A 56,705-nucleotide genomic window follows, 5' to 3' on the forward strand; every position below is an offset into this window, starting at 1 on the left:
GTGGATGCTCTGCTGGTGGCTTCCTGCCTGACGCCCGATGACGACTTTTATCTGCTGCTTAACCGGGATCTGCCGGTGATCGGTGTAGACCGGGCCCTGCCCGACCCCCTTGTTTATGTCAGCAGCGAGAACAGTGCCTCGGCGTTCCGGCTGACCCGGACCCTTGCCGGCCCCGAGCTGGAACAGGCCTGGCTTGTGACCGCCGCCCCGGAGCTGGGGGTCAGCCGGGAGCGGGAACAGGGGTTTACCCGCGCACTGGCAGCAAGCGGAGTGCCCTGCCGGGTGTTATATGGCGAACGCTTCGAGCGCCAGACCGCCTTTGACCTGCTCAGCGCGCTGGACCAGATCGACTGGCAGCGTCCCCAGGCCATCGTCACCACCGCTTTCGTGTTGCTGGAAGGCGTGCTGGATTATTTTTACCGACTCGACGCCCGGTTACCGGAACGGCTGAAGCTTGGCACCTTTGGCGATCATCGCCTGCTCGACTTTCTTTCCAGTCCGGTCAATACCATCGCCCAGGATCATCAGAGGGTCTCGCAGCAGTTGCTGAGCCTGACCCTGGGTGCAGTCAGGGGGCACTATCGCAGCGGCCATTATCCTATTCCACGCATACTGCATGACCGCCGTGGTCAGGGCTGAATTTCCTGCCCGTCCCAGGCGAAAATCCGGCCGGAGTGCTCGGGACTCAGGCCGTCGAGCACCATCAGCAGATGCAGAGCCGCCAGTTCCGGACTCTGCAGCTGGCCGTCGGCCAGACCGGAACGGAAAGGCGCCGACAATTCCGTGGCCACCGTGCCCGGATGCAGCCCCACCACGCAGGCTAAAGGAAAGCGTCGCTGCCACTCGATGCTCAGGGTCTTGATCGCCATGTTGAGCGCCGCCTTGCTGATGCGATAGCTGTACCAGCCGCCGGCTCTGTTGTCGCCGATGCTGCCCACCCGTGCCGACAGGGCGGCAAACTGCAGCGGCTGCCGGCGGGATAAACGGGAAGAAAGAAGCTGGGCCATGGCCAGGGTGGGCCAGGTGTTGATGCGAATACTGTTGGCGAGCGCCGCTTGTGTGACTTCTTCTATGCGTTTTTCCGGCTGCTGTTCGTCCTGATGGAGCATGCCGAGGGTGTTGATCACCCGATCCGGCAGCACCCGTTCCCGGGTGGCTTCGGCCAGGGCCGCGAGATTTGTATTATCCACCGCCAGCCAGTCAACCCCCTTTATATCGGGGTCGGAGCGACTGAACAGCACCACCTTATCGCCCCGCCCGAGGCATTCCCGGGCCAGGGCACGGCCGATGCCGCCACCGCCCATTATCCAGTAGTACATCCGGTCTCTCCTTGTCGCGATTTTGGTGATCGGGAAGGATGACCGAGTTTAGTTGATTTTTATGGCCGCCATTATTTCCGAGGCCCAGCTTTCCAGCTCGGCGGTGTGGCCGATGAAATGTTCACCTTCGGTCAATGGTGCCCGCACCGTGACTCGCTCGCCTCGATAAGAGAAGCTCAGTTGCCAGGCATGCAGGTAGCCCCTGTCTGCCACGCTGCCGCCGTAGCGGCTGTCACCCAGAATGGCACAACCCTGGCTTTTCAGCGCCACCCGCAACTGGTGGGTCTTGCCGGTCTGGGGCTGCAGTAAAAAGGCGCGCAGGCCCTCAACCAGCAAGGTGCTGTGAAAACGGGTAATGGCCGGATTATGCAGACTACGGCACAACTTCCAGCTGCCGCCACGGGCCTTTTCCATATCGCCCTTGATCAGGCCCTGCTTTTTGGTCGGCTTGTGATCCGACAGCGCCAGATACCATTTGCGGGTGCTGCGTTCGGCAAACTGACGGCTGAGTTCACGATTGGCATCCGGGTTTCGGGCCAGCAGCAAGACGCCGGTGGTGATCTTGTCCAGTCGATGTACCGGATAAAGCGGCTCGCCCAGGGTCTCGCTGAGCTGGCGCACCAACCCCGGCTGATCCCCTTCCTGATGCATGCCGATGCCGGCCGCCTTGTTGATAACAAGGTAATCTCGATGTTCCAGCAGAATATCCATAACCGGCCTTTGAGCGCTGAACGGGAAAATGCAAAAAGCCCGCTGCGAATAAACGCAGCGGGCTTTTCTGTGGTATGGCGGAGGAGCAGGGATTTGAACCCTGGATGGGCTATAAACCCATGCCGGTTTTCAAGACCGGTGCATTCAACCACTCTGCCACCCCTCCGACGCCGTGCATACTACCCAAGGCCGACCGCGCTTGTAAACCGATAAATACCGCTGTCGGTGCGAATGAACATTTAATGGCCACAATGGCGCCGATTAACGAAGCAACCGCTTGAATTCGGGCACAGAAGACTCGACAACCGGGTCAGGTTATGTCCAAATGGACGGTATTATTTTTATGCTGTTTTTATCTACTATGCTGATTTATCAGCATACATAGCTAAACAATAACTAAGCAACAGCCAAACAATAACTAAGTAATAACTAAGTAATAACTAAGCAACAACCAAACAGAAGCTTTGGACACACATAAGGAGTCTGAACAATGCGATACAACAATACTCTGACCCGTACCCAGTCGGGTGCGTTGGCCACCAACAAGGTACTGCGCAACACCTATATGCTGCTGGGCCTGACGCTGGTCGTGGCCTCGTTGTCGGCCGGCGTCAGCGCCATGCTGGCCCTGCCCCGCCCGGGTCTTATCATTACCCTGGTCGGTTTCTACGGTCTGATGTACCTGACCGAGCGTAACCGCAACAGCGGCCTGGGTCTGCTGTTCATCTTCGCCTTTACCGCCTTCACCGGTTACACCATAGGGCCCATCATCAACTATTACCTGAGCACCAGCTCCGGTACCGAAACCGTGATGCTGGCACTGGGTGGTACCGCCCTGACCTTCCTGTCGCTGTCGGCCTATGTACTGACCACCCGCAAGGACATGTCCTTCCTCGGTGGCATGATGATGGCGGGTTTTGTGGTGCTGCTGGTCGGCATCGTCGCCAATATCTTCCTGGCCCTGCCGGCCCTTAGCCTGGCGCTGAGTGCCCTCTTTATTCTGTTCTCGTCCGGTGCCATCCTGATGCAGACCAGCGCCATCATTCACGGCGGCGAGCAGAACTATATTTCCGCCACCGTGACCCTGTATGTGTCCATCTTCAACATCTTCCTCAGCCTGCTGCAACTGCTGGGCCTGAGCCGAGACTGATTCTTGCCCGTACCTCGGTAAAAAAGCCCCTGCGGGGGCTTTTTTGTGGGCGCCGCCGCTGTTGTTCGGCGACAAGTCGAGTATTATCGAAGACCTGTTCGGTACCGTGAAGTCACCCTATGTCACCCGCAATAATCTGGCTCAGGCGAGTCTTTACTGACAGCCATTTTTTCTTCGCTCTGAAAGTGCTGCTGACCATGACCAGTCTGGTGCTGCCCGGCTGGTGGCTGGATCAGACATCCGCCGCCATGACCCTTGCCCTGGGCGCCATGGCCGGCGCCCTGAGCGAGGTGGATCAGGCCCCAAAGGGGCGACTACGCCACCTGCTGCTGAGCCTGCTGTGCTTTTTCAGCGCCATCACCCTGGTGAACCTGTTCATCGACAGTCCCCTGTTGTTCGGTCCCCTGCTGGTGCTCAGCACCCTGGTGCTGATCCTGATAGGTGCCTGGGGACCGGCCGCCGGTAGCCTGGGATTCGGCACCCTGCTGATATCGCTCTATGCCATGCAGGGCCATGCCGACAGCCCTTCCTTCTGGTACCAGCCGCTGCTGCTGACCCTGGGAGCGGCCTGGTATGGCCTCCTGTCCTGGCTGGTGCTGCTGGTCTGGCCCTACAAACAGGTACACGAACAACTGGCCCAGTGCTACTTCGCGCTGTCTCGTTATCTACTGGAAAAGTCCCGTTTCTTCGACAGTCCCACAGAGCAGCATCAGCACCGGCGGCATCAATTGGCTCAGATCAACATTCAACTGGTCAGCGCCCTGGAAAACACCAAGCAAATGCTGAGCCTCCGTATTCAGGGCCAGGGAAAACAGGAGCAAGAGCAGGAGCCGAGCCGACTGCTGGCTCTCTATCTGCTGGTGCAGGAAATGCACGAACGCGCCACCTCCAGCCATCATCCCTATCAGCAGCTGAATCAGGATCTGAAGCAGGTCGATGTGCTGGTCGGCTACCAGACCCTGCTGGAGGAGCTGGGCGAAGCCTGCTATCGGCTCGGCTACGCCATTCTCACCCATAATGCCTATCAGCACAGCAAACGCATCACCTGGGAACTGAGCGCCCTGCAGGATCAACTGGATTACAGTCACCTCAAACGCCACTACCCACGCTCCCTGCTCAGCCCGATGAAGTTTCTGAGCCGCAACATGGCGGACCTGCATCAATCACTGCTACGGGCCGAGGCCCTGACCCGGCGTGAGCCACTGCCCGAGGCGGTATCCATCGAGCTGGCGCGTCCGCAGCCGATGCCATTCTGGCCCAAACTCAGGGCACTGCTGCATCCCAATGCCCTTTTGTTCCGCCACGGGGTGCGTCTGAGCCTGTGCTTTACCCTGGGCTATGCCCTGATTACCGGCCTTGAGCTTGAACGTGGTTACTGGATACTGCTGACCATTCTTTTTGTCTGTAAACCCAGCTTCAGCGCCACCCGCAAGCGACTGATGCAACGTACCCTGGGAACCTTCGGCGGCATAGTGGCGGCGATTCCCCTGCTTTACGTCTTTCCCTCGGTCGGTGCCCAGCTGGTGATACTGCTGCTGTGCATCTTTATCTTCTTTACTCAGGTCAAGGTCTATTACAGCTGGGCGGTGGGCTTCGTCACCCTCTTCGTCATGCTGGCCTTCAACCTGCAAGGTGCCGTGACCGAGCCGGTGTTTCTGCCCCGATTGTTGGACACCCTGGTCGGCTGTGCCCTGGCCTTTGTCGCGGTCTGGTTTATCTGGCCCGACTGGCAGCGCCGCCACCTGCCCCGGCTGATGGCCGATGCCATGGAAGCCAACGCTCATTATCTGGCCGCCATTGCCCGTCAGTTCGAACATGGCCGGGATGACGAGCTGGGCTACCGGCTGCCACGCAAGCAGGCTCACCTGGCGGATAATCAGCTGGCGCTGGCCTGGCAGAATATCCGGGTAGAACCCGTCCCCCGATTTTGGCTGAACCTGTGTTTCGACATTGCCTATCGCAACCATGCACTGCTGTCGTATCTATCGACCCTCGGCGCCCATCGCATGCACAGCGCACCCTTGCAGGACGACCAGATCCAGCAACTGGTGGATCGGCTGCTGGCCTCGGCCCGGGCACTGCGCAGCGAAGAGGCGTTGCCGGACTATCCGCCGCTGCCGACCAGTACCATCGACGCCGATAGCGACGATGAATGGCTGATCCTCAGCCGTCAGTTATTGAATCACGTCACCCTGCTGGTGAATGCACTTTACCAGCAGGCCCAGGGCTTTCGGCAGCCGGCGCCGGCGGAAGGTGCACCGAGCCCGGGACTTGGGTAACATCACGCCTCCATGAGCGCAAAGAAGATGAAAGAAGGTGACAGAAGGTGAATGATTATGTTCGAGTTTGAGGGGCGCACCATAGAAACCGATGCCCAGGGCTATCTTAAACAGCATCGGGACTGGCAGCCGGAGATGGTGGCTATTCTGGCCGAGCAGGAAAGCATTACGCTGACTCCCGAACACTGGGAAGTGATCCAGTTCGTGCGCGAGTTTTATCTCAAATACAACACCTCGCCGGCCATGCGCGCCCTGGTCAAGGCCATGGCCAAAGAGCTGGGTGAAGAAAAAGGCAACAGCCGTTACCTGTACCGGCTGTTCCCCAAGGGTCCGGCCAAACAGGCCACCAAGCTCGCCGGCCTGCCAAAACCGGTGAAGTGCATCTAGACCGTAGATGTGAGGTGTGAGATGTGAGGTGTGAGGTGTGAGGTGTGAGGTGTGAGAGCATAAAAAAGCCCGAATTGATTCGGGCTTTTTTATCGCTTAACGCTTATGGCTTACCGCTGCCCTTGGGGCTTATTCCTGTTCCGACTTGGGATACTTGGCGGCGGTTTCCTTGATCAGCGGCTGCAGTTCGCCCTGCTGGAACATTTCCATGATGATGTCGCAACCACCCACCAGCTCACCGTCGACCCACAGCTGGGGGAAGGTCGGCCAGTTGGCGTATTTCGGCAGCTCGGCACGAATTTCCGGGTTTTGCAGAATATCCACGTAGGCGAAGGGTTCGCCACAGTTCATCAGCGCCTGAGAGGCCTGGGCAGAAAAACCACAGCTGGGGAATTTGGGCGACCCTTTCATGTAAAGCAGAATCGGATTTTCACTGATTTGGGTTTTGATTTTTTCAATTGTATCCATAGGGCACCTCAGCAGACAGCTGTATGTTAAAAAACGTGATGTGTTAAAGGCCACATTCTACTTTATCCCTCTGTGGTCACAAGAGCGGGCCGCCATAAATCGGTATTGGCAATGCATTAACCTGAAGCAAGACCCACACCGATGGCGTTTCGACTGAAAGCCACCGCTTTTCAGTGCCTTTCAGCTCCGGGGTACCCCTACAAAAGCTGTTGTTGTTTAGCCGTCCGGCAAACTGCTACAATCCTTTCAGCAATTTAGCGGTTTGCGGCTAAAAATGTCGGCCGTCCCGCCATGGAAAGAAAGCAAGTCAGCAATGTCGAGACCAGCCTCAAGGCTGGCACCATCAAAATGGAGAATATAATAATGGCATTTGAACTTCCCGCTCTGCCTTACGCCAAAAACGCACTGGAACCTCATATCTCTCAGGAAACCCTGGAATACCACCACGGCAAACACCACAACTCCTACGTGGTCAACCTGAACAACCTGGTTCCCGGCACCGAGTTCGAAGGCAAGTCTCTGGAAGAGATCATCACCTCTTCTACCGGTGGCATCTTCAACAACGCCGCCCAGATCTGGAACCACACCTTCTACTGGAACTGTCTGGCTCCCAACGGTGGCGGCGAGCCGACCGGCGCCCTGGCCGATGCCATCAAGGCGACCTTCGGTTCTTTCGACGCCTTCAAAGAAGAGTTCACCAAATCCTGTGTGACCAACTTCGGCTCCGGCTGGACCTGGCTGGTGAAGAAGGCCGACGGCTCCGTTGCCATCGCCAACACCTCCAACGCCGGTTGCCCGCTGACCGACGCCGCTACCCCGCTGCTGACCTGCGATGTATGGGAACATGCCTACTACATCGACTACCGCAACGTGCGTCCCGACTATGTAAAAGCCTTCTGGGCTCTGGTCAACTGGGACTTCGTGGCAGAAAACTTCGCCAAATAAGTTCCGGTTAGTGAAAAACACCCCGGCTCGCCGGGGTGTTTTTGTTTCTGCCTATTTTTATTTATCGCCTTGAAGTGAACTTGTAGCACAACCGAATGACCATGGCGCCTATCTGATGGCACGCTCAATCCGGGTTTAAGTGCAAGCTCATCCATAGCCCTGCCGGTCAATCGCTGAAGTCCGTGGCCCCGGGGGAAGCATCGATTTGACCCAATCACCACACGGCGCTTGCTTGACTTCAACCTTGTTGCAAACAACCATTGGCCCATTCCACGTCCAAGGTGTGTGCACTGTAAACGCCCTTGGCCTGCAAAAACCGGCATATCCTGTTGAGGCAATGCAAGATGACACTATCAGCTCAGGAGCGCGCCCCAGAGTGAAAGGTTTACTATCCCTGACCGCCCGCTTAAGCATTTTGTTTGGACTCACCATGCTCGGCATCTGGATACTGGTCAGCGTACTGCTGTTACATGCCCTGAGTCACCATTTCGATAAGCAGGACGACACTGAGATCACCGGCAAGCTGCAACTGGCCACAAACTTCCTGTCGGCACATATCGAGTCGGGAGCACAGGACTGGTCATCCCTGAATCGTCAGCTTAATGATGCCCTTCTGGGTCACCACAGCCTCTATATTCTTATCCTGGATCCACAAGGCCAGGTGTTGGCCGATATTCACCCGCCTGGTTCGGCACAGCCCGGCATGGCAGCGGGGAATGGCAGATGGGGGATAACCCCGGGAAGCATTGAAAACTGGCGTGATAGGGGCACCGTTTTTCGCAGTATAACGGAGCAGTGGGTGCCGGAAGGTAGAGGGAAGCAGGCCGAGCTCCCCCCCTATTTTCTTGTGCGTGCCACCATAGATACCAGTTATCACCAACATTTTATCGATGAAATAAAAAATGGGCTGTATTGGTTTACCCTGGGTATCGGCGTAATTTCACTCTTTCTCGGGTGGGTTGCCTCCCGGACAGGATTGAAGCCGCTGCGTGAATTGACATCGGTCTCTAAAAAGGTGACCGCCAGTCAACTCAACCAGCGCTTGTCACTGGATCATGCTCCCTCCGAGCTCTACGCCCCCATCAAGGCATTCAATACCATGCTTGACCGCCTGGAGGCGTCATTTCAGCGGCTGTCAGAATGCTCTTCCGATATTGCCCACGAGCTGCGTACACCGGTGAACAGCCTGATGATGCAAACTCAGGTGGCGCTGGCACAACCACGAGATGCCGAGGACTATAAGGAAGTGCTTTATGCCAATCTGGAAACAGCCGAGCGACTGGCGAGAATGATTGGTGAAATGCTGTTTCTGGCCAAATCGGAGCAGGGCCAGCTGGCCATGCAGCGTGAGCCACTTGAACTGGCCGATGAACTGGACGAATTGCTTGAGTTTTTCGAGCCGCTCGCCAGTGAAAAGCAGGTACGGTTACAACGGCAAGGCAGCGCCAACCTGCTGGGTGACAGATCCATGCTGCAAAGGGCATTCAGCAACCTGCTGAGCAATGCCATTCGCTATACACCGGCGCAAGGCGACGTGCGCATTACTATATGTAACGACAGCAAGGGCACCACCGTTAAGGTCGCCAATCCAGGTCCGGCCATTCCACCCGAACAGTGGCCTCGCCTGTTCGATCGTTTTTACCGAGCCGACAGTGCCCGTCAGTCGGTCACCGAGGGCACCGGGCTTGGCCTGGCTATCGCCAAGGCGATTATCACCGCGCACTATGGGACTTTATCCGTATACTCCAATGAACGGGAAACCTGCTTTACGGCCCATTTTGCCCGCACAGACCCGTTAACTACTATCGAATAACGGCTTACTCTATGCCCTGTTGCCGCTGCTGTGCACGGATGTAGGCAATGATGTCGCCAACTTCTTCGCGGGTGACGCCGGGCACCGGTGGCATGTCGCCAAAGCGCCAATGATGGGCGCGTACCCCGTTGGCGGCCGCGCGGTAAAAGGCCTCGTCACCATGATGGGATGGCTCATACACCTTGTGAATAAAGGGTGGTCCCTGGCGAGTGCCTTTCAAGTCTGCCCCATGACAGCTGGCGCAGTTATCCTTATAAGCCAGCTTGCCCTGCTGTATTTGCTCGGTTCTGACGGACAAGTCACCCGGCAGAAAATGACTGCCCACCATGGCGATCGCTGCCAATATCACCATTCCTGTACCCCATAACCACCAGCGGTTAGCCTTTGATGTTTTGTGCACGGCGTTACTTACCTTCTTGCTCGGCTGACTAAAAAATGGCATGGGAGCCTACCCATACCATTATCCTTTACATCACCTGTACCCGGCCCTTCATGCCCGCTTCCATATGGCCGGGGATCAGGCAGGCAAAGTCGACGGTGCCGGCCTGATCAAACTGCCAGACCAGGCCGCCTTTCTGACCCGGTTGCAGGCTGATCATATTGGGCTCGGCGTGTTTCATATCCGGCATCTGGCGCATCATCTCGGCGTGCTCCTGCAACGATGAAAGGTTGCCAATCACCAGCTCATGGGTCAGCTTACCCGGGTTTTTAATAAAGAAACGCACGGTTTCACCCGCTTTCACCTCGATTTGTGCCGGTGAAAAACGCATATCATCGCTCATCACCACTTCGATGGTGCGGCTGACCTCGGCAGAACTCCCGGGCCGGCCTATGCCGTGCATATCCTGCTGCATGGCTGCCATATCATGGCCTTGGTGGCCACCGTGTTCACCGGCGGCCAAGGCCAGGCCTGGCAACAACGACAGCATTAAAACCGGTAGTGTCTTTTTCATCTGTCTCTCCTTGATGTGCGTTTTATCACGCAATAATGATGGGTTAAAACCAGAACCGCACCCCGGCGACCCAACGGGTTTCCTGGGTTGCTTCGCCTTCTTCCCGCACCAGGTCTGCGGTGTTGCCCAGGGCCGCCGCCCATTCCCAGCCTGCATAGGGAGCGAACTGTCGGCTGAACTCATAACGCAGGCGGGCACCGGCCACCAGTTCGGACAAGCCACGGCCCTGACCGCGCTCGGCATCATCCTTGCCATAGGCGGTCAGCTCGGCCCTGGGTTGCAGTACCCATCGCTGGGTCAGCAAAAGCTCATATTCCCCTTCCACCGCCAGCGCCGTTTGTCCGTCGTCGCCCAGATAGGCGGTGGCATCGATCTCGAACCAGTACGGCGCCAGGCCCGCTACCCCCAAGGCCAGCCAGCCCTGATCCGGCCCGTGGCCGGTGTCGTAACGAACACCCAGTTCGCTGTTCCAGAAGGTGGTCAGGGCATGGCTCCATAACAGTTCGGTGCTGGCTTCCTCCAGTCGACCACTGTCTATATCGCCTTCGGCCTTGAGCACCGCCCTGTCGTAGTCACGACCAAACCAGGCGCGAGCATCATAGGTCAGTGCATGGCCTTCATCCTTGTCGACCCGCTCCAGCCGATCGACCAGCACACCGTAAAAAGTATGTTCGTCGGCCAGTCGCAGTTGCCGCAGGCCGGGCAAAACATAGGGCCCTTCTTCCAGGGTAAAGCCACCGGAATAGGCATGGGGATCCCGGGCATCGGCGGGCGCCGAGCCACCCTGCATCTGCATGCTGTCATGATCCATGCCTCCCATCTGGCTGTGGTCCATATCCTGCGCCTGGCCATGGTCCATGCCCTGCATCTGACTGTGGTCCATGCCCTGCATCTGACTGTGGTCCATGCCCTGAGCCAGCGCCACCCCGGCCGGCAACGCCGTCAAGGCCAGCAGCATGCTGCTCCATCCGGACTTCATTGACGTTTTCCTTTTGTTGATACGGCTCATGACACCACCACCTCGCGGAACATGCCCGCATCCATATGGAACATAAGATGACAGTGCCAGGCCCAGCGCCCCGGGGCATCGGCAGTCACCAGGAAGCTGATCCGCTGGGCCGGTTGTACCTGTATGGTATGGCGCCGTACCAGAAACTCCCCCTCCGGACTCTCCAGCTCGCTCCACATGCCGTGCAGATGCATGGGGTGGGTCATCATGGTGTCATTGTGCAGAATAATACGCACCCGTTCGCCGTAGTTCAGGTGAACCGGGGTGGAACTGCCGAACTCGACCCCGTCGAAGGACCAGGTATAACGCTCCATGTTGCCGGTCAGGTGCAGCTCTATTTCCCGCTCCGGTGGCCGTGGGTCCATGGGGCCGCCCGGGGTGCGCAAGTCGGCCAGGGTCAGTACCCGACGGCCGTTGTTGCGCAGCCCCACACCGGGATCGTCCAGATTGGTACGTGGCGTATCCACCCGCATATCCACGCTGGGACCGTATTCGCTACGGGCATGGCGCACTTCACGACTCGCCTTGGCCAGACCGCCGGCCATGGCACCATGATCCATTCCAGTCATGGCGCCCATCTCCATGCCGCTATGGTCCATTCCAGTCATGGCGCCCATATCCATACCGCCATGGACCATGCCGCCCATATCCATACCGCCATGGTCCATGTCACCCATGTCACCCATGTCACCCATGTCACCCATCATATCGGCCATCGTCAGATTCTGGGGTGGGTCCAGCTCGGGTATGATGGCAAGCAGCCCCTCGCGCGTGGCCAGGGTGCCACTGGCATAGCCGGTCCTGTCCATCGCCTGGGCGAACAGGGTATAGGCCTCGGCGGTGGGCTCGACGATAACATCATAGGTTTCGCCGGGGCCGAAGCGAAATTCATCCACCGTTACCGGCTCGACATTCAGGCCGTCGGCCTGTACCACCGTCATCTTGAGCCCGGGAATACGCACATCATAAAAGCTGTTACCGGCACCATTGATAAAGCGCAACCGCACCCGCTCCCCCTGCTTGAACAGGGCCGTCCAGTTGCCGGCAGGCGTGGTGCCGTTCATCAGGTAGGTCAGGGTCTGGGATGACAAGTCCGCCAGATCGCTCGGGCTCATTCTCATCTCGTTCCACATCTGCCGCTTGCTCAGTGCCGCCTTCAGACCGTCGCTGGAGACATCGCGGAAGAAGTCGAATACGGTGGGTTGATTGAAGTTGTAGAAATCGCCCTGATTCTTGAGTTTACCGAACACCCGCATCGGGTTTTCGTCGGTCCAGTCGGACAGCAGCACCAGGTGCTCACGGTCGGCCTGAATGGTCTCGCCTTCGGCCGGGTCGATGATCAGGCCACCGTACATGCCGGTCAGCTCCTGCATGCCCGAATGAGAGTGATACCAGTAGGTGCCGCTCTGCTCCAGCGTGAACCGATAGGTAAAGGTCTCGCCGGGGGCAATACCGGGGAAGCTGATGCCCGGCACCCCGTCCATCTGGTAGGGCAGTATGATACCGTGCCAGTGAATGGAGGTCGGCTCCTTGAGCCGGTTGGTAACGCGGATGGTGACCTCGTCTCCTTCACGCATGCGCAGGGTGGGCCCCGGGATAGAGCCGTTGATGGTGGTGGCCATGCGCGCCTTGCCGGTGAAGTTGACCGGGGTTTCATCGATCACCAGATCGAATTCGGTACCGGTCAGCACGGGAACGTCGCCGGTCAGGGTGCCCGGGCTGGCGGCCTGGGCCGGTCTTAGCATGGGCGCCATGCCCAACACCACTCCACCGGCGGCCAGACCTTGAACAAATCGACGGCGGGGTAAATTCGGCCTGTTAGAAGAAAGCTTCATAACAATCTGCCCTTTTTATTAAAAATGGGTTATCCGGAGTCTTCAGCATACCGGTTGGCGGCTGTCCCACAGATGACCCCGCCATTACAAATTTGTCATGTAAAGTGTGGCAGCCTGCGTTCCTTGGCTGCTGCTGGTCTCCCCTATTTTTTCTGATAGGCTGTCAGCTATCCGAGCAAGCACAACAAGAACTCACATGAAACTTCTGATTATCGAAGATGAAATCAAGACCGGCGATTACCTGCAACGTGGCCTGAACGAAGCCGGTTTTGTGGTTGATCTGGCACGCAACGGGACGGACGGGCAATATCAGGCAATGAACGAGCCCTACGATCTCGTCATTCTGGATGTGATGCTGCCGGACATTGATGGTTGGCAGCTCCTTCAGTCATTAAGGAACGAAGATAAGCAGATGCCCGTGCTGTTTTTAACCGCTCGCGACAGCGTGGAAGACAGGGTCAAAGGCCTGGAACTGGGCGCGGATGACTATCTGGTCAAGCCGTTCGCCTTTTCGGAATTACTGGCCCGGGTACGTACCCTGTTGCGCAGGGGAGCCACATCGACCTTGAAAGACTGCCTGCATGTCGCCGACCTGACCCTGGAGTTGACCAGGCGCCGGGCAATCCGGGCGGGTGAACGCATCACCCTGACCAATAAAGAATTTGCCTTGCTTGAGCTGCTGGTGCGCAGGCAGGGAGAAGTGCTGCCCCGCTCCCTGATCGCATCCCTGGTGTGGGACATGAACTTCGACAGTGATACCAATGTCATCGATGTGGCCATCCGCCGTTTACGGGCTAAAATTGATGACGATTTTGAGCCCAAGTTGATCCAAACCGTGCGCGGCATGGGATATACCCTGGACCTGCCGAATCACGGCTAGCCGCTGCATATCGGCAACACCTTGCTGTTCTGGCGGAGGAAACAGTGCTTACCTTTCCTCCGCCACATCATGATCCATCATCTGCTCCATCATCATGTGCATCATGTTCATACGCTGCTCCATCATGCCCATACGCTCTTCCATGCCCATGGGTGACATCCCTTTGCGACCCGACCCCATACCTCCCTGACCTTTCATCATCTGCATTCCCTCCCGCATGCTCTGCCTATGGGTCTGCATCAATGCCCTGCGCTTTTCGGGATCGCTTTCCTGATTTATTTCTGCCATTAAAGCCTGCATTTTTTCCATATGCTGATGCATGGTCTGCATCTGTTCCTGGTTCATCATGCCCATCATAGCGCCGTGTCGATGTGCCCCTGACTGCGACTGATGACTGTCGGCAAGCACTGGACCTGCCATGACAGCGGTGACCATCAACATCCTGACCAATTTTTTCATGATATTTTCCCTATCTCCCATCCGGATAGAACCCAAAGCTATCTCCGGTAGCTGCAATGTTCAGTCTAGTTGGACAGAACAGCGGCAACGCTTCATTACAGATTTGTCATTTTTATGTTGCCTCGCCCCCGGGTATGCTCCCTCGCCCACCATGGCCCATCCCTTTACCCATAAGTCCCTGAGTGAGTATCATCAGCATCACTGAACAACAGACATAGCGGCGGGTGGCATGGCAAGTTGGGTTGAGCAGGAGTTTGCCACGGCAGATCTGGGTGATGAGTGATTAAATCAGCGACTGGTCAAGGTCGTTGACACCCTGGCCACACAACCAGGCAAAAGCATCACCGCCGCCTGCCGTGGCTGGAGCGAGCGGCAACGCACAACACCGGGAAAGGGAGATGGCGAACCCGGGTTACAAACGCTGTGGCTGGGCCTGGAACGTTGTCATGATATGGTCTGTGCCATACAAGAAACAAAGGAATTATTGGGCTGACTTATGGGTAAAGGGATGGCTTTAGTCTCGACGAAATCGGCGACCTGCTCCGGCTGGAAGAACGCACCCACTGTCAGGAAGCCAGCGATCTTGCCGAGTACAAGCTTTGGGACATGCGTAAAAAGATCGACAGGCTGGAGAAAATCGAGAAAGTGCTGGCCGAAATGGTCGACCAATGCCACGCACAGCAGGGCGATATCACCTGTCCGCTCATTGCGACATTGCATGATGGAATCAGAGGGACAGGAGACCACAAAGGTTAGCTCTTCGGGAGTTGGTATAAATTGCCAGCGAGTGATCCACGCTTACCTATATGCCCCCGGCCCTTACCTTCCTAGATGTCCACACCATAAAGGCTGTCGCCAATGGGCTTGACCACGTCCTGACTGACACCGTCGACATCCCACACCTGTTGGATACCAGAAAAGACGGCCCTGTTTCGTCCTAAATGCTTGGCCTCGTAGAGTGCGTGGTCGGCGCGAGACAGCGCCGACTCAAATCCCTCCTCTGGATTTAGACAGCAGGTTACGCCAAGGCTGACTGTTATTTCGAGTCTATGTTTGCCGATGATAATGGGTGCATCGGCCAGGCAGCGGCGGATACGTTCGGCAAGCATCATGGCTTCCTCGCGAGTGCAACCGGGGGTCAGGACCAGAAACTCTTCCCCGCCATAGCGCCCGAAAACATCATATTCACGCAAGCGCGCGGTGACACGCCGAGACATCTCGCGCAACACCTCATCTCCGACTTGATGGCCGTAGGTGTCGTTAACAGCTTTAAAAAAATCGAGGTCGACCATGATCACCCCCAGACTGTTAACGGGCTCCTGCGGTACGTGTCGTTGCATCCGCGACAATTCCTCTTCAGCCCGATGGAGCACGGCACCTCGGTTAATTAAACCGGTCAATGTATCGGTAATAGCCTGCTGCTCTAAGCGGTTGAGCAGAGCTTTAAGCTGCTTGCTGCCCTTATTCACCACCCAAAAAGAGAGCAGAAATACACCCATAAGAATGCTCGCCAGGAGCAGCAGCGCAGAGCTGACTCGATAGGAAATCTCATTTCTGTAGCGGGTGACATCGAGATATACCTCAAAACTACCCGCGATCTCCCCCGAGATATTGTAAACGGGCAGGTAGGTTTCCACGACATCGACATCGAACCGCTGCTCCTCATGCAGGTCAATGACCAGCTCCTTGGTCACTTGGTGGGAGTCGGTCTCCCCGCGCAGGGCCTTCTCCAGGCCAGGACTGTCTTCAACCCGTATACCGATGATGTTGGCATCGGTGCTATAGATGATCACCCCGTCGAGATCAAACACCTTGATCTTGACGATCCCGAAGAGGTGCAGCATGTCTTTGATTGTTTGATCAAAGGTATTAAATCCATGGTTGTCCATAGCGATATTTTGCTCGCCATCACTGAACAGGAGATTATAGTGCTGGGCAACAATCAGCTTCGCAATCTGATTACTATCGTATTCGGCCTCTGTCAATACGCTGTTGGTTGCAGCACGCTGTATGCCAACCCAGGTCAGGCTTAATATCAAAAAGATGGAGACAACACCGCAAATCAGCAGCAGCCGCTGCAAACTAGTAGGATCACGCTCTAGATGACTCAGTTTATGCATATCCCCTCCTTGGGTTGTATATTTTTTGCCTACTGACACCGGCAGGGCTGACGCATCAAAGTTCAAAAAATAAACACCTTAATAACGGCTGTATCAAATGGGATGCCAAATGGGATGCCAAATGGGGTATCAAAGGGCCCAGAACGAATCCATTTTAGTGGATGCTAATTATACAGTCTAGATTTTTTGAGCAGATATGATGCTGTGAACAGGCTTTGATCGTTCATAAAACGAGCATGCGTCAGCCCTGCTGACACCGGCGGTTCAATACCGCATTCAAAAGACACGTCGCTCAATAATAGTGGGTCGAGCCATGTCATTGCTTGAGCAGGCTCCGGTGAGCATGACCATTGCCGCCGACACCCTCTCGGAGCATGATTTGTGCCCTTCGGTGACCGAGCTGCGAGGGCAGTAACTGTTGGCTGACGCCAATTATCTGGACCAGAACTGGCAGAGGCGCCCCCAACAACAGAGTCCCGTTTATTGCCGCCATCTCCGTCAATGAAGCAGGTAATTAGGCCCTGGCTGAGGCCCTGGATGGTTTACTGTTCTGACGTGTCTGTTTGCGCTACAATTGCCGCCCTCCCCGTTAATTTGGTTAAAAAACAAGCAATGATAGACAGCAAAGTGCCGCGCATCGGGTTCGTCAGCCTGGGTTGCCCTAAAAATCTGGTCGACTCCGAACGAATTCTGACCCAGCTGCGTATCGAAGGTTATGAGGTGGTGCCTTCCTACGATGATGCCGATCTGGTGATCGTCAATACTTGCGGTTTTATCGACAGCGCCGTGCAGGAATCCCTGGAAGCGGTGGGCGAGGCCCTGAGCGAAAACGGCAAGGTCATCGTCACCGGCTGTCTGGGCGCCAAGGAAGATCAGATCCGCGAAGTGCACCCCAAGGTGCTGGAAATTACCGGCCCCCATTCCTACGAGCAGGTACTGGAGCACGTGCACCGCTATGTGCCGCGTCCGGAATACAACCCCTTCGTCAATCTGGTACCGGCACAGGGCGTCAAGCTCACGCCCAAGCATTTCGCCTACCTGAAGATATCCGAAGGCTGTAATCACAAGTGCACCTTCTGCATCATTCCCTCGATGCGCGGCGATCTGGACAGCCGCCCCATCGGCGATGTGCTGAGCGAAGCCCGTCGCCTGGTCGACGCCGGTGTGAAGGAGCTGCTGGTGATCTCCCAGGATACCTCCGCCTACGGGGTTGATGTGAAGCACAAGACCGGTTTCGCCGACGGCATGCCGGTCAAGACTCATATTCAGGCCCTGTGCGAAGAGCTGGGCAAGATGGGCGTCTGGGTGCGGCTGCATTATGTGTATCCCTACCCGAGTGTGGATAATCTGATCCCGCTGATGCGCGACGGCAAGCTGCTGCCCTACCTGGATATTCCGCTGCAGCACGCCAGCCCGCGCATCCTCAAGCTGATGAAGCGCCCCGGCGCCGTGGATCGCACCCTGGAGCGGATCCGCAGCTGGCGTGAAATCTGCCCGGAGATCACCATTCGCTCCACCTTCATCGTCGGCTTTCCCGGCGAGACCGAGGAAGACTTCCAGATGCTGCTCGACTTCATCGAGCAGGCCGAGCTGGATCGGGTCGGTTGCTTTACCTACAGCCCGGTAGAAGGCGCCCGCGCCAACGAGCTGGCGGATCCGGTACCGGAAGACGTCAAGCAGGAACGGTTCGAGCGCTTCATGTCGCTGCAACAGTCTATTTCTACCCGCAAGCTGGCGCAGAAAGTGGGCAAGGTGGTACAGGTGTTGATCGACGAGGTGGACGAAGAAGGCGCCATCGGTCGTTCCAGCGCCGATGCGCCGGAAATCGACGGTGTCGTCTATCTGAACGGCGAAACCGGCCTGACTCCCGGCCAGATGGTACAGGTCACCATCACCCACTCCGACGAATACGATCTCTGGGGTGAACTGGCCTGATCGCCATCACCTCCTGCAACAGCCCCGGCAACGGGGCTTTTTTATATCCGTCTCTTTTGTATCCATAAACTGATAGCTATTTCACTGTATTTGTTGCTAAACAACATTTCTGTTGCTGCTATTTTCATCCGGCCATGGTTTTTCTCGAACTCAGTCATACTTTGGTCCAGTGAGACTCTTCAGCCAATCGATTGTCCTGTATACTGGTTGTTGATTTTCACGCCGTCCAGGGTCAGTCCTGGCCCGTCTCATCGAGCCCGGTAGTCCAGATGAATACATTAGAAAAAATTACAAAAAGTATCGAAAGTTTCAGCAAGTCTGAAAGAAAAGTGGCAGAAGTGATCCTTGCCTCACCTCAGACCGCCATCCATTCCAGCATTGCCACCCTGGCCAAGCTGGCAGATGTGAGCGAGCCGACCGTCAATCGCTTTTGCCGCCGGCTCGACACCAAGGGATTCCCCGACTTCAAGCTGCATCTGGCCCAGAGCCTGGCCAACGGTACGCCCTATGTCAGCCGGCAGGTGGAAGAAGACGACAGCCCCGAGTCCTATACCGCCAAGATTTTTGAATCCAGCATGGCGTGTCTGGACTCGGCCCGTAACACCCTGGATCCACAAGCGGTCAATCGCTGCGTCGACTTGCTGACCCAGGCCAAGAAGTTGTCCTTCTTCGGTCTGGGCGCCTCGTCGGCCGTGGCCCACGATGCCATGAACAAATTCTTCCGCTTCAATGTGCCGGTACTGTGTTTCGACGATGTGGTGATGATGCGCATGAGCTGCATCAACAGCTCGGAAGGCGATGTAGTGGTGCTGATCTCTCACACCGGCCGCACCAAGGCGCTGGTGGAAATTGCCCAGCTGGCCCGCCAGAACGATGCCATCGTGATCGGCCTGACTGCCAAAGACTCTCCTCTTGCGCGGGAATGCACCATGGTATTGTCGATGGATGTGTCGGAGGACACCGACGTTTACCTGCCGATGGCCTCACGTTTGGCTCAAATGGTGCTTATTGACGTACTGGCCACCGGCTTTATTTTGCGTCGTGGCAGCAAATTCCGGGAGAACCTGAGAAAAGTTAAAGAAGGGATCAAAAATTCACGCTTTGATAACCCACATCTTTGATGTTGATCAAATGACCATAAAAAGCGGTCATTTATGTGACGCCGCCTACACTTATTCATTTTCTTCGGTTATTATCGATAACAATTTCACAAACCCGGTTCACAAACCCGGTTCATAAACCAAGGATGCAGCATCAGACCGTGAGCAAGCCACTCCACACCCATAGAGCGTCTGTCATCACGACATCTTCTCCGGCTGTCACCCTCTCGTCTGCAGACGTCCATTGTGCTTCTATTTATTGCGGCCTGCCAGGTTCTAAATACCGCGCAACCTCCCCCTTTTTATGTGATCTACCCTTCAATTGGAGTCTCTTATGTTAAGACGTACCAAGATAGTTACTACCCTGGGTCCGGCTACCGATCGCGACAATAATCTCGAAGAAATCATCAAGGCCGGTGCCAACGTGGTGCGTATGAACTTCTCCCACGGCACCGCCGAAGATCACTTGCAGCGTGCCAACCAGGTACGTGACATCGCCAAGAAACTGGGTAAGCACGTCGCTATTCTGGGCGATCTGCAGGGCCCCAAGATCCGCGTGTCGACCTTTAAAGACGGCAAAATCCAGCTCAGCATCGGTGACAAGTTCGTGCTGGATGCGGATCTGGCCAAGGGGGCCGGCGACCGGCACCAGGTGGGTATCGACTATAAAGACCTGCCGAAAGACGTGAAAACCGGCGACATTCTGCTGCTCGACGATGGTCGGGTGCAACTGCGGGTGGAAGGCGTAGAGGGCAACAAGGTACTGACCGAAGTGACCGTGGCCGGCCCCCTGTCCAACAACAAGGGCATCAACAAGAAAGGCGGCGGACTTTCCGCTCCGGCCCTGACCGAAAAAGATAAAGAAGACATCATTACCGCCGCCAAAATCGGTGTCGACTATCTGGCCGTGTCTTTCCCTCGTACCGGTGAAGACATGCGCATTGCCCGCGACCTGGCCCGTGCCGCCGGCAGCAATGCCAAAATGGTGGCCAAAGTCGAACGGGCCGAGGCCGTGGCCACCGATGCCGCCATGGAAGACGTGATCCTGGCCTCCGACGTGGTCATGGTTGCCCGGGGCGACCTGGGGGTTGAAATCGGTGACTCCGAGCTGGTGGGCGTTCAGAAGAAGCTGATCCGTACCTCTCGCCGCCTGAACCGTGTGGTCATTACCGCCACCCAGATGATGGAATCGATGATCACGGCGCCGCTGCCGACCCGTGCCGAAGTCATGGACGTGGCCAACGCCGTGCTGGATGGCACCGATGCGGTGATGCTGTCTGCCGAAACCGCCGCCGGCGATTTCCCGGTCGAAACCGTGAAAGCCATGGCCGAAGTCTGTCTGGGCGCCGAAAAGCACCCCAGCGTCAACGTGTCCAACCACCGCATGAACTTTACCTTCACCTCGGTGGAAGAAACCGTCGCCATGTCTACCATGTATGCGGCCAACCACCTGCAGGGCGTGAAGGCCATCGTCGCGCTGACTCGCTCCGGCACCACGCCGCTGCTGCTGTCTCGCGTGAGCTCCGGTCTGCCGATTTTCTCCCTGTCGGGTGAAGAAAAGACCCTGGCCTGGAGCAATATGTACCGCGGTGTGACGCCGGTTTACTTCAAGAGCGATTCAACCAAGAGCAGCACCGAAATCAGTCGTGAAGCGCTGGCAACCCTGAAGAAAGCCGGTTACGTGAACAGCGGTGACCTGGTACTGCTCACCCATGGCGATACCATGGAAGTGGTCGGCAGCACCAACACCTGCAAGATCCTGATCGTCGAATAAGCCTTCCGCTTTACTGACGTTAAAAGCCGTCCTTCGGGACGGCTTTCTTGTTTTATGGCTTTCATTGTTCCGCCGGCGCAAACCCACCGGCGAATCGAAATTGACAGGCATGGCGCCATACAGTCCCCTCCCCTTTAACACCGCACCAGCAGAATACCTGCGGAGTGCAACGCAAGGGGAGGGTTAGGGAGAGGTTGCTGCTGCATATTCGCATGTTCCCCTGGCTCAATGCCTCGATCTGCAGCGACACCCCCTCCCAGCCTCCCCCTGGCGAAAACCCGCCGTTTGCCTGTAGCCCCACAGCCAAGGGGGAGGAGCGGTTCGGCGGCACCGACAAAAAACTCAGGCCACCTCGGATTTTTTACTGCTGCTTGCCTCCCGGCTCAGTTCGCCGGGCTTGAAGCTGTCGACCGCAATGGCGTTGCGACGCAGTTCATCGGCGTGTTTCAGCTGCTGCATCTCGGTCTCGTCGATAATGCCCTCTGCGCTTGCCTGTAGCAGCAGCTCGTCAAAGGCCAGCTCGCGTGGCAGGGTGCCGGCTTTTTGCGCCGCACGCAGTTTTTTCTCGATACCCTGCACCGATACCATGGCCAGAAAGGCGGCTTCCACCTCGCCCAGCCCGGGTCTGCCCTCGGCAGGCACATAACAGAGCGCCGTTAACCGGTCGCGCACCCCGCCCGGTGTCATCAGCACCTTGCCGATGGCCTGGGCATGCTTGTCCAGCGGTTTTTTGTAGCGGTTACCCAGCGGGAAGATCAGCGCCTTCAGGATCAGCGCCACCGGACGATGGGGGAAGTTCTGAAAGAAACCGTCCAGTGCCTCGCCAATCAGATTCAGGTTACGCGTCAGCGCATAATGCACGAACGGCAGTTCATCTGCGGGTCGGCCATTGTCCTCGAAATACTTGAGGGTGGCGCTGCCCAGATAGAGATGACTCAACACATCCCCCAGCCGCGCCGAAATCATCTCCTTGCGCTTGAGATCACCGCCCAGCAGCAGCATAGACACATCGGCACAGAGTGCCAGCGCCTTGCTCATCCGCGCCAGCTGTCGGTAGTAGCAAGCGGTTTCACCGGACACCGGGCTGCCATTGAAACGGGCGCCGGTCAGCCCCTGCCAGAGTGCACCGAACAGGTTACCGGTGGCAAAGCCGATGTGCTTGAACAGCAAACGGTCAAACGCCTCCAGCCCCGCCTCTTCATCCGGGTTGGCCGCCGCATCCAGTTCCTGCAATACATAGGGGTGACAACGGCTGGCCCCCTGGCCGAAGATCATCAGGTTACGGGTCAGAATATTGGCCCCCTCCACCGTGATCGCCACCGGTATGCCCATGTAGTTGTGGGCCAGATAGTTGCCGGGGCCCATTTGAATGGCCTTGCCCGCGTGTACATCCATGGCGTCATCCAGCACGGTGCGTGCCATTTCGGTCATATGATACTTGGAGATGGCGGTCACGATGGCCGGACTTTCGTTCAGATCCAGCGCCCGGGTGGTCAGCCGACGGGTGGCTTCCAGCTGATAGGTCAGGCCACCGATGCGGGCCAGCGCTTCCTGCACCCCTTCAAATTTGCCGATGGACAAGCCGAATTGCTTGCGCACATAGGCATAGGCACTGGTGGTGCGCACCGACAGATGGCCGCTGGCGGTACCCAGCGCCGGCAGCGAGATGCCCCGCCCTGCCGACAGGCATTCCACCAGCATGCGCCAGCCCCGGCCCGCATATTCGGACCCGCCGATAATCCAGTCGAGGGGAATAAACACATCCTTGCCGCGAGTCGTCCCGTTCAGAAAGGCCAACCCCATGGGGAAGTGACGAGCACCGATTTCCACTCCCGGGTGGCTGGTGGGGATCAGCGCGCAGGTGATGCCCGGCGCCTTGTCATCGCCCAGGAGGCCGTCGGGATCGAGCAGCTTGAATGCCAGCCCCAGCACGGTCGCCCGTGGCGCCAGGGTGATATAGCGTTTGTCCCAGTTCAGACGAAGACCCAGCACCTGCTCGCCCTGGTATTCCCCCTCGCACACCACGCCACTGTCGGGAATGGCGCCCGCATCGGAACCCGCCTCGGGCCCGGTGAGGGCGAAGCAGGGTATCTCTTTCCCACTGGCCAGTCCGGGCAACCAGCGGTCTTTCTGCTCATCGGTGCCGTAGTGCATCAGCAACTCGCCGGGGCCGAGCGAGTTCGGTACCATCACGGTCACGGCGGCGCTGACGCTGCGCGAGGCAATGCGAGCCACTATGGTGGAGTTGGCATAGGCGGAAAAGTCCCGGCCACCGTAGGAGCTGGGGATGATCAGCGAGAAAAAGCCTTGCTGCCTGATGTAGTCCCACACCGGCTCGGGCAGTTCCCGTTCATCGTTGACTATCTGATAGTCATCCAGCATGGCCAGCAGGGTTTCCACCTGATTATCGAGAAAATGCTGCTCTGCATCGGTCAGGGTCGAGGGTCCATACGCCATCAGCGTTGACCAGTCCGGTTTGCCGCCGAACAGTTCGCCGTCCCACCAGACAGAGCCGGCCTCCATCGCCTCGCGTTCGGTCTCCGACAATGGCGGCAGTATCTTCTTGAAGGTGGCGAAGGCCGGCCCGCTGATCCATTTCTTGCGTAAACTCATGTTCCCTCTCCTCATTAACCGATACGGTCGCTCAACAGGGGGTGGCACCCACGCCACTGGCCAGATAAGGGATCATCTTGCGTACCAGCCCTTCCACATCGATGTCTTCATCGAAATCGGTTTTGGCGATGTCCCGCAGTGCGTCACTGGACGCCATGGTGAACACCACGGTACCCAGGGTGAAGTGCAGTCGCCAGAACACATCGGCCGACGATAATTCCGGCGCCGCCTTGTGAATGGCCCGGGTAAAATGCTCCAGTACCTCGCCATAATGATTGACGATAAACCAGCGCAAAAAGCCCTGGTTATCGATGTAGCCCCGACCCAGCAGCTGCAGGAAGAGTTCGGGCCCCCGGCGCTTGAGCACCGTCAGCTCCATCAATGGCGCCACAAAACAGCCGAATACCTGATGCAGCTTGATGCCGGGCTCGGTCAGCAATTGCCGCAGCGCCGCATCGACCCTGGGCATAAAAATCGTCAGGTAGCGATCCATCACCGCCTTGATCAGGTCTTTCTTGGAGCCGAAGTGATAGTTGACCGACGCCAGATTCACGTCGGCTGCACTGGTGATCAGCCGCAGCGAGGTATCGTTGAACCCCTGCTCGGCAAACAGCACCTCGGCGGCCTCGAGTATCTTCTGCTTGGTATCTACTTTGCCTACTTTTTTGTCTACCTTGCCTACCTTGCCTACCTTTCCTGCAGCTTTGTTCACTGTGTACCTCAAAAATAAAACAATCGTTTAAAATCTATGTTTCATGAGCGATGACTGTCAAGTTAAACCCTTGTGATAAATTTTTCCCTTTTTGACACAGATAACGGGAACCTTCGGGCCCTTCTTCGCTCCAATGTAATGCCACTGCAATTAAGCACTAAGTCTTTGCCCAGCCTTGCTGGGCATTTTTTTGCTCGCCGTTCTTTGCGACGCCTCTTTTGTGTAGCATGGCTCCCCGGCAACCAAGCATGACCATCGATCATAAAAAGGAAAGCATCATGACCCTGGCCAATGCCCCGGCAGAAGTACAACTGGCGGTAGATTTGATTGAAATACTGGAGCTGAATAACGTGGATCCTGCCCTGGCTCTGGCGGCGCTCGCCATCGTCAGAACAGACTGTGAACGCAAGCTGACCAGGCCCGATGGACAGGGCGAATAAGCCGATAGCGCAGGCGCTGTCTATGTGCGCGCCCCCCATACTGCCGATGATGCTGGCGCACCGGCGCGCCAGAGGATATCCTCTGGCGCATTGATGCCCGTCGAGTTAAACATGTTCAAGACCCTGCCCGATAATCCGATTTCCCGCTGGCTGCTGATCTTTCTGCTGCTGGTGGCCGTTTACTTTTTCAATGACTTTCTGGTGCCGGTACTGGGCGCCCTGATCATCGGCTTTGCCAGCTGGCCACTCTATCACCGGCTGCTGCGCCTGTGCCGGGGCAAGGAATTGCTCGCCGCCAGCCTCGCCGTACTGCTGGTCATGTTGACCCTGGTGGTACCGCTATCGTTTGCCTTTGCCTACGCCTTCGGGGAAATAAAGGACTGGGTCGAGCTGCTTATCGACGTCAACCGTCAGGGGGCGGCCATGCCGGAGTGGATAAAGGCGTTACCCGCCCTGGGCAACTGGCTGACCCCCTACTGGGATAAGTACCTGGCCGAGCCCCAGGCGCTGAGCGAGCTGGTGCGTCTGCTCAGTGGCGAACAACTCGGCAATCTCTATCGCTGGATTCTGACCCTCGGCAGTAGGGCCTTTCATCTGTTTCTGATCCTGATTTTCATGCTGATCACCCTGTTCTTCATCTACAAGGACGGTCAGATACTGGCCCGTCAACTCGATCGGGTGGGCGAGTCGGTGCTGGCCGGACACTGGGCCCGCTTTTCGCGCATGGTGCCGGCCACCGTCACCTCTACCGTCACCGGCATGGGGCTGATTGCCCTCGGCGAAGGCGTGATACTGGGTATCGCCTACGCCATGGCCGGTGTTCCCTCACCGGTGGCGCTGGGCATGCTGACCGGCTTCATGGCCCTGATACCCGGCGGCGCCCCGCTCGCCGTTACCCTGGTATCACTCTATCTGGCCGGCTCCGGCGACACGGTGGCGGCGGTCGGTCTCTTCCTGTGGGGAGCGATTGAACTGTTTATCGTGGACAAGACCATACGTCCCCGCTTGGTGGGTGGCCCCATCAAGCTGCCGTTTCTACCCACTTTTTTCGGCCTGGTCGGCGGGGTCACCACCATGGGTATTGTCGGCCTCTTTATCGGGCCGGTACTGATGGCGCTGCTGGTGGCCATCTGGCGGGAATGGCTACACAGCCTGCCCCCGGAGACCCGGGCATAAAAAAGCGGGAAGTCGGCATCGACTTCCCGCTTTTTATTGACCGCTTACCGGTTACGGCTTGCTTTACAGCTCTTCTTCCAGATAGGTATACCCTTCCAGACCGGCCGACAGTTCTTTCAGCATCATGGCCCGGGTGGCCTCGTCCAGATCCGGTTGATTCACCAGCACCTCGTAACGGGCGTTGATCACCGAGGGATCTATGTCCACATAACGCAGCATGTCGGCGACCGTACTGCCGGCTTTCACGTTATTGACCACCACCTTGCCCTGCTCGTCCACCGACACTTCCGCGCTGTGGGTATCGCCGAACAGGTTGTGCATGTCGCCCAGAATCTCCTGATAGGCACCCACCAGGAAAAAGCCCAGATACTGGGGCTGACCGGGCACAAACTCCGGCATCGGCAGCGTGGTTTCCACCCCCTGACCATCCACGTACTGGTCGATGGCACCGTCCGAGTCACAAGTGATATCCAGGATCACCGCGCGACGAGTCGGCGCCCGATCCAGGCCGTCCAGCGGCAATACCGGGAAGATCTGATCGATACCCCAGGCATCGGGCAGCGACTGAAACAGGGAGAAGTTGACGAAGCACTTGTCCGCCAGCTTCTCGTTCAGCTCGTCGATAATGGGTCTGTGCGCCCGATTGACCGTATCCAGCCGTGACTTGATGCCCAGACAGATATTGAGGTGCATTTCCTCGGCCCAGGCTCTGTCTTCCAGGGTCATCAGACCCATGTTGTACTGCTGATGTACATCGGCCAGCTCGGCCACGGTGTCGTGGTAGATTTCGAGCAGGGGCGGATCTTCCTGACACAAGTCTTCCCAGGTTTCCCAGATGTTCTGCAGCAGGAAGGCGGCATCGTCTGCCGGCGCTTTCGCCGCCTGGGGTTTGGCCGATTCGGTGCTGATCACATCGGCCACCAGCATGGCATGGTGCGCCGTGATGGCCCGGCCGGATTCACTGATAATCAGCGGATAAGGCAGCTCGAACTCGCGGCACACATCGCCGATGCCCCAGACCACATTGTTGGCATATTCGCGCAGGTTATAGTTGGCCGAGCAATAGCTCTGGGAACGGGTGCCTTCGTAATCCACACCCAGACCACCGCCCACATCGACGATATCGACCGGTACGCCCATGCGGCGCAGCTCGCCATAGAAACGGCCGCATTCACGCACGCCTTTCTGGATATCGCGAATGTTGGCAATCTGGGAACCCAGATGGAAGTGCAGCAACTGCAGCCAGTCCAGGCAGTCCGCATCACGCAACTGCTTGACCAGGCTCAGCACATGGGCCGCACTCAGGCCAAACTTGGACTTTTCGCCCCCGCTGGACTGCCATTTTCCGGCGCCCTGAGAGGCCAGCCGGGCCCGTACACCGAGGCGAGGCGCCACATTGAGCCGCTTGGCTTCGTCCATCACCATGGTCAGCTCGGACAGCTTCTCGATAACGATATAGACCTGATGGCCCATCTTGGTGCCCAGCAGCGCCAGACGAATATATTCCTTGTCTTTGTAGCCGTTACAGACGATCACCGACTCGGTTTCGTGACTATGCGCCAGTACCGCCAGCAGCTCCGGCTTGGAACCGGCTTCCAGGCCCAGACGAGGCTTGTCTTTGTAGGCCTTGGTGACCGCATCCAGCACACCGCGCTGCTGGTTGACCTTGATCGGGTAAACGGTCAGGTAATCGCCCTGGTAACCATAATCTTCGATGGCGCCGCTAAAGGCGTTGAACAGGGCATCGATGCGGCTTTTGATAATATCGGGGAAACGCAGCAGCACCGGCGCGGCGTAGCCTTCGGCCTTGAGCTGCTCGACCACCTCGGATACCACCACTTTGGCCTCGGGTCGGGTTTTATCGGGGGTAACCACCACCCGTCCCTGATCGTCCAGATGAAAGAAGCCCGCGCCCCAGTAAGGCAGGTTATACACCTTGAGCGCGTCGTTTGCGGACCATTCAGCCATATTCTTTGTCCCCTTTGAATGTAAGGGCCATAGAAGATCCGGACCTGGATAAGGCCCGGTACGATAATGTTGTGACGCTCCGAGGATATAGAGCGTTCGCTGCTTCGGCAAACCTCGCCATGACATGGGTACTAGTGACATAGCTACTAGTGACATGGCTACCCATGGCCATCAGCGTGGTTTGTCCTGAAAAACGGGAGCCGAGTCTACACACAGAGTCGGGCGCTGACCAGTAGATGAGCGCGCTGATGACCACTTTTATTACGCCTTTATTGCGCCGCCAGTGCCTGCAGCGCCGGCCCCAGCGTCTGCAGAAAATACAGACCGCAGCGCCGCCCCAGTTCATAGTCCTGATCCAGCTGCGCCCGACTCGAGCCCAACACCCGGCTTTGCAACGATTGGTGCGGAAAAATCTCGAACACCCGGGTATGCTCCGGCGGCGAATAGATAAAATCGTGGGAGTCGTTAAAGCAGCGCTCGTGGGCCTCCACTATCTGCATCAAATCGCCCAGCCGCTCACGACCTATCCAGGCTTCCAGCTTGCGCGCCCAGTGCGGGCTGAAGCGGCTGTGCTGGGGAACGGTACGGATCACCACTATGGTGCGCGCCCCGCGGCGGTACGCCTCGCGCACCGGAATGGCATCGGCGACACTGCCGTCCACATAACGTTCCCCCTGCCATTCCACCCCGGCCCGGTAAAACAGCGGGATGGCGCTGGACGCCTTCAACCCCAGCATCCAGTCACTCTCGGCCGGGTGAAAATAATGAGGTTGGTAATCACCGGTGCGGGTACTGCAAAACAGCAGCTCGCGCCCGTTCAGCCGCTTGCGACCGGTGTCGATATCCAGCGGCAGCCCATGGGTCAGTACCTCGAAGAACCAGTCCAGATCCACCAGATCGCCACCACGGGCAAAGTGCAACGGACGAAAGAATTCGGCACGGGTGGTATATTCCCCGATGATCTTGCAGGCATAGCCCCGGGCATCGCACACAAAGGCGGACAGATTCTGGGCCCCGGCCGAGGTACCGATCAGGATATCGAAGGGGTCGAAGCGGGCCTCCATAAAGACATCCAGCACCCCGGCGGTAAAAATTCCCCGCTGGCCGCCCCCTTCACATACCAGGGCCAGCTTGCCGCAGAGGCCCTCTACATTGGCATACAAGGGGGCAAGTCGCCCCAGGCTGATCGGGACATGCTTGGTCATCGCAACTCCTGTCATAAAACCGTCATCGGGGCGCCATGGCACCGTCACCGGTGCGGCTTAATCTGGGTTCATAGCAAGGGAGGAACCCGTTATGTTATCTGTAGACACCCTGGTCACCGAGCATTTTCCCAGATGGCAACATCTTCCGGGCTGCAAAACGGTATTGCGCTATCTATTGCATGAACAGGCCTTCATCGACTTCGCCGAGCAATATCCCCACCTGCGCGGCCTCGACTTTGTAGAGCAGGTACTTGATTACTTCAGCTTCAAACTCACCCTGCACGAACAGGAGCTGGAGCATATACCGGCGACCGGCTCCCTGGTGATCGTCGCCAATCATCCCATCGGCTCGCTCGACGGCCTGGCGCTGCTCAAACTGGTGTCACGCGTCAGGCCCGATACCAAAATCATAGCCAATCAACTGCTGGCCCGGATAGAGCCGCTGTCTTCCCTGTTGCTTCCGGTAGACAATCTGGGCGGAAAAACCGCGCGCCTCCAGCTGCAGGCCGTGCAGCGCCACCTGTTCGATGGCGGCGTGGTGATTGTCTTTCCCGCCGGAGAGGTATCACGACTCGGGCCCAAGGGGATCCGCGATGGTCGCTGGAACTCGGGCTTCCTGCGCCTGGCCACCAAGGCCCGGGCCGCCATAGTGCCGGTGCATATCGCCGGTCGAAATTCCACCCTCTTCTATCTCAGTTCGCTGGCCTCCCGGCCACTCGGTGGCCTGCTGCTGGTACGGGAAATGTTTCGCCAGAAAAACAAGCATATCGCCCTGCGCATCGGACAACCGGTGTCCCTGGAGAATTGCCGCAACTCGGGGTTGAATGACAAGGCGTTATGCCTGCTGTTTCGTCGTCACCTGTACCGGATTGGCAAGGGCAAACCCGGTCTGTTCGACACCCAGGTGGCCATCGCGCCCCCGGAGCCACGGCTGCAGCTGAAAAAAGCGGTAGAACAATGCGAGCGGCTGGGGCAGACCAACGATGGCAAAGCCATCTACCTCACCCGTGCCAGCCGTCACGGTCATAGCGTGATACTGCGGGAAATCGGCCGGTTGCGGGAGCTGTCGTTCCGGGCCGTGGGCGAAGGCACCGGCAAGCGACGGGATCTGGACCCGTTCGACGATGATTATTATCAGCTGCTGCTGTGGGACCCGAACGAACTGGAAGTGATCGGCGCCTACCGCTTCATTCCCACCGCCGAGCAAATAGCACAAAAGGGACCGGCCGGACTCTACAGTCATCACCTGTTCGATTACGACGACAGCATGACCCCATACCTCGATCAGGGCATAGAGCTGGGGCGCAGCTTCATTCAGCCCGCCTACTGGGGCCGACGTAGCCTGGATTACCTGTGGTTCGGCATCGGCGCCTTTCTCGCCCGTCATCCGCAGTACCGCTATCTGTTCGGCCCGGTGTCGCTGAGTGCCGCGCTACCGGTTGCCGCCCGGGATCTGCTGGTGGCCTTCTACCGCCTGTACTTTCCGGCCCAGGCCGATCTGGCTCGCTCCCGGCGACCGCTGCCCCCGACCACCTCGACCCTGAGAGAGCAGTTCGACGGGCAGGATTATCAGCAGGATCTGCAACGACTCAAGCAATTGCTGGACAATATGGGCACCGCCATTCCCACCCTTTACAAACAGTACTCGGAGCTGTGTGAACCCGGTGGGGTCCAGTTTATCGACTTCGGTACCGACCCGGACTTTGCCGACTGTGTCGATGGCCTGGTGATGGTGGATCTGCAGCGGCTCAAACCCGCTCGTTATCAGCGCTACATAGCACCGCACCGTGAACCATCAGACACCTGATCCGGCGAACAGACAGGCTCAACGGTCGCTGTGGCCCAGATCGCGCTCCGGCGCGATATGATCCCGTAACCGTTGCTTGATCTCCCTGGCCTCGGGAAAGCCTTCGTCGGCCACCCGGCACCAGACAAGGGTGCCGTCGACGATGATCTGAAACTGGCCTTTCTCGCCCGGGATCAGCGCCACCTCGCCCACCTCGTCATTGAAGGTCGACAAGATTTCCTGTGCCAGCCAGGCCGAACGCAACAGCCAGCGGCACAGGGAGCAGTAGCGAATTTCCACTCTCGGTTTCATGGTGTTTCCTTGTCTCATCACTAAAAATCCCGGTACGAAAAAGGGAAAAAGGGGTCGGAGTCAATATATCGACTCCGACCCCTTTTTTACGACCCCTTTTTTATAACATGGCTATCAATATAACGAGCCCTGAGGCCACACCAGCCAGAGGCCGAGTGCCCCGACCAGCAGCGCCGAGACCACCGCCGCCACCGACGACCACCAGGCTCCCTTGTGGCGCAGTCCCTGCTCCACCAGTGGCGGTATCAGCGCCAGGGCCACCAGCCACCCGTCCATGGGGATGAATTGCCAGCACAGAGTCAGCAGCAACACGTAGGCGCCGGTGACATAACGATCAGACGCAAAACGGGTCAGGCCGCTCAACCACAGCATGCCGGCCAGCACCGCGAGGGATCCTGCAAGCTGGGCCAGCAGCAGGCTGCCGCCGATGGCCACGGTAATGGCAAAGGCAGCCCCTCCGGCGGCAAAGCCCAGCCCGGCACGGCCGGTGCCGCCACGCCATTCACGCCAGCCCTGCCACAGCCAGAACACCAGCAGGCCCAGCAGCGCCTCGGGATAACGTCCCAGCAAGGGCCACAGCGCCAGCAGAAACACACCGCTCATCAGCAGCAGTGTCAGCACCCGACGCCACAGGCCCGGTAACAGGCCGGCCAGCGCCACCGCCCAGAAGGCAAACGGCAACCACTGGGTCCCCTTGGTCGGTAACAGATACCAGCCGGATGCCCAACCGATAGTCACCCACACCGCCAGACCCGCCAACCACCAGAATGCCGACGGGCGCCACCAGCCGATGGCGCCCGCAAACATGGCCGGCAGCAGCGTCTGCATCAGCAGATCCACGCCCATACCATTCTCCCGATGTTACTGACGAATGCCTTCAACAAACAGCTTGATGGCAATGTCGTCACCCACGCCGGGCAGGCCGTAACTCATGCCGAAGTCACTGCGCTTGATAGTGGTCTCGGCATTGAAACCGTTACGATAACCGCCCCAGGGATCTTCGCCTTCACCGATAAAGCTGACATCGAAGGTCACCGGCTGGCTCACGCCGTGCACGGTCAGGTTGCCGCTCAGCTTGCCGCCGTTTTTATCGCCTTCATAGCCGGTGCTGGCAAAATCCAGGGTCGGATACTGGCGGACATCGAAGAAGTCGGGGCTACGCAAATGCTTGTCCCGCTCTTGATGGTTGGTATCGACGCTGTCCGCCTCTATGGTGAAGCTGGCCTTGGCAGCGGCCGGATTATCCGCATCGAACTGATAGTCGCCTGCCAGCTCGTTGAAACGTCCCAGCAGGGTGCTGAACCCCATATGGCTTACTTCAAACACGACCGCGGTATGGGCCGGATCCACCTTGTAATCGGCGGCCACAACCGGGCCGGCCAATACCAGAGAAGAAACCAGCAGGGCTATTTTTTTCGTATTCATAAGAGTCTCCGTTTCTGCCAACATCAGGCGCGGATGGCGCCACATGATTAATCCGGATGAGATAGTAGGATGCCTTAAAAACGAGAACAATTATAATTTAACTGAAACATTATCTACTTTTAGTTAATAATGATGGCCATTGACACATAAATTGACGCATAAAAAGATAGCTGACACAGAGGAGCGAAATCCGTGGACCAATTATCCGCCATTCGAACATTCTGCAAGGTGGTCGAGCTGCAAAGCTTTACCAAAACCGCACAACAGCTGGAGTTATCGGTCGCCATGGTGTCGAAACAGGTGGGCCTGCTGGAGCAGCACCTCAATGCCCGTCTGCTGATGCGCACCACCCGGCGGGTCAGCGTTACCGAAGCCGGGCAGCTCTATTATCAACGCTGTCATGCCATTCTGACCGAACTGGAACAGGCCGACGCCATGATTTCGGATCACAGTCGCCGGCCCAGTGGCCCTGTTCGAATTTCTGTGCCCATGGACTTCGGCGCCCTCAAGGTGGCGCCACTGCTGGCGGAGTTTTACCGCCGCTATCCGGACATTCACCTCATTCTGGAATACAGCGATCGTCTGGTGGCACTGGTGGAGGAAAACTTCGATCTTGCGCTGCGCATCGGCGCCCTGCCCGACTCGTCACTGATTGCCCGGCCTCTGGCGCAGATGTCGATGATGACCTGCGCCGCCCCCGATTACCTGGCCCGGCACGGCACCCCCTCGCATCCTTCCGATCTCGTCGACCATAATTGCCTGCTCTATACCCTGAGCGAACCGCAATGGAACTATCAGCAGCGGGGGTATCATTATCAGGTTCGGCCCAAAGGCGCCATGCGCGCCAATACCGGCCGGGCTCTGGCCCTGGCGGCCAGTCAGGGGATGGGCGTCATCATGCAGCCCCGTTTTATCGTGGAGGATTATCTGGAAAAGGGTGCCTTGGTGCCGCTGCTGGACGACTTCGAACTGCCGAAGCTCAGCCTGAACCTGCTCTACCCGCATCGGCATTTTCTGCCCAGCCGGGTAAAGTGCTTTGTGGACTATATGGAAAGCTGCTTCAAGCAGACAAAATAAAGGGCACGCCCGGTGCCCTTTATTATTCGCGGAACCCGCTTAACGAACCACGCCGCCGAGAAATTCCTGACGGGTTTCGGGCCGGCTCTTGAAAATGCCCCCGAGCGATGTGGTGGTGGTGCTACTGGTGGCATCCATCACGCCCCGAGCCTTCACACAATAGTGGGTGGCGGTAATGCTCACCGCCACGTCATCCGATTCCAGCAATGTCTGCAGCGCCACCAGCACCTGCTGGTTCAGTCGCTCCTGCACCTGAGGCCGACGGGCAAAAAACTGCACTATGCGGTTGATCTTGGACAGCCCAATCACCTTGCCGCGGGGAATATAGGCCACGGTGGCCGTACCGTCGATGGTCACGAAATGATGCTCGCAGGTGCTGGTCAGGGTGATGTCCCGCACCTGCACCATTTCATCCACCTTCATCTTGTTGTCAATCAGGGTGATTTTGGGAAAGTAACTGTAATCCAGCCCCGAGAAAATTTCGCGCACGTACATCTTGGCGATACGCTGTGGGGTTTCGGCCAGGCTGTCATCTTCCAGATCCAGACCCAGTACATCCATCATCTCGGTCATCAAGCCGGTAATACGGGACTGTTTTTCATCAAGAGTCAGATTATTGCCCTTCATCGGGGTTTCCAGCCCTCTCGCCTCAAGGGCGGAACGAACTCGAATGGCGGCATCGCTCAAAGCGGTCATGACAGGCTCCGTTGAATAAATATAAAGCAGTAAAAAAAACTGCTGGAATGGTAGTGCATTTAGAGTCCGGTGTGAATGGTGGATTCATTTCCTAACCTTCAGAGAAAGATGACAAAAAACATTTTAAACTGGAATAATGAGCTCGACCGTCCTTATAACAGGTAACCGAACATGGCCATTCACGATTGCGACAGCCAACCCGGGCTGCGTCCCTACCTCGACGCCAAACACGAGATGCTCACTCGTCTCGAGGCAAGAACCGACAGCGATACCGTCCCTCTGGAACAGGCGCTGAACCGGATTCTGGCCGACGATATTCACTCCCCCATAGACGTCCCCTCCTTCGCCAACTCGGCGATGGACGGTTACGCCCTGCGCGCCAGTGATGTAACGAACGATGCGGCGCTCACCCTGATCGGCACCAGCCTGGCCGGCCATCCGTTCAACGGGCGAGTCGGCCCCGGCGAATGCGTGCGCATCATGACAGGGGCCGCCATGCCGCTCGGTGCCGACACCGTAGTGATGCAGGAAAACTGCCGCTCGGAGCACAACATCATCTATCCTCAAGGCCCAGTAACTGAGGGCCGGCATGTGCGCTTTCCCGCCGAAGATCTGGCCCAGGGCGAGCGGGTCTTTGCCGCCGGCACCCGCATCAACGCCAGGGTATTGTCGGTACTGTCGTCACTCGGGCTGGAGCAGATATATGTACGTCGCCCACTGACGGTGGCGCTGCTCTCTACCGGTGACGAGCTGAAAAGCCCCGGCGAGCTGCTCACTCCCGGCGATATTTATGACTCCAATCGCATCGGCATCGGCGCCATGCTCGAACGGCTCGGCATCCGGGTCATCGATTACGGCATTATCCAGGACGACCCGGCGCTGATCCGCCAGGCCTTGCTCAGGGCCGCCACCGAGGCCGATGCCCTGATCACCTCCGGTGGCGTCTCGGTGGGCGATGCGGACTACACCAAGCAGGTGCTGGAAGAAGTGGGTCGTATCGGCTTCTGGAAGCTGGCGATCAAGCCCGGCAAACCCTTCGCCTTTGGCCACATCAACGACTGCCCCTTCTTCGGCCTGCCCGGCAACCCGGTGTCGGCCGCCGTCACCTTTCATCTGCTGGTGCGTCCGGCCCTGGCAACACTGGCCGGAGAAACGTTAAACCCCGCCCCCTTGCTGCAGGCCAGGGCGCTGATGCCGTTCAAAAAAAGTCCCGGCCGCATGGACTTTCAGCGCGGTGTGGTCAGTACCCAGGCCGACGGCAGCCTGGGGGTCGTGGCCGCCGGCGCCCAGAGCTCGGCGGTGTTCAGCGCCATGGCCGAGGCCAACTGCCTGCTGCACCTGGAGCAGGACAGAGGCAACGTCAGTGAAGGAGAAATGGTCACCCTGGAGCTGATCGACGGGCTCTACTGGTAATGCAGCAACTCAGCGACGAAGAATGGCTGCGCTATAACCGTCAGATAGTGCTGCGCCAGTTCGATATCGAGGGCCAGGAAGCCCTGAAAAATGCCGCCGTGCTGATCATCGGCGCCGGTGGCCTGGGTTGTGCCGCCGCCCAGTATCTGGCTGTGGCCGGTGTGGGCCAGATCACCCTGGTGGATCACGACCGGGTGGAAGTGTCCAACCTGCAGCGCCAGGTGCTGCATCAGGACGGCGATATCGGCCGGCTCAAGGTGGACTCCGCCGCCGACAGCCTGCGCGCCGCCAATCCCTATCTCAAGATGATCACCTACGCCTGCGATGCCGACGAGGCGTTGCTTACCGGGCTTATCCCCCAACATCAGCTGGTGCTCGACGGCACCGACAATCTGGAGACCCGACAGCGGGTCAATCGGCTGTGCTTTGCCGCCAAAGTCCCCCTGGTGTCGGCGGCGGTGATCCGCATGGAAGGCCAGCTCGGCGTCTTTACCTATGGTGACGACGAGCCCTGCTACGGCTGTCTGAGCCGGCTGATCGGCGCCGGCACCCTGAGCTGTGTGGAAGCCGGGGTGCTGGCGCCCATGGTGGGGGTCATGGGCTCCCTGCAGGCGCTGGAGGCCATCAAGCTGCTAGCCAACATGGGCCGTTCGCCCAGAGGCAAGCTGCTACTGGTCGACGGCCTCAACCTCAACACCCGGGAGCTGACCCTGCCCAAGGCACCGGACTGCCCGATATGCGGGGGGAATTCGTAGCAGTAGACGGTGTGTAATGTGATAGTTTCAGAAGGTATTCAGAGGGTAAAGAATGCCGTAGCCCAGAGGCAACTCTGTTGCCTCTTTCACACTACAGATCCAGCAGGATTAAAAACAGGGGATGGTGGAGCGCTACACCCCGCGTTCGTTGTTCCAGATCAGTACGTGTAATTGAGGCAGTACCCGGGCGTTGAACCAGCGGTCGGCGGTGACCTTGTCTACCAGCCAGCGCAGGCGGGCGTTGAGCGATGCCGTGTCGGTTTCCAGCTCGGGTTGCTCGGGGGTGGCCGGTGACGGATTGCACGGCTGCAGGGTCAGCGGCAGCTGCGGGTAATCGGCCGCCAGCGCCCTCGCCCATTGGTAATCGGCCTCGTCGGCGATCACCAGCTTGAGGCTGACCTGCGTCCGGCTGCCGGCGGCGGCTAGACAGGCCTCGAACCGGCTGCGGTTGAAGGCCATGGCAGACGACGGCGGCTTGGGGCTGAGCGTCAGATGATCGAGCAGCGCAAACCAGTCCTGCACCTTGCTGCCCTGGGTTTCCATGGCAAAGGTATAGCCCTCGGCATGGCCCAGTTCCAGCAGCTTGGTCAGCGGCTGCAATGCCGGATTGCCACCGGACAGTGTCACCAGCAGCGGCCGGCCACCGCTCAGGCGATGCACCTCGGCCATGATGGCGTCGGCACTCATCGGTGTCCAGTCGGCCTTGAAGCGCGGCTCTACCGCATAGAGGGTGTCGCACCAGCTGCAACGAAAGTCACAGCCGCCGGTGCGCACAAATACCGTCGGCACCCCGATAAGGGCTCCCTCGCCCTGAATGGTGGGGCCGAAAATTTCGCTGACGGCAATGCTCATGGCCGGTACTCCGCCCAGGTCTTGGGCGTTTCCGACACCGATACCGCGCTCACCTCGGGCCAATGAGCACGGGCCCAGTCGAACAGATGCCGTGCCAGCCGCTCGGCGGTAGTGCAGGCGTCGCCCAGCACCTCGTTGAGATGGCGGTGGTCCAGGGTGTCGTCGATGTAGTCCTTGAACGCCTTGAGCTCGAGATAATCCCGCACGAAGCCGTACTGATCCAGGGTCTCGCTTTGCAGCTCGATCACCACCACATAGTTGTGGCCATGCAGTCGGGCACAGGGGTGCCAGTCCGGCATCTGATGCAACTGGTGGGAGGCGGAAAAGTGAAACTCTTTCTTTATGGTGTACATTTTTTCACCCTCTCGACCGCCTCGAGCCAATACTCTTTATCCAGATAGGGAGTGGGATCTTCCACCCCGGCCAGGGCCATGGCTTCGATACGCTCCACGCAAGTGCCGCAGCGGCCGCAGTGAAGATCACCGCCTTCGTAGCAGGACCAGGTGTCCGCCACCGGCACCGCGAAGCGCGCCGCATCCCGGGCAATCTCGGTCTTGTCGGTGTTCACGTAAGGAGCAAACAACGCCACTTCGGCCACGCCATCCAGCGCCTTGGCCTGCATCTCGCCGAACAGGCGGATAAAGTCGGGGCGACAGTCGGGATAGATGAAGTGATCACCGCCGTGAACCGCCAGTGCCACGGTATCGAGACCGCGGGCGGCAGCCACGCCGAAGGCAATGGTAAGCATGATGGCGTTGCGGTTGGGCACCACCGTCAGCTTCATGTTTTCTTCGCTGTAGTGGCCGTGGGGCACCTCTATATCGTCGGTCAGGGCCGAGCCGGACAGCTGGCGGCCGATGTGACCTATGTCCATCACCAGGTGAGGTACCCCGAGCCGCTCGGCGCAATGGCGGGCGGCATCGATTTCTTTCTTGTGGCGCTGACCATAGTCGAAGGTCAGCAGGGCGCCGAGGGATTGCTCCGCCGCCAGCCGATAGGCCAGGGTCACGGAGTCGAATCCGCCGGAGCAGATCAGCAATGCTTTCATATATTGTGTCCTTGTTTTGTCCGGGTAGGCTGCGACCGGGAGTAAAAGCGGGGCTATTCTAGCGCCCGTGGAGATGAGATCAAATAAAAAGGGCGCCGAAGCGCCCTTTAACGTGTTACCGGATAAGCTTACTTGCTCGACGAGTGCTCGGCCAGGTACAGCCAGGTGTCGATCACCGTATCCGGGTTGAGGGAGACCGAGTCGATGCCCTGCTCCACCAGCCAGGCGGCAAAGTCGGCGTGATCCGACGGCCCCTGGCCGCAGATGCCCACGTACTTGCCGGCCTTACGCGCGGCCCGAATGGCCATGGACAGCAGCGCCTTCACCGCCTCGTCCCGCTCGTCGAAGGAGCCGGCCACCAGACCCGAGTCCCGATCCAGCCCCAGGGTAAGCTGGGTCATGTCGTTGGAGCCGATGGAGAAGCCGTCGAAGTAGGCCAGGAACTTGTCCGCCAGCAAGGCGTTGGACGGCAGTTCACACATCATGATGACCTTGAGGCCCGCTTCGCCACGTTTAAGGCCGTTTTCCGCCAGAATGTCGATCACGGAGGCGGCTTCGGTCAGGGTTCGTACAAAGGGGATCATGACCTCGACGTTGGTCAGACCCATGTCGTTGCGCACCCGTTTCATCGCCTCGCACTCCATGGCGAAACAGTCGCGGAAGTCCTCGGAGATGTAGCGGGAGGCGCCGCGGAAACCCAGCATGGGGTTTTCTTCGTCCGGCTCATAGGCGTCACCGCCCAGCAGGTTGGCGTATTCGTTCGACTTGAAGTCGGACATCCGCACTATGACCCGCTCCGGCCAGAAGGCACAGGCCAGGGTGGAGATCCCTTCGGCCAGCTTGGCCACGAAGAACTCGCGCGGGCTCTCGTAGCCGGCGATGATCTCGTCGATCTTCAGCTTGAGCTCGGGGCTCTGGGTGTCGTAATTCAGCAGCGCCTTGGGATGCACGCCAATCATGCGATTGATGATGAATTCCAGTCGTGCCAGACCCACGCCCGCGTTGGGCAACTGGGCGAAGTCGAAAGCCCGATCCGGGTTGCCCACGTTCATCATCACCTTCACCGGCGACACCGGCATGGCGCCGACTTCGGAGGTGTTGATGTCGAACTCGAGCCGACCCTGATAGATGAAGCCGGTATCGCCCTCGGCGCAGGACACGGTCACTTCCTGACCATCCTTGATACGCGTGGTGGCGTCACCACAACCGACCACGGCGGGAATACCCAGCTCGCGAGCGATAATGGCCGCGTGACAGGTACGGCCACCGCGATTGGTGACGATGGCGGCGGCCCGCTTCATGATCGGTTCCCAATCCGGGTCCGTCATGTCGGTGACCAGCACGTCGCCGGCCTTGATCTCGTCCATCTGCTCGATGGATGAAATCACCTTGGCCACACCGGCGCCTATCTTGTGGCCGATGGACCGGCCTTCGGCGATGACGTCACCCTTTTCGCTGAGGGCGAAACGCTCCAGCACATTGGCATCCTGGCGGCTGCGCACGGTTTCGGGGCGCGCCTGTACTATGTACAGCTGGCCGTCGATACCGTCCTTGGCCCACTCGATGTCCATCGGGCGGCCGTAGTGTTGTTCGATGATCACCGCCTGTTTGGCCAGCTCCATCACTTCGTCGTTGGTCAGCGAGAAGTTGCGCCGCTCTTCCCTGCTGGTTTCCTTGATGTCCACCTGCCTGCCGAGCTCCACGCCTTCGGCGTAGATCATCTTCTGCAGCTTGGAACCCAGGGTCTTGCGCACCACCGCCGGGCGACCTGCCTTGAGGGTCGGCTTGTGCACATAGAATTCATCCGGGTTGACCGCGCCCTGCACCACCATTTCGCCCAGACCGTTGGACGAGGTGATGAACACCACCTGATCGAAGCCGGACTCGGTATCCAGGGTAAACATGACGCCGGAGGCGGCGATGTCGGAACGCACCATGCGCTGAATACCGGCAGACAGCGCCACACCGCGATGGTCGTAGCCCTGGTGTACCCGGTAGGAAATGGCTCTGTCGTTAAACAGCGAGGCAAACACATGCTTGATGGCTTCCATCACCGCATCCAGGCCACGCACGTTGAGAAAGGTTTCCTGCTGGCCGGCAAAAGAGGCATCCGGCATGTCTTCCGCGGTGGCGGAAGAGCGCACCGCAAAGGAGGCCTGATCGCCGGCCTGGCCGGTCAGATCCGCATAGGCACCGGCAATGGCCGCTTCCAGCTCGGGCTGGAAAGGCGTATCGATCACCCACTGGCGAATCGCCTTGCCGGCATCACCCAGCGCCTTGATGTTGTCCACATCCAGGGTATCCAGCAAGTCATGAATTTTTTTGTTAAGCCCGCTCTGTTCCAGAAACTCGTCAAAGGCGAAGGCGGTGGTGGCGAAACCGCCGGGAACCGACACGCCGGCGCCGGACAACTGGCTGATCATCTCGCCCAAAGAGGCATTTTTTCCGCCTACCCGATCTACATCCTGCATACCGAGCTGTTCGTACCAAATCACATATTCCTTCACTGCTGCGTCTCCAACAAAGATATTTCTGGGGGTGCGTATCTCGCTCTGCATCACGTACTTTTTGCAGGGCCCCGATTATTTTATGGTGCGGGTGGGCCTGGGCACCGAATGATTCTACAATGGCGCCGAAAAGCGGGTAAACGTTTAACCTGCGCCAATAGCCAAAAGTGAGATCTGGAGGTCCCATGCACACGGTTTTTTATGTTTCTGATGGGACGGCGATCACAGCCGAAGTGTTCGGCCATGCGGTGTTAAGCCAGTTCCCCCTGCCTTTCGAACAATTTACCATTCCTTTTGTGGAAGATGAAGACAAGGCCCGGGTGGTCAAAGCCAGGATCAACGACAGTTTTCATCAAAGCGGCAAACAGCCACTGGTGTTTCATACCATAGTGGACAACACCCTGCGCAACATTATCACCAGCAGCGATGCCATGTGTTACGACTTCCTCAATACCTTTGTGGCGCCCATAGAGCAGCAACTCGGGGTCAAGGCCGAGCCCCGTACTCACCGCACCCACAGCATGGACAACAAGAAGCATTACGACTCACGTATCGATGCGGTCAACTACGCCCTCGACAACGACGACGGCGTCACCACCAAGGAGTATGACGAAGCCGATATCATTCTCGTCGGTGTGTCTCGCTGTGGCAAGACCCCCACCTGCCTGTATCTGGCCCTGCAGTTCGGCATTCGGGTGGCCAATTACCCCTTTATCGATCAGGACATGAGCCGGCTGGCCCTGCCCCCCGCGCTCAAGGCCAACCGCCACAAGCTGTTCGGGCTCACCATCGACGCCAACCGTCTGCAGGAGATCCGCCAGCGCCGTCGGGCCGACAGCCGTTATTCCGCCGCCGAACAGTGCCGTTACGAGCTGAGCCAGGTGGAGCGCATGTTCCGCATGGAGGCAATTCCCTTTATCGATACCACCTATCATTCGGTGGAAGAAATTTCGGTCAAGATCCTGGAACGCACCGGGATCCGGCGGCGAATTTATTGATTGAACCTAAAACGTGATGCGTGAGGCGGTATCGGCTTATTTCAGCCGCCACACCGTCATCTCGGCCAGCGAGTGCTGAAACTTGCGTCGGGTTTCGCGGATCACGAAGGGAATGTCCTGCCGGCCCACCAGCTCGAAACGATCCATCAAAGCGGCTTTCAGGCCATCCAGGGTGGTGAAGTTCTCGCCGTTGACCTTGATGCCGCCCAGCCATTGCTCCCTGGGCGTGTACTCTTCCAGCCAGGTGTAGGGCGAGGTCAGCACCAGATACCCCCCCGCATTCAGCCGCTGGTGTACCTGGTTCAGAAACAGCGCCGGATCGTAAAGCCGGTCGATGAGGTTACCGCAGAAGATCAGATCATAACCGGTAAAGCGGGGCTTGAGGTTACAGGCGTCACCCTGCACAAAATCAATCTTGTCGGCCAGATCGGCATAGCCCAGCTCGGCCAGGCTGGTTTGCCTGAACTCCACCAGTTCCCCTTCGGTGGGAATGGCAAAGCGGGCCTGGCCGTTTTCCTTGAGCCGAAAACCGTACTGAATGAAGCGGGCGGAAAAGTCGATGCCGTCGACCTGCCCGAAATAACGAGCCAGCTCGAAGCTGGCCCGCCCCACAGAGCAGCCCAGATCCAGCGCCCTGCCCCGGTGCAGGCTCGGCGCCTGCGCCAGCAGCGCCTGCACGCAGGCCACGGGGTAATTGGGCACCTTGAAGTAGCTATCGCCATAGTGAAACTCCAGATACTGGGCCACCAGAACGTCGGTTTCATAGGGGTTGACGGCGTCCACGGGGACCTCTGCATCGTCGGATTCAATGTATCGGAAGCCCGCATGCTGAAAGAAATGGCGGCGAAACGCATAGCGGGCATAACGGGTCGCCTCGTTGCCGGTCGAGATCCAGGAGCCCCCCTTGAACAGATTATGGCGTCCGTCGAAGGTCGGGGTAGAAAAGTCGTCATAGAGCGGATGCACCTCGAAGCCGGGAAAGCCGTCTATCGGGGTTTCGGTCCACTGCCAGACGTTGCCCGTCACATCAAACAGCCCCTGCTGTTCAAAACGGTTCACCGGACAGGACGAGGCATAATGCTCCAGGTTGATGTTGCCGGGCGCCTGCACCCAATCGGGCTGATCAAGGTCGAGCCGGTTGCGCAGCAGGGTCCATTCCGCCTCGGTCGGCAGCCGTACATGGGTGCCGCTCCGCTCCGCCTTCCAGTTGCAGAACGCCTTGGCTTCCAGATAATTCACCTCCACCGGCCAGTTCAGGGGCAGCGGCATTTCCTGCAACAGATTGCGCTGTACATACTCGCCGTTGCGTTCATGCCAGAAGCGCGGCATCTCGGCCCCGGCCCAGGCCAGCCAGCGCTGTCCTTCTTCGGTCCAGTAACGGGGTTCGCGGTAACCCCCGGCCACCACAAAGGCCAGATATTCGCCGTTGGAAACCAGGTATTTCGCCACCCTGAACGGCGGCACCGCCACTGTGTGGTGGCCGTATTCGTTGTCCCAGCCGTAGGTGGCCGCCGATGCCGGCTTGCCCAGGGTCAGGGTATCGCCCGCCACCGGCAGCAAGGCGTTTTCCGGCGCCGGACCCGAGTCGCTGCAGGCCGCCCACAACGGCTTCGCATCCAGGTATTGCAGCGGCAGCATGCGCATGATCACCGACGAGGTTTCGAGATGAATACGCTCGTGCTCTATGCCCATCAGCACTATCCAGGCCGGTGAATCCCGGGTGATGGGCAGGATCAGCGGCATCTCGGTGATCAGCCGGTCGACCACCGCTCTAACCTCGCTGCGGTAGGCGCGCGTCTCGGCCACCGTTGGCCAGTCATAATGAGCGCTGTCCAGATCATCCCAGGACATTTCATCGACACCGATGGCAAACATCGACTCCAGCCGCTCGTCCAGCCGGGTATCCTGATACCTGCCCAGCAGCAGCTTGTTGATGAAGAAGACGGCGGTGTGACCGAAGTAGAAGATCAACGGGTGACGCAGCGGCTCCGGGCGCAGGTAGTAAGCCTGGTCGCTGTTGATGCAGTCGAACAGGCGCTCATAAAGGGTGAAGGTCTGGTGAAAGTAACGCCGGATTTCTTCCCGCTTCTGCCCGACCGAGGTGCCGGTCAGCAAGGGGGTTCTGGTCACCGCCTCTGCTAATGTTTCCATGGCATATTCCCTGATTGATAACCGTTTTATTGTTGGTCTGTATCCCGGTATCTGCAACAGGCAGCACTTGCGCCCCGAGCACAAGACCCGCTAACGTCCTCGTCTCTTTCCGTTAAGCATAAACGGGATAACGAAGCCATCGGCAAAAAACCGGTTTCAAGCCTCCGGCCTTGTGCTATAAACATGGCCCCGTTTTTTCATCGTTACAGGAAGTATCATGAGTCAATTCGACAACGTCACCGTCATCAAGCAAGCCAATGTCTACGACGGCGGCAAGGTCACCAGCCGGGTAGTCAAATTCGCCGATGGCAGCCGCAAGACGCTCGGCATCATGCTGCCGGGCGAGTATACCTTCGACACCGCCGCCGCCGAGCTGATGGAGATTCTCGCCGGCGAGCTGGAGGTGCAACTGCCGGGCAGCGACCGCTGGCAGACCATCAAGGGCGGCGAGTCCTTCGAAGTGCCCGCCAACGCCATCTTCAAGCTCAAGATCCACAGCCTGGTGGATTACTGCTGCTCTTACTACGATTGACGGCGGCCTGGCAATTCACCAATATATAGCAGGGTCATTCCCGCGATTCTTTGCCGTCTTTCCCGCGTAGGCGGGAATCCAGAGTATGGTGTACAGGGCTTTTGCCTGTGCACCGTCTGCAACAGCGTATGGACCCCCGCCTTCGCGAGGGTGACAAACCGGATCTGCAGCCTGTCCTTATTCTCCGCTCCCAACCCCGCTATAGTTAGCCCTACGCTCAACGGGAGAACGCCATGCGCACCTTATTGCTGTTACTGAGCCTGCTGGCCACGCCACTGGCCGCCGACGAATACCGCATTCAGACCCTGGCCGACGGGCTGCACCATCCCTGGGGGCTGGTGGAGCTGCCCACTGGCGAGCTGCTGGTCGGCGAGCGGCGCGGCCGCTTGCTGCGCCTGAACGCCGACGGCAGCCGCACCCTTATCGATGGCCTGCCCGAGATCGCCGCCGGCGGCCAGGGCGGCTTGCTCGATCTGGCGCTGCACCCGGATTTTACCGACAACCTCTGGCTGTATTTCAGTTACAGCCAACCCGGCCCCGGTGGCGCCGGCACCGCCGTCGCCCGGGCCAAGCTGACCGGCAACCGGTTAATCGAACAAGAGGTGATCTTCGAGCAATACCCCAAAACCTCGGGCAGCGCGCATTTTGGCTCCCGCCTGGTCTTTGACCCGCAGGGCTATCTGTTCATCACCACCGGAGAGCGCTATCACTCCCGGGACATGGCCCAGCAGCTCGACAATCATCTGGGCAAAATCATCCGCCTGCACGACGACGGCCAGGTGCCCAAAGACAATCCCTTCGTCGAGCGGCCCTATGCCCTGCCCGCCATCTGGAGTTATGGCCACCGCAACATACAGGGGGCCGCCATTCATCCCGGCAGCGGCGTGCTCTGGGCCCAGGAGCATGGCCCTCGCGGGGGGGATGAAGTCAACAGGATCAAGGCCGGCGCCAACTACGGCTGGCCCCTGGTGACCTTCGGCCGGGAATACAGCGGCGGTGCCATCGGCCAGGGAACTCACCATCCGGATATGGCCGATCCAATCTGGGTCTGGGTGCCCTCCATTGCCCCCTCCGGCATGCTCTTCTATACCGGTAGCCAGTTTCCCCAGTGGCAAGACTCGCTCTTCATCGGTGCGCTCAAAGGCCGCAAGCTGGTGCGACTCACCCTGGACGGCGAGCAGGTCACACAAGAGCAGCACCTGCTCACCGAGCTTGGCAGCCGGATCCGCACCCTGGTGCAGGCCCGCGACGGCGGCATCTATGTGCTGACCGATGAAAGCAACGGCAAATTGCTCAAGCTGACGGCGCCGGCGGCGCCTCAGGGCTGATTTTCTTGTTTAAATGCGTTAATATTTAACAACTGTATTTTATTTAAATTACCTTTGTGAACAAAAAGGAATACATAATGAGTCAGAAAATCTGGAATGTATATCTGTCCGGCGAAATTCACAGCGACTGGCGGGAGCGTATTATCGAAGGCGCCAGGGCCCGGGGCCTGGCGGTGGAGTTCAACTCGGCGGTGACCGATCACGACGCCAGCGACATGGTCGGCGTGAACATTCTGGGCAGCGAAGAAGATAACTTCTGGCGCGACCGCAAGGCCTCCGGCATCAACAGCATCCGCACCTCGACCCACATCAGGCAGGCTGATGTGGTTGTGGTTCGTTTCGGCCCCAAATACAAGCAGTGGAATGCCGCCTTCGACGCCGGTTTTGCCGTGGCCTCGGGCAAGCCCATCATCACCCTGCACGACGCCGAACACGACCACGCCCTGAAAGAAGTGGACGAAGCCGCCAAGGCCACCTGTCGCCACCCGGAACAGGTAGTGGACATTCTGTCTTACCTGCTGTCCTGATGCCCACTCCCCCGCTCCGGCGGGGGATGTCTTGATTGCCCCACAAAAGAGGGGCCGTCACAGGCTCAGGCCTTATCTACCTCGTGTTCGCGCAGACCCACCTTGAGTACCCGGTCGCCGTCTATGTCGGCCACGGTCCACACCATGTCATAACGCACGAAGTTATCCCCCACCACCGGATGGCCGTTGCTGTGGGCCAGTATGAAGTCACCCAGGTCCAAATCGGCTTCGCTCTCGTCCACATCCACGCCGTACATCAATGCCACGTCGCCCATGCGTGCATCCGCATCCAGAATGAAATCGCCAAAGAAGGCCCGCGCCTTGCTGCGCGCCGCATCCAGATCGCCGCCAAACATGTTGTTCAGGGTCTTGAGGTGATTGCTGCGACCGATCACACAAAGCACATCGTTCAGTGCCAGCCGGGTACTGCCCGAGGCCGGCAGCAGGTTTTCACCCCTGAATACCGCCGCCACCCGACAATGGGGCGGAAAGGTGAGCTGACGCACCACAACGCCGTCTATGGCCTCGCTGTTGACCGTATAGAGGAACATCTCGAAGTCGTCCTCCTGAAAAATACCCAGCATGGAACGACGACGGGGGGCCGGCTCGGGCGGTACCTCCACCTTCAGCAGGCGGGCCATTTGCGGCAGGGTCGAACCCTGTACCAGCAGCGAAATCAGCACCACGAAAAAGGCCACATTAAAGATCATGGGCCCTTCGGGTATGCCCGCCATCAGGGGGAAAATGGCCAGCACTATGGGTACGGCACCGCGCAGCCCCACCCAGGAGATAAAGCCCAGCTCGCGCGCATTGAAGCGAAAAAACGGCACCAGCGACACCAGCACCGCCAACGGCCGGGCCACAAAGATCAGCGCCAGCGCGATCAGGCTGGCGGGCAGCGCCATGGCCCACATGTCGGAGGGAGAAATCAGCAGCCCCAGCACCAGAAACAGCCCTATCTGACTGAGCCAGGCCAGGCCGTCGAACATCGGCAGAATCGACTCCATGTGCCTGAGTCGCGAGTTACCCACCACCAGTCCCGCCAGATATACCGCCAGGAAGCCGCTGCCGGCCAGCAGCGCCGTCATGGCAAACAGCGCCAGACCAAAGCCGATGACCAGAATGGGATACAGGCCCGAGGTCAGCCCGATGCGTTTGATCAGCTGTACCAGCAGAATGCCCCCCAGTCCCCCGGCAATGGCCCCGATGCCGAACTGGGTCAGCAAAAACAGCAGGGTGTCGCCGATGCCGTTCATTTCGCCGGTGATCAGGCCAATCAGGGTCAGAGTCAGAAAAATCGCCATGGGATCGTTGGTACCCGACTCGATTTCAAGCGAGGCCCCTACCCGCTGGTTCAGGTGCATCCCCCTGCCGCCGAGCAGCGAAAACACCGCCGCCGCATCGGTCGAGCCGACAATGGAGCCCAGCAAGAGGCCATGCATCCAGCTCAAATCCAGGATATACACCGCCAGCAGGCCGGTAATGCCGCTGGTGATCACCACCCCCAGGGTAGCCAGACTGAGTGCCGGCTTTAGCCCTACCCGAAAGGTCTCCATTCGGGTACGCATGCCACCGTCCAGCAAGATGATGGCCAGCGCCAGGTTACCGACGTTATAGGCCATCGAATAGCTTTCAAACTCGATGCCGCCCGGCCCGCTTTCACCGGCCAGCATGCCGAGCAGCAGAAAGAGCAGCAGAATGGGAATGCCGGAGCGCGCCGACAGCAGGGTGGCCAGTACGCTTAAACACAGCAAAAGCCCGGTCAGCAGAAAAAGGTGCTCAATATTATCCAAGTAGTGAATTCCGACAGGGTTTTAGATGCAACTGTTATATCACAAACAAGGCCATTCGTTGATAGTGAATTTTTAGTTAAATATACACGATATATATTCAAAATAAGCCGAAATCACCGCTTGTTCTCATCATATCCGCGTTTTCGCTCCGATTTCACACCGCCAAACGGCATCAGCCCCGACCACAACAGAGTGAATAAAAATTCCACAAAAAGACTCATTTGACTTATTTCATCGGGGTAAATAGCCAGTTGCACGATTAAAATATCAACTAACGTGCATATTTCATCATTAAAATGCCATTATCCGGTTGCGAGCGCGCCCCGGCTTCTTTAAAGTCCCGCGTCTGTTTTTATTTCTCAATCTTCGCCCCCTGGCGTAGATGCTGTTCAGGAAGAAACCGCTAATGGAACCAACCCATATCAGCTCGCTGATCCCCATTGCCATCACCCTGTTGCTCGCCCTGGGCACCCGCAACGTGGTGATTGGCCTTTTTGCCGGTGTAGCCAGCGGCGTGGTGATGCTGAACGACTGGCGCCACCCGCTCGACAACTTCGGCATTCTGGTCAAGGACCATCTGGTGGGCCAGCTGACCGACAGCTATAACGCCGGCGTCTTGGTACTGCTGGTGTTTATCGGCGGCTTTGTGGCGCTGATGGAGCAGTCCGGTGGCGGCCAGGCCTTTGCCCGCCGGGTGACCCACTGGGTCAGCACCAAGTGCCGGGCCCAGGTGTCGGCCTGGCTGGGCGGCATCGTCATCTTCTTTTCCGATCTGGGCACGCCCCTGATTGTCGGTCCGGTATTCCGGCCGTTGTTCGACAAGCTCAAGCTGTCACGCCAGAAGCTGGCCTTCATCATCGACTCCACCGCCTCGCCGGTCGCGATTCTGGTGCCCTTTATCGGCTGGGGCGTGTACATCATGGGCCTGCTGCAAAAGGAATTTACTGCCCTTGCCCTGCCACTGACCGACTGGGAAGCCTTTATTGCCGCCATTCCGTTCCAGTTCTACGCGGTGCTGGCGGTAGCCATAGTGCCGCTGGTTGCCTTCAAAAAGCTGGACTTCGGCCCCATGGCCGAAGCCGAACGCGCCGCCGAACGGGGCGAAATAGCCAGCGGCCCGCAAGAGCAACACCGTCTGTTCAGCCACGATAATGCCCGTGCTTCCTTCGTGTGGGCACCGCTGCTGGTGATGGCCGGCGTGCTGGCTGCCATGCTGGGACCGCTGGGCTTTCCGTTTGAAAAAGTGCCGGGCTCCGTGTTTCGTGCGGCCCTCTCCAGCGCCTACTTCATGGCGGCCATGACTCTGATCACCCTGATGGCCTGCTACGGCGTACGCCGGGTGACCGACGGCATCGCCGTGTATCTCAAGGGCATGGGCAACATGATGCAGGTGGCCATCGTGCTGATCCTGGCCTGGACCCTGAGCAGCGTAGGCAAGGAGCTGGGCGCCGCCGCCTACATCGCCGAGCAGGCTCAGGCCGGTTTCCCCGCCTGGCTGGTCCCGGCAGTGGCCTTCTTGCTGTCGGCCGTGATCTCCTTCGCCACCGGCTCGTCATGGGGCACCTTCGCCATCATGATCCCCCTGGTGATCCCCACCGCCGTGGCCATAGACGCTCCCCTGTATGCCTGCATCGGCGCCGTGCTCTCGGGCGGCCTGTTCGGCGACCACTGCTCGCCGATTTCGGAAACCACCATACTGTCGTCCACCGGCTCGGGGTGTGATCAGTTTGAGCACTTCCGTACTCAGTTGCCCTACGCCCTGCTCAACGGCAGCATCGCCCTGGCCGGCTTTGTGGTGGCCGGCTGGGTAGAAAGTCCGCTGGTGCTGCTGGCCGCCATCGCCACCCAGATTGTGCTGGTGATACTGCTCTCCCGCTTGCAAGGCGTCCGCCTGCGGGCACAGACCGCCTGATATAACAAGGGGGCCGCATGCCGCGGCCCCCTTGCTTCATCACTCTTCATCACTCTTCATCACTCCGGTCACCTTCACCTATTTCACCCGGTCGTGCTTCACCATCAGGGTCTGATATTCTGATTCAGGTGAAACAGATTGTCCGGATCATACTGCCGCTTGAGCTGCACCAGCCGTTCGTAATTAGGGCCGTAGGCCGCCTTTACCCTGTCGCCTTCTTCTTCGGTCATGAAGTTGATATAGACACCGGCAGAGGCATAAGGGGCGGACGCCTTGAAAAACTCCCGCGCCCAGGCAATGCAGGTTTTATCCTGCGCAATATCATCCCAGCGTGCATGCACATTGAGCACAAAGCGGGCATCCCGGTGGCCGTAGGCCATGGCGCCGGGGGCTACCCGATTGGCGGCGCCGCCGATCATACCGATAAAAATCTCGCACTGCGGGCCGGGCAGCCGGTGAGTGTAGTCAATCATGATATCCAGCGCGTCGTCCTTGAGCACGGTGAAGTTATGGGACTTCCAGTAATTTCTCGCACCCGGGGTCAGCAGGGGATCAAACGCCTGCTGCCATTCTACGTAAGGCTGTACGCCAATATGTTCGCCATAGGGGGTGCCGAAATCACGCAGCGGGGCTATCAGCCGTTCGGCATCTGCCGGGGCGCCGGCATAAAACACCGCCAGCACCGCCACTTCCTTGCCGTGCACCTCTTCGGGTAAAAAGGGTAACGGCGGCGCCTTGCGCATCACCACCCAGATGTTGAGCGCTTCGGGGGCCTTGTCCATGTAATCCCGATATTGCTGCAGTACCTGCTTGGCCTGGGCAATGGGAAAGACCAACAGACCGGCGGTGATCTCCGGCCCCACCGGATGCAGTCGATACTCGAAGCCGGTCACGATACCGAAGTTGCCCCCCGCACCCCTGATAGCCCAGAACAGATCGGCGTTTTCCTGTTCACTGGCCCTTAGCTCACGACCGTCGGCAGTAACCAGATCCACCGCCAGTAGATTATCCACCGTCATGCCGTGTTGCCGGGTCAGCCAGCCAAAGCCGCCGCCCAGGGTCAGGCCGGCCACTCCGGTGGTGGAGTTGATGCCCAGTGGCGTAGCCAGACCATGCTGCTGGGTAGCCTTGTCAACATCCGCCAGCCTGGCCCCCGGTTCGACATAGGCTATCTTTTTGGCCGCCTCCACCCGCACCTGGGTCATGTTCGACAGGTCGATCATGATGCCGCCTTCACAGACCGCATTACCGGCAATGTTATGACCGGCGCCCCGAACGGACACCTCCAGCCCGTGCCGGCGGGCAAAATGCAGTGCCCTGGGCACGTCGGCAGCCTCGGCACACTGCATGATAATCGCAGGATGCTTGTCTATGGTGGCATTCCATATCTGGCGCACCTCGTTATAGCGGGCATCGTCGGGCAATACGACGCCACCCTTTACCACCTCTTTCAGTTCGTTAACGGTATTCCGGGAAAAGCTTGTCATGATGGGGTCCTCGGGACGGGTCCCTGGATTACAGACTCAACAATAAACACCGGCCAACGGCGACTGGCCGCTACCTCGGCACCTGGCGGCAGAACGGCCGCTGCGATGATCTTGGATTCTACCCAAGTCTAGAAGTCTAGCATCGCCAGGGTTACCGTCCGGCCGGTTGACGAGCTATAGCCGCCCTGCTATGCCTAAGACACTGTGGAGAAAGAGCATTCATCGTCCCGATGAGCGCCAGCCGCTCCCCGGTAAGGAGTCCACCATGAACCGCCCGGTTCCTCTTCTTCGTATTGCATCGGGCCTGATGCTCGGTGCCAGCTGCAGCCTTGCCCTGGCCGCCACCCCGGAAGAAAAAATTGCCAGCGCCATGAGCGCCGCCCCTCCCTCCATCAGTGCCACCGCCACCATCCTCGACTGGCCGACCGAGATGAACGACGAGATGACAGAGTTGCGCGAAGGAAGCGACGACTGGACCTGTCTGCCGGATATGCCGGCTACCCCCGGCAAGGATCCCATGTGTCTGGACGCGGTCTGGATGGAGTGGGCTCACGCCTGGATGAACAAGCTGCCGCTGACCAACAAGGGCATGGGCTTTGGTTATATGCTGCAGGGCGGCACTCCCGAGAGCAACACAGACCCTTACGCTAGCGAGCCCAGCGCCAGCAACGAGTGGATTACCGAGCCGGTACCGCACCTGATGATACTGGTGCCCGATGCCGCCATGCTCGAAGGGTTGCCCACCGATCACACCAATGGGGGCCCCTGGGTGATGTGGAAAAATACCCCCTATGTACATATCATGGCGCCCATGCCGGCGTATCAGCCCTAGGCTCGACGTCTTATAATACAAGCCCCACCGCTGGCATCCGTGGGGCTTTTTCCATCACGCTTTTCAGAAAACGCACTTTCATACAACCATGAGGCCACCATGATCATCACCCTGTCCATCCAGCTCGTGTCAGGCATGTATGCGGAAGCAGACTGGGGCTGCGAACTGGAACTTGAAGAAAGCAGCTCGCTGCATGAGCTGCATGACGCCATTCAGCAGGCGGTCGATTTCGACAACGACCACATGTATTCGTTTTTTATCTCCCGCCGGGAATTCGGATCGGAACGCATTCATTTTGACGGCGAAGAATTCTCGCTGGATGACACCATAGGGTCGCTGTTCCCCCTGCCCAAGGGCAAGAAGCTGTTCTACTGGTTCGATTTTGGCGACGACTGGATTTTTCAGGTGTCCAAATCCCGCAAGAAACCCAGAGAGCCCCAGCCAGGCCGCCAGTATCCCTTTGTGGCCGCCGAAACCGGCAGCAAGCCGGTGCAATACAAGGGCTACGATCCAGAGGCAGAAGACGAGTGGTAATACCAACGCCATTAAAGCAGTGATCAGTGACTGATAACGATACCGCGTTTCACGTCCCGTCATGCCGCGTCATGCCGGGACGTGAAACGCGGTATCTTTCTGCAGGGAGATCCGGACTGTCGTCAGGGTGGCGGCCTGCGGCGCATTTTCGCGGCGTGGCGGAAAACGCTACAGGGTGTTATTCCGCACCAGGCCGCGTTTTACGCTTTTACACAGCTTGCCAAAACGGCGAATTTCGTCGAAGTGGGGTGGAATACCCCGTTTTACCTGGTGCTCCCAATAACTGAGCTCCGAGTCGAGCAGCTCCATCAGCTTTTTGGGGCAGCCAATGCAATTGTTGTCGGTGCCGCACACAAAGGTGTCGGACTCGTAAAGGGGAAAGGTTTCCTTGGCCTGGTCAATGAGCTCCCGCATGGCGGTGAGCCGGTCGGGCTTGCGAGACATGGTACTCTCCTGCCGCAAAGTGGCGCGGTAATATGGAATCAACCCCGCCAGCATACGCTTGCTGCCTGCCCTCGCCCTGATCTGCGTCAAACCCGGCTTGGTCGTCATCGACCAGATGAAACACGCAGCTTCAGTAATCAAACCCCGGCTGTGCTTTGACCCCGGCATCGAAGGCGTGTTTGACCGACTGCACTTCGCTCACGGTATCGGCCAGCTCGATGATGGCGCGATGGCAGCCGCGGCCGGTGATGATCACGTGCTGATGCGGCGGGCGGTTTTGCAGCGCGGTCAGCACCCGATCCAGGTCCAGGTAGTGGTAGGCCACCATGTAGGTGAGTTCGTCCAGCAATACCAGATCGATACCGGGGTCGGCCAGCATGGTTTCGGCCGGTAACCAGGTCTGCTCACAGGCAGCCATGTCCTGCTCGCGGTTCTGGGTTTCCCAGGTAAAGCCGGTGTTCATGACCACGAAGGGCACACCTGCTTTTTGCAGCAGGTTGCGCTCGCCGCACTCCCAGCCGCCCTTGATGAACTGCACCACGGCCGCGCTCTTGCCGTGGCCCACGGCCCGCGCCACGGTGCCGAAACCGGCGGTACTCTTGCCCTTGCCGTTGCCGGTGATCACCATCAGTATGCCGTGCTCTTCCTTGGCCGCAGCCACTCTGGCGTCGACCGCCTCTTTCACTTTTTGCTGCCGCTGCTGGTGACGTTCGGCCTTTACCTGATCACGGTGGTTGTCGTTTGCTTCGCTCATGGGGGCTCCTTATGGGTACTAACGAATCTGGTGCGGCACCATATCACAGCAAAAACCGGATGTAAGGGCCTGCCAGGGGCCGCGACGGCATGAGCATAATACGCATCCGGCTGACTGTAATAACCAGAAGTAGTAACCAGAAAAAGCAGGCTACCGCTCGGGTTATGACTCGAATGTGCCCCTTAAACGCCGCTAACAGACCCAACTGAAACGGGCCTGTCATAAAAATGTCATCCTGTAATAAAACCGTCATAAAGGCTCGGCATAGTGGCGCCAACGTTGAAATGAGGAAACATGATGAACTTTGAGTCCACCGCCCTGCCCGGCTCCGCAAACAAAAGTAACGTCAAGTCCAGCTGGATATCCTGGTTGCTGGTTTCATTTCTTGTTTATATGCTGCTGGCCGCCGTGGGCGCCATCGGCTCCGGCTTCAAGGCCGCCGCCGGCAATGACGCCAAAGAGCTGTTTGCCTTTGCTTCCAACCCGGGTATCGCGCTGATCGTCGGGGTGGTAGCCACCTCGCTCATTCAGAGTTCCAGCACCGTCACCTCCATTATCGTCGGCATGGTCGCCGGTGGCCTGCCGATTAGCATCGCCATTCCCATGGTCATGGGTGCCAATATCGGCACCTCGCTCACCAGCACCCTGGTCAGCCTGGGCCATATTCGCGATGGCGAAGCGTTCAAGCGCGCCTTCTCCGCCGCCACCGTGCATGACAGCTTCAACATTCTGGCCGTGGCCATACTGCTGCCGCTGGAGCTGCTATTCCGCCCGCTCGCCACCATATCCGAGTACCTGGCCGGCCTGCTGGTCAGCGATGCCAGCGTCAGCATGAGCGGCGTGAACTTCATGAAGGTACTGCTTGCTCCTGCCTCCGACCTGCTGAAGGCCAGCGTGGCCTGGCTGCCGGGTATCTGGTCCGGTGTGGCGCTGATCCTGATCGGCATAGGCCTTATCCTGGTGGTGGTGACCCAGATTGGCAAGGTGCTGCGCAAACTGATGGAGGGTCGTGCCATGAACATACTGCATACCGCCGTGGGTCGTGGCCCCGCCTCGGGCATGGCCTCGGGTACTCTGGTCACCGTGCTGGTGCAGTCGTCCTCCACCACCACCTCCTTGATTGTGCCCCTGGCCGGCACCGGCGTGTTCAGCCTGAAGCAGGTCTACCCCTTCATTCTGGGCAGCAACATCGGCACCACCATCACCGCGTTGCTGGCGGCTACCGCCATCAGCGGCGCCGCGGCCACGGTGGCACTGCAGATTGCCCTGGTGCACCTGCTGTTCAACCTGCTGGCGATTGCCGTTATCTACGTGCTGCCTTTCCTGCGCCAGCTACCTGTGGTCATGGCCGAAACCCTGGCCACTCTGGCCCAGCGCAACAAGGCTTATGTGGCCGTCTATATCGTGGGTGTCTTCTTTGCCCTGCCGCTGATGGTGGTCGGCGTCAGCCAGTGGTTCTGAATACTTCCCCCAGGCGGGCATAGTCTGGCGGGCATAGTGCTGCGCCATGACCGCACGGACCATTAACTGGATCTGATGAAAGATCAGGCCGGGCCCAGCAGCGGCCCGGCAAACAGTAGCTGCGCCATCGGTACCCCGGTGGCCATGCTCCTCTTGGAACCTACTCCCTGGCACCTACTCCCTGGCTCCTACTCCCCGGAACCTGATCCCTGGTTGCCCAGCGGCAGGGCCGTGGTGTACTTGATTTGCTCCATGGCGAAGCTGGAGCTAATGTCCGACAGCCCTTCGGTGCTGGTGATCAGCATCTTGTAGAAACGGTCGAAGGCGCCGATATCCGCCACCACCACCCGCAGCATGTAGTCCCACTCGCCGGACATGCGATAGAACTCCACCACCTCGTCAAAGGCGGTCACCGTCTCGGCAAACTGTGCCAGCCAGTGGCTGTCGTGGTGCCGGGTCTTGAGCTGCACGAATACCGACAGCCCCAGCCCCAGTTTGTCTGCATCCAGCAGCGCCACTCGGCCGCGAATGTAACCGGCCTCTTCCAGCTTCTTTACCCGTTTCCAGCAGGGGGTGGTAGACAGGTTCACCGCCTCGGCCAGCTCCTTCAACGGCAGCGAGGCGTCCTGCTGCAGCAGGCCCAGAATCTGCCAATCGAAAATATCCACTATTAAACCCCTTAAAATGAGAAATATTTTCTAAAAAATAACATTTATGGGGTAAATACAGAAAAACTTTACCGCAAGCGAGAGATATAATTCCTGCATACAGAACCGCTCGGTTCTCCCTGTTCCCTCTAGCTCCGGACGCCACCACCATGAACAACTGGA

Annotated in this window: 54 protein-coding genes and 1 tRNA gene (2 of these 55 cut by a window edge); 27 read left to right on the top strand and 28 right to left on the bottom strand. The window is 58.5% G+C overall.

The window, feature by feature from the left end:
- Positions 1-639 carry the 3' portion of a catabolite repressor/activator gene (cra, locus tag HNR62_RS07365; protein ID WP_204795439.1) on the top strand. 351 nt of this gene lie to the left of the window's left edge, so only the last 639 of its 990 coding nucleotides appear in the window; its start codon lies beyond the left edge, outside the window; it ends in the stop codon at positions 637-639.
- Here the strand turns inward: cra and HNR62_RS07370 are convergent.
- The 3 genes from HNR62_RS07370 to HNR62_RS07380 all read right to left on the bottom strand — a co-directional run bounded on the left by HNR62_RS07370 (position 630) and on the right by HNR62_RS07380 (position 2,196).
- On the bottom strand, positions 630-1,319 hold the full coding sequence (locus HNR62_RS07370) for an SDR family NAD(P)-dependent oxidoreductase (RefSeq protein WP_204795440.1): 690 nt from the start codon (positions 1,317-1,319) through the stop codon (positions 630-632). The genes cra and HNR62_RS07370 overlap by 10 nt on opposite strands.
- Positions 1,320-1,367: 48 nt before the next feature.
- Complete coding sequence (locus HNR62_RS07375) at positions 1,368-2,030, bottom strand: TIGR01621 family pseudouridine synthase (RefSeq protein ID WP_204795441.1); 663 nt, start codon at positions 2,028-2,030, stop codon at positions 1,368-1,370.
- Positions 2,031-2,105: 75 nt separating this feature from the next.
- A tRNA-Ser gene (locus HNR62_RS07380) sits at positions 2,106-2,196 on the bottom strand.
- Between the two features lie 324 nt (positions 2,197-2,520).
- On the opposite strand from HNR62_RS07380, the gene HNR62_RS07385 reads away from it, so the two are divergent.
- The 3 genes from HNR62_RS07385 to HNR62_RS07395 all read left to right on the top strand — a co-directional run bounded on the left by HNR62_RS07385 (position 2,521) and on the right by HNR62_RS07395 (position 5,846).
- A complete protein-coding gene (locus HNR62_RS07385; RefSeq protein ID WP_204795442.1) occupies positions 2,521-3,180 on the top strand; it encodes a Bax inhibitor-1/YccA family protein in 660 nt (219 codons plus the stop codon).
- 119 nt (positions 3,181-3,299) lie between these two features.
- A complete protein-coding gene (gene yccS / locus HNR62_RS07390) occupies positions 3,300-5,459 on the top strand; it encodes a YccS family putative transporter (protein ID WP_204795443.1) in 2,160 nt (719 codons plus the stop codon).
- Between the two features lie 57 nt (positions 5,460-5,516).
- Positions 5,517-5,846: a TusE/DsrC/DsvC family sulfur relay protein gene (locus HNR62_RS07395; RefSeq protein ID WP_204795444.1), complete on the top strand. Its 330-nt coding sequence runs from the start codon at positions 5,517-5,519 to the stop codon at positions 5,844-5,846.
- Positions 5,847-5,975: 129 nt separating this feature from the next.
- On the opposite strand, the gene HNR62_RS07400 is transcribed toward HNR62_RS07395, so the two are convergent.
- Positions 5,976-6,314: a Grx4 family monothiol glutaredoxin gene (locus tag HNR62_RS07400; RefSeq protein ID WP_071471778.1), complete on the bottom strand. Its 339-nt coding sequence runs from the start codon at positions 6,312-6,314 to the stop codon at positions 5,976-5,978.
- A gap of 363 nt (positions 6,315-6,677) precedes the next feature.
- Between HNR62_RS07400 and sodB the strand changes: the two genes are divergently transcribed.
- Complete coding sequence (sodB, locus tag HNR62_RS07405) at positions 6,678-7,259, top strand: superoxide dismutase [Fe] (RefSeq protein WP_204795445.1); 582 nt, start codon at positions 6,678-6,680, stop codon at positions 7,257-7,259.
- Positions 7,260-7,491: 232 nt separating this feature from the next.
- Entirely contained in the window at positions 7,492-9,072 is a 1,581-nt protein-coding gene (locus HNR62_RS07410) for a heavy metal sensor histidine kinase (RefSeq protein WP_239552668.1), read from the top strand.
- 4 nt (positions 9,073-9,076) lie between these two features.
- Here HNR62_RS07410 and HNR62_RS07415 read toward each other — a convergent pair whose 3' ends face one another.
- The 4 genes from HNR62_RS07415 to HNR62_RS07430 all read right to left on the bottom strand — a co-directional run bounded on the left by HNR62_RS07415 (position 9,077) and on the right by HNR62_RS07430 (position 12,869).
- Positions 9,077-9,424 (bottom strand): c-type cytochrome, encoded by a 348-nt coding sequence (locus HNR62_RS07415; RefSeq protein WP_239552669.1) that lies wholly within the window; start codon positions 9,422-9,424, stop codon positions 9,077-9,079.
- Between the two features lie 115 nt (positions 9,425-9,539).
- Positions 9,540-10,025: a cupredoxin domain-containing protein gene (locus HNR62_RS07420; protein WP_239552670.1), complete on the bottom strand. Its 486-nt coding sequence runs from the start codon at positions 10,023-10,025 to the stop codon at positions 9,540-9,542.
- A 43-nt stretch (positions 10,026-10,068) separates the two neighbouring features.
- Positions 10,069-11,004, bottom strand: coding sequence for a copper resistance protein B (locus HNR62_RS07425; protein WP_239552671.1), 936 nt, complete (start codon positions 11,002-11,004; stop codon positions 10,069-10,071).
- Between the two features lie 26 nt (positions 11,005-11,030).
- On the bottom strand, positions 11,031-12,869 hold the full coding sequence (locus HNR62_RS07430; RefSeq protein ID WP_204795447.1) for a copper resistance system multicopper oxidase: 1,839 nt from the start codon (positions 12,867-12,869) through the stop codon (positions 11,031-11,033).
- A gap of 196 nt (positions 12,870-13,065) precedes the next feature.
- Here HNR62_RS07430 and HNR62_RS07435 point away from each other — a divergent pair, with 196 nt between their 5' ends.
- Positions 13,066-13,749: a heavy metal response regulator transcription factor gene (locus HNR62_RS07435; protein WP_204795448.1), complete on the top strand. Its 684-nt coding sequence runs from the start codon at positions 13,066-13,068 to the stop codon at positions 13,747-13,749.
- Between the two features lie 48 nt (positions 13,750-13,797).
- Here HNR62_RS07435 and HNR62_RS07440 read toward each other — a convergent pair whose 3' ends face one another.
- Positions 13,798-14,208, bottom strand: coding sequence for an RAD23 family protein (locus HNR62_RS07440; protein ID WP_204795449.1), 411 nt, complete (start codon positions 14,206-14,208; stop codon positions 13,798-13,800).
- A 295-nt stretch (positions 14,209-14,503) separates the two neighbouring features.
- On the opposite strand from HNR62_RS07440, the gene HNR62_RS16440 reads away from it, so the two are divergent.
- Positions 14,504-14,701 carry a hypothetical protein gene (locus tag HNR62_RS16440; RefSeq protein WP_204795501.1) on the top strand — a complete coding sequence of 66 codons (198 nt, stop codon included), beginning with the start codon at positions 14,504-14,506 and terminating at the stop codon, positions 14,699-14,701.
- Between the two features lie 53 nt (positions 14,702-14,754).
- On the top strand, positions 14,755-14,964 hold the full coding sequence (locus tag HNR62_RS07450; protein ID WP_239552676.1) for a hypothetical protein: 210 nt from the start codon (positions 14,755-14,757) through the stop codon (positions 14,962-14,964).
- Between the two features lie 71 nt (positions 14,965-15,035).
- On the opposite strand, the gene HNR62_RS07455 is transcribed toward HNR62_RS07450, so the two are convergent.
- The gene (locus HNR62_RS07455; RefSeq protein WP_204795450.1) at positions 15,036-16,328 is read right to left on the bottom strand and encodes a GGDEF domain-containing protein; all 1,293 of its coding nucleotides are present in this window, start codon (positions 16,326-16,328) and stop codon (positions 15,036-15,038) included.
- A 612-nt stretch (positions 16,329-16,940) separates the two neighbouring features.
- Between HNR62_RS07455 and rimO the strand changes: the two genes are divergently transcribed.
- The 3 genes from rimO (at position 16,941) to pyk (ending at position 21,137) form a co-directional block, all read left to right on the top strand.
- Positions 16,941-18,263, top strand: a complete 1,323-nt coding sequence (rimO, locus tag HNR62_RS07460; protein ID WP_204795451.1) for a 30S ribosomal protein S12 methylthiotransferase RimO — start codon at positions 16,941-16,943, stop codon at positions 18,261-18,263.
- Between the two features lie 269 nt (positions 18,264-18,532).
- A complete protein-coding gene (locus HNR62_RS07465; RefSeq protein ID WP_204795452.1) occupies positions 18,533-19,384 on the top strand; it encodes a MurR/RpiR family transcriptional regulator in 852 nt (283 codons plus the stop codon).
- Between the two features lie 313 nt (positions 19,385-19,697).
- Positions 19,698-21,137, top strand: a complete 1,440-nt coding sequence (pyk, locus tag HNR62_RS07470) for a pyruvate kinase (RefSeq protein ID WP_204795453.1) — start codon at positions 19,698-19,700, stop codon at positions 21,135-21,137.
- A 342-nt stretch (positions 21,138-21,479) separates the two neighbouring features.
- On the opposite strand, the gene HNR62_RS07475 is transcribed toward pyk, so the two are convergent.
- Both HNR62_RS07475 and psrA read right to left on the bottom strand, forming a co-directional pair.
- Positions 21,480-23,750, bottom strand: coding sequence for an acyl-CoA dehydrogenase (locus HNR62_RS07475; RefSeq protein ID WP_204795454.1), 2,271 nt, complete (start codon positions 23,748-23,750; stop codon positions 21,480-21,482).
- A gap of 31 nt (positions 23,751-23,781) precedes the next feature.
- Positions 23,782-24,462 carry a TetR family transcriptional repressor PsrA gene (gene psrA / locus HNR62_RS07480; protein WP_204795455.1) on the bottom strand — a complete coding sequence of 227 codons (681 nt, stop codon included), beginning with the start codon at positions 24,460-24,462 and terminating at the stop codon, positions 23,782-23,784.
- Positions 24,463-24,740: 278 nt separating this feature from the next.
- Here psrA and HNR62_RS07485 point away from each other — a divergent pair, with 278 nt between their 5' ends.
- Complete coding sequence (locus HNR62_RS07485) at positions 24,741-24,902, top strand: DUF2496 domain-containing protein (protein WP_204795503.1); 162 nt, start codon at positions 24,741-24,743, stop codon at positions 24,900-24,902.
- A 93-nt stretch (positions 24,903-24,995) separates the two neighbouring features.
- Complete coding sequence (locus HNR62_RS07490; protein ID WP_204795456.1) at positions 24,996-26,078, top strand: AI-2E family transporter; 1,083 nt, start codon at positions 24,996-24,998, stop codon at positions 26,076-26,078.
- A 63-nt stretch (positions 26,079-26,141) separates the two neighbouring features.
- Here the strand turns inward: HNR62_RS07490 and speA are convergent, their stop codons facing one another.
- Both speA and HNR62_RS07500 read right to left on the bottom strand, forming a co-directional pair.
- The gene (gene speA / locus HNR62_RS07495) at positions 26,142-28,046 is read right to left on the bottom strand and encodes a biosynthetic arginine decarboxylase (RefSeq protein WP_204795457.1); all 1,905 of its coding nucleotides are present in this window, start codon (positions 28,044-28,046) and stop codon (positions 26,142-26,144) included.
- A 269-nt stretch (positions 28,047-28,315) separates the two neighbouring features.
- On the bottom strand, positions 28,316-29,251 hold the full coding sequence (locus HNR62_RS07500; RefSeq protein ID WP_204795458.1) for a patatin-like phospholipase family protein: 936 nt from the start codon (positions 29,249-29,251) through the stop codon (positions 28,316-28,318).
- Positions 29,252-29,342: 91 nt separating this feature from the next.
- Here HNR62_RS07500 and olsF point away from each other — a divergent pair, with 91 nt between their 5' ends.
- Positions 29,343-31,058 carry a bifunctional ornithine lipid synthase OlsF gene (gene olsF, locus HNR62_RS07505; protein ID WP_204795459.1) on the top strand — a complete coding sequence of 572 codons (1,716 nt, stop codon included), beginning with the start codon at positions 29,343-29,345 and terminating at the stop codon, positions 31,056-31,058.
- 18 nt (positions 31,059-31,076) lie between these two features.
- Here the strand turns inward: olsF and HNR62_RS07510 are convergent, their stop codons facing one another.
- The 3 genes from HNR62_RS07510 to HNR62_RS07520 all read right to left on the bottom strand — a co-directional run bounded on the left by HNR62_RS07510 (position 31,077) and on the right by HNR62_RS07520 (position 32,774).
- Positions 31,077-31,349 (bottom strand): Rdx family protein, encoded by a 273-nt coding sequence (locus tag HNR62_RS07510; RefSeq protein ID WP_204795460.1) that lies wholly within the window; start codon positions 31,347-31,349, stop codon positions 31,077-31,079.
- 114 nt (positions 31,350-31,463) lie between these two features.
- The gene (locus HNR62_RS07515) at positions 31,464-32,195 is read right to left on the bottom strand and encodes a hypothetical protein (RefSeq protein ID WP_204795461.1); all 732 of its coding nucleotides are present in this window, start codon (positions 32,193-32,195) and stop codon (positions 31,464-31,466) included.
- A gap of 15 nt (positions 32,196-32,210) precedes the next feature.
- Positions 32,211-32,774 carry a YceI family protein gene (locus tag HNR62_RS07520; RefSeq protein WP_204795462.1) on the bottom strand — a complete coding sequence of 188 codons (564 nt, stop codon included), beginning with the start codon at positions 32,772-32,774 and terminating at the stop codon, positions 32,211-32,213.
- A gap of 192 nt (positions 32,775-32,966) precedes the next feature.
- Between HNR62_RS07520 and HNR62_RS07525 the strand changes: the two genes are divergently transcribed.
- Positions 32,967-33,851: a LysR substrate-binding domain-containing protein gene (locus HNR62_RS07525; protein WP_204795463.1), complete on the top strand. Its 885-nt coding sequence runs from the start codon at positions 32,967-32,969 to the stop codon at positions 33,849-33,851.
- A 39-nt stretch (positions 33,852-33,890) separates the two neighbouring features.
- Here HNR62_RS07525 and folE read toward each other — a convergent pair whose 3' ends face one another.
- The gene (gene folE, locus HNR62_RS07530) at positions 33,891-34,547 is read right to left on the bottom strand and encodes a GTP cyclohydrolase I FolE (RefSeq protein WP_204795464.1); all 657 of its coding nucleotides are present in this window, start codon (positions 34,545-34,547) and stop codon (positions 33,891-33,893) included.
- 171 nt (positions 34,548-34,718) lie between these two features.
- Here folE and moeA point away from each other — a divergent pair, with 171 nt between their 5' ends.
- Positions 34,719-35,960: a molybdopterin molybdotransferase MoeA gene (gene moeA, locus HNR62_RS07535; protein ID WP_204795465.1), complete on the top strand. Its 1,242-nt coding sequence runs from the start codon at positions 34,719-34,721 to the stop codon at positions 35,958-35,960.
- Positions 35,960-36,715: a molybdopterin-synthase adenylyltransferase MoeB gene (gene moeB, locus HNR62_RS07540; RefSeq protein WP_204795466.1), complete on the top strand. Its 756-nt coding sequence runs from the start codon at positions 35,960-35,962 to the stop codon at positions 36,713-36,715. Before moeA ends, moeB begins: the two co-directional genes overlap by 1 nt.
- Positions 36,716-36,847: 132 nt before the next feature.
- Here moeB and queE read toward each other — a convergent pair whose 3' ends face one another.
- The 4 genes from queE to ppsA all read right to left on the bottom strand — a co-directional run bounded on the left by queE (position 36,848) and on the right by ppsA (position 41,122).
- Positions 36,848-37,567, bottom strand: coding sequence for a 7-carboxy-7-deazaguanine synthase QueE (gene queE / locus HNR62_RS07545; RefSeq protein ID WP_204795467.1), 720 nt, complete (start codon positions 37,565-37,567; stop codon positions 36,848-36,850).
- On the bottom strand, positions 37,564-37,920 hold the full coding sequence (gene queD, locus HNR62_RS07550; RefSeq protein WP_204795468.1) for a 6-carboxytetrahydropterin synthase QueD: 357 nt from the start codon (positions 37,918-37,920) through the stop codon (positions 37,564-37,566). Before queD ends, queE begins: the two co-directional genes overlap by 4 nt.
- Positions 37,908-38,615 (bottom strand): 7-cyano-7-deazaguanine synthase QueC, encoded by a 708-nt coding sequence (queC, locus tag HNR62_RS07555; RefSeq protein ID WP_204795469.1) that lies wholly within the window; start codon positions 38,613-38,615, stop codon positions 37,908-37,910. Before queC ends, queD begins: the two co-directional genes overlap by 13 nt.
- A 128-nt stretch (positions 38,616-38,743) precedes the next feature.
- The gene (ppsA, locus tag HNR62_RS07560) at positions 38,744-41,122 is read right to left on the bottom strand and encodes a phosphoenolpyruvate synthase (RefSeq protein ID WP_204795470.1); all 2,379 of its coding nucleotides are present in this window, start codon (positions 41,120-41,122) and stop codon (positions 38,744-38,746) included.
- A 185-nt stretch (positions 41,123-41,307) separates the two neighbouring features.
- Here ppsA and ppsR point away from each other — a divergent pair, with 185 nt between their 5' ends.
- Complete coding sequence (ppsR, locus tag HNR62_RS07565; protein WP_204795471.1) at positions 41,308-42,120, top strand: posphoenolpyruvate synthetase regulatory kinase/phosphorylase PpsR; 813 nt, start codon at positions 41,308-41,310, stop codon at positions 42,118-42,120.
- Positions 42,121-42,156: 36 nt separating this feature from the next.
- On the opposite strand, the gene ovoA is transcribed toward ppsR, so the two are convergent.
- Positions 42,157-44,271, bottom strand: coding sequence for a 5-histidylcysteine sulfoxide synthase (ovoA, locus tag HNR62_RS07570; RefSeq protein WP_204795472.1), 2,115 nt, complete (start codon positions 44,269-44,271; stop codon positions 42,157-42,159).
- 217 nt (positions 44,272-44,488) lie between these two features.
- Here ovoA and ppnP point away from each other — a divergent pair, with 217 nt between their 5' ends.
- From ppnP to HNR62_RS07585, 3 genes are all read left to right on the top strand, one after another.
- Positions 44,489-44,803 (top strand): pyrimidine/purine nucleoside phosphorylase, encoded by a 315-nt coding sequence (gene ppnP / locus HNR62_RS07575; protein WP_204795473.1) that lies wholly within the window; start codon positions 44,489-44,491, stop codon positions 44,801-44,803.
- Positions 44,804-45,036: 233 nt separating this feature from the next.
- A complete protein-coding gene (locus HNR62_RS07580; protein WP_204795474.1) occupies positions 45,037-46,131 on the top strand; it encodes a PQQ-dependent sugar dehydrogenase in 1,095 nt (364 codons plus the stop codon).
- 77 nt (positions 46,132-46,208) lie between these two features.
- Entirely contained in the window at positions 46,209-46,658 is a 450-nt protein-coding gene (locus tag HNR62_RS07585) for a YtoQ family protein (RefSeq protein ID WP_204795475.1), read from the top strand.
- Between the two features lie 65 nt (positions 46,659-46,723).
- Here HNR62_RS07585 and HNR62_RS07590 read toward each other — a convergent pair whose 3' ends face one another.
- The gene (locus tag HNR62_RS07590; RefSeq protein ID WP_204795476.1) at positions 46,724-48,451 is read right to left on the bottom strand and encodes a potassium/proton antiporter; all 1,728 of its coding nucleotides are present in this window, start codon (positions 48,449-48,451) and stop codon (positions 46,724-46,726) included.
- Positions 48,452-48,857: 406 nt separating this feature from the next.
- On the opposite strand from HNR62_RS07590, the gene HNR62_RS07595 reads away from it, so the two are divergent.
- Positions 48,858-50,363 (top strand): Na+/H+ antiporter NhaC family protein, encoded by a 1,506-nt coding sequence (locus tag HNR62_RS07595; RefSeq protein WP_204795477.1) that lies wholly within the window; start codon positions 48,858-48,860, stop codon positions 50,361-50,363.
- A 104-nt stretch (positions 50,364-50,467) separates the two neighbouring features.
- On the opposite strand, the gene HNR62_RS07600 is transcribed toward HNR62_RS07595, so the two are convergent.
- Positions 50,468-51,850, bottom strand: a complete 1,383-nt coding sequence (locus tag HNR62_RS07600; protein WP_204795478.1) for an FAD-binding oxidoreductase — start codon at positions 51,848-51,850, stop codon at positions 50,468-50,470.
- A 265-nt stretch (positions 51,851-52,115) separates the two neighbouring features.
- Between HNR62_RS07600 and HNR62_RS07605 the strand changes: the two genes are divergently transcribed.
- Both HNR62_RS07605 and HNR62_RS07610 read left to right on the top strand, forming a co-directional pair.
- On the top strand, positions 52,116-52,682 hold the full coding sequence (locus HNR62_RS07605) for a hypothetical protein (protein ID WP_204795479.1): 567 nt from the start codon (positions 52,116-52,118) through the stop codon (positions 52,680-52,682).
- Positions 52,683-52,781: 99 nt separating this feature from the next.
- On the top strand, positions 52,782-53,216 hold the full coding sequence (locus tag HNR62_RS07610) for an IS1096 element passenger TnpR family protein (RefSeq protein WP_204795480.1): 435 nt from the start codon (positions 52,782-52,784) through the stop codon (positions 53,214-53,216).
- A gap of 168 nt (positions 53,217-53,384) precedes the next feature.
- Here HNR62_RS07610 and HNR62_RS07615 read toward each other — a convergent pair whose 3' ends face one another.
- A complete protein-coding gene (locus HNR62_RS07615; protein WP_204795481.1) occupies positions 53,385-53,660 on the bottom strand; it encodes a hypothetical protein in 276 nt (91 codons plus the stop codon).
- A 130-nt stretch (positions 53,661-53,790) separates the two neighbouring features.
- Positions 53,791-54,414 carry a cob(I)yrinic acid a,c-diamide adenosyltransferase gene (gene cobO, locus HNR62_RS07620; protein WP_204795482.1) on the bottom strand — a complete coding sequence of 208 codons (624 nt, stop codon included), beginning with the start codon at positions 54,412-54,414 and terminating at the stop codon, positions 53,791-53,793.
- A 297-nt stretch (positions 54,415-54,711) separates the two neighbouring features.
- Here cobO and HNR62_RS07625 point away from each other — a divergent pair, with 297 nt between their 5' ends.
- Complete coding sequence (locus tag HNR62_RS07625) at positions 54,712-55,875, top strand: Na/Pi symporter (protein WP_204795504.1); 1,164 nt, start codon at positions 54,712-54,714, stop codon at positions 55,873-55,875.
- A 188-nt stretch (positions 55,876-56,063) separates the two neighbouring features.
- On the opposite strand, the gene HNR62_RS07630 is transcribed toward HNR62_RS07625, so the two are convergent.
- Entirely contained in the window at positions 56,064-56,543 is a 480-nt protein-coding gene (locus HNR62_RS07630; protein ID WP_338044086.1) for an Lrp/AsnC family transcriptional regulator, read from the bottom strand.
- Positions 56,544-56,692: 149 nt separating this feature from the next.
- On the opposite strand from HNR62_RS07630, the gene HNR62_RS07635 reads away from it, so the two are divergent.
- A protein-coding gene (locus tag HNR62_RS07635) for a PLP-dependent cysteine synthase family protein (protein WP_204795483.1) crosses the window boundary here: on the top strand, positions 56,693-56,705 show its beginning. Its footprint extends 1,028 nt past the window's final position; the window shows 13 of its 1,041 coding nt (coding positions 1-13); its start codon is at positions 56,693-56,695; its stop codon lies off the right edge, out of view.

This window comes from Oceanisphaera litoralis (genome assembly GCF_016907015.1).
Taxonomy (GTDB): domain Bacteria; phylum Pseudomonadota; class Gammaproteobacteria; order Enterobacterales; family Aeromonadaceae; genus Oceanimonas; species Oceanimonas litoralis.

Excerpts from the sequence above, each read along its gene's own strand:
- HNR62_RS07440 (WP_204795449.1), bottom strand. The coding sequence starts at position 14,208 with ATGAAAAAATTGGTCAGGATGTTGATGGTCACCGCTGTCATGGCAGGT.
- olsF (WP_204795459.1), top strand. The coding sequence starts at position 29,343 with ATGTTATCTGTAGACACCCTGGTCACCGAGCATTTTCCCAGATGGCAA.
- HNR62_RS07465 (WP_204795452.1), top strand. The coding sequence starts at position 18,533 with ATGAATACATTAGAAAAAATTACAAAAAGTATCGAAAGTTTCAGCAAG.
- HNR62_RS07615 (WP_204795481.1), bottom strand. The coding sequence starts at position 53,660 with ATGTCTCGCAAGCCCGACCGGCTCACCGCCATGCGGGAGCTCATTGAC.
- HNR62_RS07435 (WP_204795448.1), top strand. The coding sequence starts at position 13,066 with ATGAAACTTCTGATTATCGAAGATGAAATCAAGACCGGCGATTACCTG.
- HNR62_RS07455 (WP_204795450.1), bottom strand. The coding sequence starts at position 16,328 with ATGCATAAACTGAGTCATCTAGAGCGTGATCCTACTAGTTTGCAGCGG.
- sodB (WP_204795445.1), top strand. The coding sequence starts at position 6,678 with ATGGCATTTGAACTTCCCGCTCTGCCTTACGCCAAAAACGCACTGGAA.
- queC (WP_204795469.1), bottom strand. The coding sequence starts at position 38,615 with ATGAAAGCATTGCTGATCTGCTCCGGCGGATTCGACTCCGTGACCCTG.
- HNR62_RS07370 (WP_204795440.1), bottom strand. The coding sequence starts at position 1,319 with ATGTACTACTGGATAATGGGCGGTGGCGGCATCGGCCGTGCCCTGGCC.
- speA (WP_204795457.1), bottom strand. The coding sequence starts at position 28,046 with ATGGCTGAATGGTCCGCAAACGACGCGCTCAAGGTGTATAACCTGCCT.
- HNR62_RS07515 (WP_204795461.1), bottom strand. The coding sequence starts at position 32,195 with ATGGGCGTGGATCTGCTGATGCAGACGCTGCTGCCGGCCATGTTTGCG.
- HNR62_RS07490 (WP_204795456.1), top strand. The coding sequence starts at position 24,996 with ATGCCCGTCGAGTTAAACATGTTCAAGACCCTGCCCGATAATCCGATT.
- cobO (WP_204795482.1), bottom strand. The coding sequence starts at position 54,414 with ATGAGCGAAGCAAACGACAACCACCGTGATCAGGTAAAGGCCGAACGT.
- HNR62_RS07395 (WP_204795444.1), top strand. The coding sequence starts at position 5,517 with ATGTTCGAGTTTGAGGGGCGCACCATAGAAACCGATGCCCAGGGCTAT.
- rimO (WP_204795451.1), top strand. The coding sequence starts at position 16,941 with ATGATAGACAGCAAAGTGCCGCGCATCGGGTTCGTCAGCCTGGGTTGC.
- HNR62_RS07425 (WP_239552671.1), bottom strand. The coding sequence starts at position 11,004 with ATGAAGTCCGGATGGAGCAGCATGCTGCTGGCCTTGACGGCGTTGCCG.
- yccS (WP_204795443.1), top strand. The coding sequence starts at position 3,300 with ATGTCACCCGCAATAATCTGGCTCAGGCGAGTCTTTACTGACAGCCAT.
- queE (WP_204795467.1), bottom strand. The coding sequence starts at position 37,567 with ATGAGCATTGCCGTCAGCGAAATTTTCGGCCCCACCATTCAGGGCGAG.
- HNR62_RS07595 (WP_204795477.1), top strand. The coding sequence starts at position 48,858 with ATGGAACCAACCCATATCAGCTCGCTGATCCCCATTGCCATCACCCTG.
- HNR62_RS07610 (WP_204795480.1), top strand. The coding sequence starts at position 52,782 with ATGATCATCACCCTGTCCATCCAGCTCGTGTCAGGCATGTATGCGGAA.
- moeB (WP_204795466.1), top strand. The coding sequence starts at position 35,960 with ATGCAGCAACTCAGCGACGAAGAATGGCTGCGCTATAACCGTCAGATA.
- HNR62_RS07510 (WP_204795460.1), bottom strand. The coding sequence starts at position 31,349 with ATGAAACCGAGAGTGGAAATTCGCTACTGCTCCCTGTGCCGCTGGCTG.
- folE (WP_204795464.1), bottom strand. The coding sequence starts at position 34,547 with ATGACCGCTTTGAGCGATGCCGCCATTCGAGTTCGTTCCGCCCTTGAG.
- HNR62_RS07475 (WP_204795454.1), bottom strand. The coding sequence starts at position 23,750 with ATGAGTTTACGCAAGAAATGGATCAGCGGGCCGGCCTTCGCCACCTTC.
- ppsR (WP_204795471.1), top strand. The coding sequence starts at position 41,308 with ATGCACACGGTTTTTTATGTTTCTGATGGGACGGCGATCACAGCCGAA.
- HNR62_RS07585 (WP_204795475.1), top strand. The coding sequence starts at position 46,209 with ATGAGTCAGAAAATCTGGAATGTATATCTGTCCGGCGAAATTCACAGC.
- HNR62_RS07605 (WP_204795479.1), top strand. The coding sequence starts at position 52,116 with ATGAACCGCCCGGTTCCTCTTCTTCGTATTGCATCGGGCCTGATGCTC.
- HNR62_RS07580 (WP_204795474.1), top strand. The coding sequence starts at position 45,037 with ATGCGCACCTTATTGCTGTTACTGAGCCTGCTGGCCACGCCACTGGCC.
- ppnP (WP_204795473.1), top strand. The coding sequence starts at position 44,489 with ATGAGTCAATTCGACAACGTCACCGTCATCAAGCAAGCCAATGTCTAC.
- pyk (WP_204795453.1), top strand. The coding sequence starts at position 19,698 with ATGTTAAGACGTACCAAGATAGTTACTACCCTGGGTCCGGCTACCGAT.
- HNR62_RS07485 (WP_204795503.1), top strand. The coding sequence starts at position 24,741 with ATGACCCTGGCCAATGCCCCGGCAGAAGTACAACTGGCGGTAGATTTG.
- queD (WP_204795468.1), bottom strand. The coding sequence starts at position 37,920 with ATGTACACCATAAAGAAAGAGTTTCACTTTTCCGCCTCCCACCAGTTG.
- HNR62_RS07500 (WP_204795458.1), bottom strand. The coding sequence starts at position 29,251 with ATGACCAAGCATGTCCCGATCAGCCTGGGGCGACTTGCCCCCTTGTAT.
- HNR62_RS07400 (WP_071471778.1), bottom strand. The coding sequence starts at position 6,314 with ATGGATACAATTGAAAAAATCAAAACCCAAATCAGTGAAAATCCGATT.
- moeA (WP_204795465.1), top strand. The coding sequence starts at position 34,719 with ATGGCCATTCACGATTGCGACAGCCAACCCGGGCTGCGTCCCTACCTC.
- HNR62_RS07600 (WP_204795478.1), bottom strand. The coding sequence starts at position 51,850 with ATGACAAGCTTTTCCCGGAATACCGTTAACGAACTGAAAGAGGTGGTA.
- ovoA (WP_204795472.1), bottom strand. The coding sequence starts at position 44,271 with ATGGAAACATTAGCAGAGGCGGTGACCAGAACCCCCTTGCTGACCGGC.
- HNR62_RS07625 (WP_204795504.1), top strand. The coding sequence starts at position 54,712 with ATGAACTTTGAGTCCACCGCCCTGCCCGGCTCCGCAAACAAAAGTAAC.
- HNR62_RS07385 (WP_204795442.1), top strand. The coding sequence starts at position 2,521 with ATGCGATACAACAATACTCTGACCCGTACCCAGTCGGGTGCGTTGGCC.
- HNR62_RS07430 (WP_204795447.1), bottom strand. The coding sequence starts at position 12,869 with ATGAAGCTTTCTTCTAACAGGCCGAATTTACCCCGCCGTCGATTTGTT.
- HNR62_RS07415 (WP_239552669.1), bottom strand. The coding sequence starts at position 9,424 with ATGGTGATATTGGCAGCGATCGCCATGGTGGGCAGTCATTTTCTGCCG.
- HNR62_RS07520 (WP_204795462.1), bottom strand. The coding sequence starts at position 32,774 with ATGAATACGAAAAAAATAGCCCTGCTGGTTTCTTCTCTGGTATTGGCC.
- HNR62_RS07420 (WP_239552670.1), bottom strand. The coding sequence starts at position 10,025 with ATGAAAAAGACACTACCGGTTTTAATGCTGTCGTTGTTGCCAGGCCTG.
- HNR62_RS07375 (WP_204795441.1), bottom strand. The coding sequence starts at position 2,030 with ATGGATATTCTGCTGGAACATCGAGATTACCTTGTTATCAACAAGGCG.